This is a genomic window from Jiella pacifica (genome assembly GCF_010500815.1).
GTDB classification, from domain to species: domain Bacteria; phylum Pseudomonadota; class Alphaproteobacteria; order Rhizobiales; family Rhizobiaceae; genus Jiella; species Jiella pacifica.
This window is the reverse complement of sequence record NZ_JAAAMG010000005.1, coordinates 1-57,671: the sequence shown is the minus strand read 5'-3', so window position 1 is coordinate 57,671 and position 57,671 is coordinate 1. Positions and strand designations below refer to the sequence as shown.

General features: G+C 67.4%; 45 protein-coding genes and 2 riboswitches (1 of these 47 running past the window's edge). Of the genes, 17 read left to right on the top strand and 28 right to left on the bottom strand.

The features are described from left to right. The 8 genes from clpB to GTK09_RS07795 all read left to right on the top strand — a co-directional run. Positions 1-1,939, top strand: the 3' portion of a protein-coding gene (gene clpB / locus GTK09_RS07830) for an ATP-dependent chaperone ClpB (protein ID WP_163462502.1). 683 nt of this gene lie to the left of the window's left edge; only the last 1,939 of its 2,622 coding nucleotides appear in the window; its start codon lies off the left edge, out of view; it ends in the stop codon at positions 1,937-1,939. 247 nt (positions 1,940-2,186) lie between these two features. Next, positions 2,187-3,047: a metal ABC transporter substrate-binding protein gene (locus tag GTK09_RS07825; protein ID WP_246217787.1), complete on the top strand. Its 861-nt coding sequence runs from the start codon at positions 2,187-2,189 to the stop codon at positions 3,045-3,047. Beyond that, positions 3,044-3,928 carry a manganese/iron ABC transporter ATP-binding protein gene (locus tag GTK09_RS07820; protein ID WP_163462498.1) on the top strand — a complete coding sequence of 295 codons (885 nt, stop codon included), beginning with the start codon at positions 3,044-3,046 and terminating at the stop codon, positions 3,926-3,928. Before GTK09_RS07825 ends, GTK09_RS07820 begins: the two co-directional genes overlap by 4 nt. Continuing rightward, the gene (locus GTK09_RS07815) at positions 3,928-4,836 is read left to right on the top strand and encodes a metal ABC transporter permease (RefSeq protein WP_163462497.1); all 909 of its coding nucleotides are present in this window, start codon (positions 3,928-3,930) and stop codon (positions 4,834-4,836) included. The genes GTK09_RS07820 and GTK09_RS07815 overlap by 1 nt, the downstream gene beginning before the upstream one ends. 4 nt (positions 4,837-4,840) lie before the next feature. Then, entirely contained in the window at positions 4,841-5,701 is an 861-nt protein-coding gene (locus tag GTK09_RS07810) for a metal ABC transporter permease (RefSeq protein ID WP_163462496.1), read from the top strand. A gap of 59 nt (positions 5,702-5,760) precedes the next feature. Then, positions 5,761-6,075 (top strand): ArsR/SmtB family transcription factor, encoded by a 315-nt coding sequence (locus GTK09_RS07805; protein ID WP_163462495.1) that lies wholly within the window; start codon positions 5,761-5,763, stop codon positions 6,073-6,075. Further along, on the top strand, positions 6,072-6,419 hold the full coding sequence (locus tag GTK09_RS07800; protein WP_163462494.1) for an SRPBCC family protein: 348 nt from the start codon (positions 6,072-6,074) through the stop codon (positions 6,417-6,419). Before GTK09_RS07805 ends, GTK09_RS07800 begins: the two co-directional genes overlap by 4 nt. 46 nt (positions 6,420-6,465) lie before the next feature. Further along, positions 6,466-7,074 (top strand): ATP-dependent Clp protease proteolytic subunit, encoded by a 609-nt coding sequence (locus tag GTK09_RS07795; protein ID WP_163462493.1) that lies wholly within the window; start codon positions 6,466-6,468, stop codon positions 7,072-7,074. A gap of 19 nt (positions 7,075-7,093) precedes the next feature. On the opposite strand, the gene GTK09_RS07790 is transcribed toward GTK09_RS07795, so the two are convergent. Then, positions 7,094-8,512, bottom strand: coding sequence for an MATE family efflux transporter (locus GTK09_RS07790; protein WP_163462492.1), 1,419 nt, complete (start codon positions 8,510-8,512; stop codon positions 7,094-7,096). Between the two features lie 322 nt (positions 8,513-8,834). Here GTK09_RS07790 and betC point away from each other — a divergent pair, with 322 nt between their 5' ends. Then, entirely contained in the window at positions 8,835-10,349 is a 1,515-nt protein-coding gene (betC, locus tag GTK09_RS07785; protein WP_163462491.1) for a choline-sulfatase, read from the top strand. 195 nt (positions 10,350-10,544) lie between these two features. Here the strand turns inward: betC and GTK09_RS07780 are convergent, their stop codons facing one another. Beyond that, a complete protein-coding gene (locus GTK09_RS07780; protein ID WP_312869711.1) occupies positions 10,545-12,986 on the bottom strand; it encodes a methyl-accepting chemotaxis protein in 2,442 nt (813 codons plus the stop codon). A 274-nt stretch (positions 12,987-13,260) separates the two neighbouring features. Then, positions 13,261-13,352, top strand: a riboswitch (glycine riboswitch). Continuing rightward, positions 13,353-13,462: riboswitch (glycine riboswitch) on the top strand. A 37-nt stretch (positions 13,463-13,499) separates the two neighbouring features. Here GTK09_RS07780 and GTK09_RS07775 point away from each other — a divergent pair. Continuing rightward, positions 13,500-14,789 (top strand): D-amino acid dehydrogenase, encoded by a 1,290-nt coding sequence (locus GTK09_RS07775; RefSeq protein ID WP_163462490.1) that lies wholly within the window; start codon positions 13,500-13,502, stop codon positions 14,787-14,789. Positions 14,790-15,174: 385 nt separating this feature from the next. On the opposite strand, the gene GTK09_RS07770 is transcribed toward GTK09_RS07775, so the two are convergent. The 10 genes from GTK09_RS07770 to GTK09_RS07725 form a co-directional block, all read right to left on the bottom strand. After that, a complete protein-coding gene (locus GTK09_RS07770; RefSeq protein WP_163462488.1) occupies positions 15,175-15,921 on the bottom strand; it encodes an adenine nucleotide alpha hydrolase family protein in 747 nt (248 codons plus the stop codon). After that, entirely contained in the window at positions 15,918-17,150 is a 1,233-nt protein-coding gene (locus GTK09_RS07765; RefSeq protein WP_163462487.1) for an electron transfer flavoprotein subunit alpha/FixB family protein, read from the bottom strand. The genes GTK09_RS07770 and GTK09_RS07765 overlap by 4 nt, the downstream gene beginning before the upstream one ends. Then, positions 17,147-19,096 (bottom strand): DUF3483 domain-containing protein, encoded by a 1,950-nt coding sequence (locus GTK09_RS07760; protein WP_163462486.1) that lies wholly within the window; start codon positions 19,094-19,096, stop codon positions 17,147-17,149. The genes GTK09_RS07765 and GTK09_RS07760 overlap by 4 nt, the downstream gene beginning before the upstream one ends. A gap of 70 nt (positions 19,097-19,166) precedes the next feature. Beyond that, positions 19,167-21,221 carry an NADH:flavin oxidoreductase gene (locus tag GTK09_RS07755; protein WP_163462485.1) on the bottom strand — a complete coding sequence of 685 codons (2,055 nt, stop codon included), beginning with the start codon at positions 21,219-21,221 and terminating at the stop codon, positions 19,167-19,169. A gap of 340 nt (positions 21,222-21,561) precedes the next feature. Next, the gene (locus GTK09_RS07750) at positions 21,562-22,677 is read right to left on the bottom strand and encodes an FAD-binding oxidoreductase (protein ID WP_163462484.1); all 1,116 of its coding nucleotides are present in this window, start codon (positions 22,675-22,677) and stop codon (positions 21,562-21,564) included. A gap of 14 nt (positions 22,678-22,691) precedes the next feature. Continuing rightward, positions 22,692-23,951 carry an aromatic ring-hydroxylating oxygenase subunit alpha gene (locus GTK09_RS07745; RefSeq protein ID WP_376767963.1) on the bottom strand — a complete coding sequence of 420 codons (1,260 nt, stop codon included), beginning with the start codon at positions 23,949-23,951 and terminating at the stop codon, positions 22,692-22,694. Between the two features lie 188 nt (positions 23,952-24,139). Continuing rightward, positions 24,140-24,706 (bottom strand): sarcosine oxidase subunit gamma, encoded by a 567-nt coding sequence (locus GTK09_RS07740; protein WP_163462483.1) that lies wholly within the window; start codon positions 24,704-24,706, stop codon positions 24,140-24,142. After that, complete coding sequence (locus GTK09_RS07735) at positions 24,699-27,683, bottom strand: sarcosine oxidase subunit alpha family protein (protein ID WP_163462482.1); 2,985 nt, start codon at positions 27,681-27,683, stop codon at positions 24,699-24,701. The genes GTK09_RS07740 and GTK09_RS07735 overlap by 8 nt, the downstream gene beginning before the upstream one ends. An 11-nt stretch (positions 27,684-27,694) precedes the next feature. Beyond that, a complete protein-coding gene (locus GTK09_RS07730) occupies positions 27,695-28,003 on the bottom strand; it encodes a sarcosine oxidase subunit delta (protein ID WP_163462481.1) in 309 nt (102 codons plus the stop codon). Positions 28,004-28,035: 32 nt separating this feature from the next. After that, complete coding sequence (locus tag GTK09_RS07725; RefSeq protein ID WP_163462480.1) at positions 28,036-29,289, bottom strand: sarcosine oxidase subunit beta family protein; 1,254 nt, start codon at positions 29,287-29,289, stop codon at positions 28,036-28,038. Between the two features lie 437 nt (positions 29,290-29,726). Here GTK09_RS07725 and GTK09_RS07720 point away from each other — a divergent pair, with 437 nt between their 5' ends. Continuing rightward, positions 29,727-30,725: a type I glyceraldehyde-3-phosphate dehydrogenase gene (locus GTK09_RS07720; protein WP_163462478.1), complete on the top strand. Its 999-nt coding sequence runs from the start codon at positions 29,727-29,729 to the stop codon at positions 30,723-30,725. 17 nt (positions 30,726-30,742) lie between these two features. Next, positions 30,743-33,022, top strand: coding sequence for an NADP-dependent malic enzyme (locus tag GTK09_RS07715; protein ID WP_163462476.1), 2,280 nt, complete (start codon positions 30,743-30,745; stop codon positions 33,020-33,022). 646 nt (positions 33,023-33,668) lie between these two features. Here the strand turns inward: GTK09_RS07715 and GTK09_RS07710 are convergent. Then, the gene (locus GTK09_RS07710) at positions 33,669-35,666 is read right to left on the bottom strand and encodes a hypothetical protein (RefSeq protein WP_163462474.1); all 1,998 of its coding nucleotides are present in this window, start codon (positions 35,664-35,666) and stop codon (positions 33,669-33,671) included. A 320-nt stretch (positions 35,667-35,986) separates the two neighbouring features. Between GTK09_RS07710 and GTK09_RS07705 the strand changes: the two genes are divergently transcribed. Together GTK09_RS07705 and GTK09_RS07700 are read left to right on the top strand one after the other, a co-directional pair. Continuing rightward, a complete protein-coding gene (locus GTK09_RS07705) occupies positions 35,987-36,733 on the top strand; it encodes a pyridoxine 5'-phosphate synthase (RefSeq protein WP_163462473.1) in 747 nt (248 codons plus the stop codon). 31 nt (positions 36,734-36,764) lie between these two features. Beyond that, on the top strand, positions 36,765-37,994 hold the full coding sequence (locus GTK09_RS07700) for an FAD-dependent oxidoreductase (RefSeq protein ID WP_163462472.1): 1,230 nt from the start codon (positions 36,765-36,767) through the stop codon (positions 37,992-37,994). Positions 37,995-38,232: 238 nt separating this feature from the next. On the opposite strand, the gene GTK09_RS07695 is transcribed toward GTK09_RS07700, so the two are convergent. Next, positions 38,233-38,382 (bottom strand): lmo0937 family membrane protein, encoded by a 150-nt coding sequence (locus GTK09_RS07695; RefSeq protein WP_163462471.1) that lies wholly within the window; start codon positions 38,380-38,382, stop codon positions 38,233-38,235. A 215-nt stretch (positions 38,383-38,597) separates the two neighbouring features. Between GTK09_RS07695 and GTK09_RS07690 the strand changes: the two genes are divergently transcribed. Together GTK09_RS07690 and GTK09_RS07685 are read left to right on the top strand one after the other, a co-directional pair. Beyond that, positions 38,598-40,994 (top strand): oxidoreductase, encoded by a 2,397-nt coding sequence (locus GTK09_RS07690; RefSeq protein WP_163462470.1) that lies wholly within the window; start codon positions 38,598-38,600, stop codon positions 40,992-40,994. Between the two features lie 206 nt (positions 40,995-41,200). Further along, positions 41,201-42,109 carry a hypothetical protein gene (locus GTK09_RS07685; protein ID WP_163462469.1) on the top strand — a complete coding sequence of 303 codons (909 nt, stop codon included), beginning with the start codon at positions 41,201-41,203 and terminating at the stop codon, positions 42,107-42,109. A 191-nt stretch (positions 42,110-42,300) separates the two neighbouring features. Here the strand turns inward: GTK09_RS07685 and GTK09_RS07680 are convergent, their stop codons facing one another. From GTK09_RS07680 to GTK09_RS07615, 14 genes are all read right to left on the bottom strand, one after another. Next, a complete protein-coding gene (locus tag GTK09_RS07680; RefSeq protein ID WP_163462468.1) occupies positions 42,301-43,155 on the bottom strand; it encodes a hormone-sensitive lipase in 855 nt (284 codons plus the stop codon). A gap of 105 nt (positions 43,156-43,260) precedes the next feature. After that, complete coding sequence (locus GTK09_RS07675; RefSeq protein WP_163462788.1) at positions 43,261-43,665, bottom strand: RidA family protein; 405 nt, start codon at positions 43,663-43,665, stop codon at positions 43,261-43,263. 47 nt (positions 43,666-43,712) lie between these two features. After that, positions 43,713-45,359: an AMP-binding protein gene (locus tag GTK09_RS07670; protein ID WP_163462467.1), complete on the bottom strand. Its 1,647-nt coding sequence runs from the start codon at positions 45,357-45,359 to the stop codon at positions 43,713-43,715. Positions 45,360-45,370: 11 nt separating this feature from the next. Then, positions 45,371-46,519 (bottom strand): acyl-CoA dehydrogenase family protein, encoded by a 1,149-nt coding sequence (locus GTK09_RS07665; RefSeq protein WP_163462465.1) that lies wholly within the window; start codon positions 46,517-46,519, stop codon positions 45,371-45,373. Between the two features lie 4 nt (positions 46,520-46,523). After that, positions 46,524-47,357, bottom strand: a complete 834-nt coding sequence (locus GTK09_RS07660) for an enoyl-CoA hydratase family protein (RefSeq protein WP_163462463.1) — start codon at positions 47,355-47,357, stop codon at positions 46,524-46,526. Then, positions 47,354-47,902 (bottom strand): MarR family winged helix-turn-helix transcriptional regulator, encoded by a 549-nt coding sequence (locus tag GTK09_RS07655; RefSeq protein WP_163462461.1) that lies wholly within the window; start codon positions 47,900-47,902, stop codon positions 47,354-47,356. The genes GTK09_RS07660 and GTK09_RS07655 overlap by 4 nt, the downstream gene beginning before the upstream one ends. Beyond that, positions 47,899-48,663: an SDR family NAD(P)-dependent oxidoreductase gene (locus GTK09_RS07650; protein WP_163462460.1), complete on the bottom strand. Its 765-nt coding sequence runs from the start codon at positions 48,661-48,663 to the stop codon at positions 47,899-47,901. The genes GTK09_RS07655 and GTK09_RS07650 overlap by 4 nt, the downstream gene beginning before the upstream one ends. An 82-nt stretch (positions 48,664-48,745) precedes the next feature. Beyond that, positions 48,746-50,011, bottom strand: a complete 1,266-nt coding sequence (locus GTK09_RS07645; protein WP_163462458.1) for a flavin-dependent oxidoreductase — start codon at positions 50,009-50,011, stop codon at positions 48,746-48,748. A 55-nt stretch (positions 50,012-50,066) separates the two neighbouring features. Then, positions 50,067-50,525 (bottom strand): cupin domain-containing protein, encoded by a 459-nt coding sequence (locus GTK09_RS07640; RefSeq protein ID WP_163462456.1) that lies wholly within the window; start codon positions 50,523-50,525, stop codon positions 50,067-50,069. Between the two features lie 556 nt (positions 50,526-51,081). Further along, positions 51,082-51,795, bottom strand: coding sequence for an ABC transporter ATP-binding protein (locus GTK09_RS07635; RefSeq protein ID WP_163462454.1), 714 nt, complete (start codon positions 51,793-51,795; stop codon positions 51,082-51,084). 16 nt (positions 51,796-51,811) lie between these two features. Continuing rightward, positions 51,812-52,567 carry an ABC transporter ATP-binding protein gene (locus GTK09_RS07630; protein ID WP_163462452.1) on the bottom strand — a complete coding sequence of 252 codons (756 nt, stop codon included), beginning with the start codon at positions 52,565-52,567 and terminating at the stop codon, positions 51,812-51,814. After that, positions 52,564-53,586, bottom strand: a complete 1,023-nt coding sequence (locus GTK09_RS07625) for a branched-chain amino acid ABC transporter permease (RefSeq protein WP_163462450.1) — start codon at positions 53,584-53,586, stop codon at positions 52,564-52,566. Before GTK09_RS07625 ends, GTK09_RS07630 begins: the two co-directional genes overlap by 4 nt. After that, the gene (locus GTK09_RS07620; RefSeq protein ID WP_163462448.1) at positions 53,583-54,509 is read right to left on the bottom strand and encodes a branched-chain amino acid ABC transporter permease; all 927 of its coding nucleotides are present in this window, start codon (positions 54,507-54,509) and stop codon (positions 53,583-53,585) included. The genes GTK09_RS07625 and GTK09_RS07620 overlap by 4 nt, the downstream gene beginning before the upstream one ends. Before the next feature lie 325 nt (positions 54,510-54,834). Beyond that, positions 54,835-56,016 (bottom strand): ABC transporter substrate-binding protein, encoded by a 1,182-nt coding sequence (locus tag GTK09_RS07615; protein ID WP_163462446.1) that lies wholly within the window; start codon positions 56,014-56,016, stop codon positions 54,835-54,837. 370 nt (positions 56,017-56,386) lie between these two features. Here GTK09_RS07615 and pyrC point away from each other — a divergent pair, with 370 nt between their 5' ends. Beyond that, on the top strand, positions 56,387-57,436 hold the full coding sequence (pyrC, locus tag GTK09_RS07610) for a dihydroorotase (RefSeq protein WP_163462787.1): 1,050 nt from the start codon (positions 56,387-56,389) through the stop codon (positions 57,434-57,436). The last annotated feature ends 235 nt before the right edge of the window (positions 57,437-57,671 follow it).

Here is a 57,671-nt window from a genome sequence, read left to right as displayed (position 1 = left end):
CGTGCCGGAATCCCTGCGCGACAAGCAGCTGATGGCGCTCGACATGGGCTCGTTGATCGCCGGCGCGAAATATCGCGGCGAGTTCGAGGAGCGGCTGAAGGCCGTCCTGTCCGAGATCTCGGCGGCGGCCGGTGGCGTCATCCTGTTCATCGACGAGATGCACACCCTCGTCGGCGCCGGCAAGGCGGACGGGGCGATGGACGCCTCGAACCTGCTCAAGCCGGCGCTTGCCCGGGGCGAACTCCACTGCATCGGCGCGACCACCCTCGACGAATACAGGAAGCACGTCGAGAAGGACGCGGCGCTGGCGCGGCGCTTCCAGCCGGTCTTCGTCTCCGAGCCGACGGTCGAGGACACGATCTCGATTCTGCGCGGCCTGAAGGAGAAGTACGAGCAGCACCATCAGGTGCGGATCTCCGACAGCGCCCTCGTCGCCGCGGCGCAGCTGTCGAACCGCTACATCACCGACCGCTTTCTCCCCGACAAGGCGATCGACCTGATCGACGAGGGCGCGGCGCGGTTGCGCATGCAGGTGGACTCCAAGCCCGAGGAACTCGACGAGATCGACCGGCGCATCATGCAGCTGAAGATCGAGCGCGAGGCCCTGAAGAAGGAGACCGACGAGGCCTCGAAGGACCGGCTCGAACGTCTGGAAGCCGAACTCGCCAATCTGGAAGAAGAGTCCGACCGGATCACCCAGGCCTGGCAGGCGGAAAAGTCCAAGCTGGGACAGGCGGCCGATCTTAAGCGCCGGCTCGACGAGGCCCGTAACGAACTCGCCATTGCCCAGCGCAAGGGCGAGTTCCAGCGGGCGGGCGAACTCGCCTATGGGGAAATCCCCAAGCTCGAGGCGGCGGTGAAGGAGGCCGAGGCCAACGACGGAGCCAAGTCCGGCTCGATGGTCGAGGAGACCGTGACGGCAGACCACGTGGCCCAGGTCGTCTCCCGCTGGACCGGCATCCCGGTCGACCGCATGCTGGAAGGCGAGCGGGACAAGCTGCTGCGGATGGAGGATTCGCTGCAGAAGCGGGTCGTCGGCCAGGGCGAGGCCGTTCAGGCGGTGTCGCGGGCAGTCCGGCGGGCGCGTGCGGGCTTGCAGGATCCGAACCGGCCGATCGGCTCGTTCATGTTCCTCGGACCCACGGGCGTCGGCAAGACCGAGCTGACCAAGGCGCTGGCGCATTTCCTCTTCGACGACGAGGCGGCGATGGTGCGGCTCGACATGTCGGAATACATGGAGAAGCACTCCGTCGCCCGGCTCATCGGCGCGCCTCCCGGCTATGTCGGCTACGAGGAGGGCGGTGCGTTGACCGAGGCGGTGCGGCGCCGGCCCTATCAGGTGGTTCTCTTCGACGAGATCGAGAAGGCCCATCCGGACGTCTTCAACGTTCTCCTGCAGGTGCTCGACGACGGGCGGCTGACGGACGGGCAGGGACGGACGGTCGACTTCCGCAACACCCTGATCATCATGACCTCCAACCTCGGTTCGGAGTTCCTGGTGGCGCTCGGCGAAGACGAGAATGCCGAAGCCGCGCGCGAGCAGGTGATGGCGGTGGTGCGGGCGTCGTTCCGGCCGGAGTTCCTCAACCGCGTCGACGACGTCATCCTGTTCCACCGGCTGCATCGCTCGGAGATGGGCGCCATCGTCGACATCCAGATGGGGCGGCTGGAAAAGCTCCTGGAGGATCGCAAGATCCGCGTCGAGCTCGACGAGACCGGCCGCGAATGGCTGGCCCAGAAGGGCTACGATCCCGCCTATGGCGCGCGTCCCCTGAAACGCGTCATCCAGCGCGAGGTGCAGGATCCGCTCGCCGAGAAGATCCTGATGGGCGAGATCCGGGACGAATCGACGATCAAGATTTCAGGCGGCTCCGACCGGCTGAATTTGTACGTCGTAGGCTCGAAAAACGGCGCCGAGGGCGACCGCGTCGCGGTCTGAGCGGCGTTTCCAACGGCTGAAAGAAACGAGCGGCGCGGTCCACAGAAGGGCCGCGCCGTTTTTGTATGCAGTGCAGCATGGGCGGCGGTACCGTATGTTCGCGGGTGCCTTCGCGATCACGATGCGGGCGAGTACACCGAATTATATTGCAAATGATTTGCAACTGCATATGATCACTGCATCTGCAATTGTTCGAGGACGCTGCATGACCGCTGGACGATCTCTCCCATGCGCTGCCCTGGCGACGATGCTGCTCTGGCCGGCCACTGGCGCAAAGGCTGCCGACGAGCCCTTCAAGGTGGTCACCACCTTCACGGTCATCGCCGACATGGCGCGTAACGTCGCCGGGGATGCCGCGGAGGTCGTCTCCGTCACCAAGCCCGGCGCCGAGATCCACGGCTACGAGCCGACGCCCGGCGACATCGTCTCGGCACAGGATGCCGACCTGATCCTGTGGAACGGTCTCAATCTGGAACGCTGGTTCGAGCAGTTCTTCGCCAACTTCGGCGACGTGCCCTCGGCGACCCTGACGGACGGGATCGAGCCGATCGCGATCGCCGAAGGGAGCTATGAGGGCCTCGCCAATCCCCATGCCTGGATGGGGCTGGGCAACGCCATGGTCTATGTCGACAACATCCGCGACGCGCTGGTCGAGCATGATCCGGACGACGCCGAGACCTACAAGGCGAACGCCGAAGCCTACAAACAACAGATCCGCGCAACGATCGAGCCGCTGCGCGACCGGATCGCCGCCATTCCCGAGGCGCGGCGCTGGCTGGTCACCTGCGAGGGCGCGTTCAGCTATCTGGCGAAAGATTTCGGCCTCAAGGAGCTCTATCTCTGGCCGATCAACGCCGACCAGACCGGCACGCCGCAGCAGGTCCGCAAGGTCATCGACGGCGTGCGCGAAAACGATGTCCCGGCGGTGTTCTGCGAATCCACCGTCAACCAGGCTCCCGCCCAGCAGGTGGCGCGCGAGACCGGGGCCCAATATGGGGGCGTCCTATATGTCGATTCGCTCTCGGAGGAGGGCGGCCCGGTGCCGACCTATCTCGACCTGTTGCGGGTGACGTCGGAGACCGTCGTCGAGGGGCTGACGGGCAAATGACCGAAGAGAACGTGCCGGAGCAGATGGACGGCATCGTCGCGGAGCGCCTCACCGTCACCTATCGCAACGGCCACACGGCCCTGCGCGAGGCGAGCTTCGCCATTCCGCGCGGCACGGTGACGGCCCTCGTCGGCGTCAACGGCGCCGGCAAGTCCACCCTGTTCAAGGCGATCATGGGGTTCATTCCCCTCGGCTCCGGCGACATCCGGCTGCTCGGCATGACCGTGAAGGAGGCGCTGCGCGCCAACCTCGTCGCTTACGTTCCCCAGTCGGAGGAGGTCGACTGGAACTTTCCGGTCCTCGTCGAGGACGTGGTGATGATGGGCCGCTACGGCCACATGGGCTTCCTGCGCCGGCCCGCGAAGGCCGATCACGCGGCGGTCGACCAGGCGCTCGAACGGGTCGGCATGGGGGCCTTCCGCCATCGCCAGATCGGCGAACTCTCCGGCGGCCAGCGCAAGCGCGTCTTCCTCGCGCGAGCGCTTGCCCAGGACGGACGGGTGATCCTCCTCGACGAACCCTTCACCGGCGTCGACGTGAAGACCGAGGAGCAGATCGTCCAGCTGCTGCGCGAGTTGCGCGCGGAGGGGCGGGTGATGCTGGTCTCCACCCACAATCTCGGCTCGGTGCCGGAATTCTGCGACCGCACGATCCTGGTCAAGGGCACGGTGCTCGCCTACGGCCCGACCGAGACGGTGTTCACCCGCGGCAATCTCGAACGCGCCTTCGGCGGCGTCCTGCGGCACTTCACCCTCGGTGGCACCCTGCTGCACGACGACGACGATCCCCGGGAAGTCAGCATCATCACCGACGACGAGCGTCCCTTCGTCCACTACGGCGAGACGATCCAGCGCAGCAGTCCGGCGGCGGAGGGGCAGTGATGGGCGCGATGCTCGAGCCCTTCGCCTATTCCTACATGACCAACGCCATGTGGGTCTCGGCGCTCACCGGCGCCGTCTGCGCCTTCCTGTCGGCCTATCTGATGCTGAAGGGCTGGTCGCTGATCGGCGACGCCTTGTCCCACTCCGTCGTGCCGGGCGTTGCGGGGGCCTACATGCTGGGCCTGCCCTTCGCCCTCGGCGCCTTCATCTCCGGCGGCCTTGCGGCGGGGGCGATGCTGTTTTTGTCCGAGCGATCCGGGCTGAAAGTCGACGTCGTCATCGGCATCATCTTCACCTCCTTCTTCGGCCTCGGGCTGTTCATGGTCTCGATCAATCCGATGACGGTCAGCGTCCAGACCATCGTCATGGGCAACATCCTGACGATCACGCCGGAAGATACGCTGCAGTTGGCGATCATCGGCTTCGTCTCGCTGGCGATCCTCCTCGCGAAGTGGAAGGACCTGATGGTCACCTTCTTCGACGAGACACACGCCCGCTCGATCGGGCTCCGCCCGGACCTCCTGAAGGCGGTGTTCTTCTGCATCCTGTCCGCCGCCATCGTCGCGGCCATGCAGACCGTCGGCGCCTTCCTCGTCATCGCCATGGTGGTGACGCCGGGCGCCACGGCCTATCTCCTCTGCGACCGCTTTCCCCGGCTGATCGCACTCTCCGTCGCGATCGGCGCCGCCACCAGCTTCATCGGCGCCTATGCCAGCTATTTCCTCGATGGCGCCACCGGCGGGGTGATCGTCACGCTGCAGACCGCGATCTTCCTCATCACCTTCGTCCTTGCGCCCAAGCACGGGCTCCTCGCCGCGAAGCGCAAGGCACGGGCAGCGCTCACGGGCCAGGTGCCCGACATGGAGGAAGAGACCGTCTCGCCCGGCCCGGCCGAGGCACGGAGCTGAACCCATGGAGACGTTGCTTCTGCCCTTCCAGTTCGCCTTCATGCAGAATGCCTTCCTGATCTGCATGATCGTCGCCGTGCCGACGGCGCTCTTGTCCTGCTTCCTCGTCCTCAAGGGCTGGGCGCTGATGGGCGACGCCGTCAGCCATGCCATCCTGCCCGGCGTCGTCCTGTCCTGGATCCTCGGCATCCCGCTGATCGTCGGGGCCTTCGCCGCCGGCATGGGCTGCGCGCTGCTGACCGGCTATCTCTCCGACAACAGCCGGGTGAAGCAGGACACGGTGATGGGCGTTGTCTTCTCCGGCATGTTCGGAATCGGCATCATCCTCTACACGTCCTTCCCCACCAACGAGCATCTCGACCACGTCCTCTTCGGCAACATGCTGGCGATCGGGCTCGACGACCTTCTGACCGCCGGCGCCATCGCCCTCGCGGTTACGCTGGCCCTCCTCCTGAAATGGAAGGACCTTCTCCTCCACGCCTTCGATCCGGCGCAGGCGAGGGCGTCCGGCCTCAGCACCGGCATCCTCCACTACGGCCTCCTTGCCGCGCTCTCCCTCACCGTCGTCGCGACGCTCACATCCGTCGGCCTCATCCTCGCCGTGGCGCTCCTCGTCACCCCCGGCGCGATCGCCTTCCTGATCGCGCGCAGCTTCGGCTGGATGCTGATCGTCGCGGTCGTCGCCTGTCTCCTGTCGATGCTGCTCGGGACTTATCTCGCCTTCTTCCTCGACAGCGCCCCCGCGCCGACCATCGTCCTCGTCCTGACGGCGCTCTTCTGCCTCGCTCTCGCCCGGCGCATGGCCCGAACGCGGCGGGCCTCCCGCGAGGCAGCGCCCGAGCCGGCCCTCGCCGGTGGAAAATGAACTCCACGCCGCGTAGATACAGCTTGCGAATCAAATAAGTCTTCGCTTATGTATTGCACATGAGCGACGACGACATCTTCAGGGCCCTGGGCGATCCCACCCGCCGCGCGATCTTCGAAAAGCTCGCCGCCGGCGCGCTGAACGCCAGCGCGTTGCGCGAGGGAATGGCGATCTCCCAGCCGGCGATGTCCCAGCATCTCGCCGTCTTGCGCAACGCCAGTCTGGTCCGCGAACGGCGGCAGGGGCGCTATGTGAACTACGAGGTCGACCCGGACGGTCTCGCCCGCATCGCCGGCTGGCTCTCCCGCTACCGGGCCTACTGGCCGGCCCGCATCGAGGCCCTCCGGGACCTGTTGAAGGACATGGACCAATGACCCTGGAAGACGATCAGGACCAGCCAGCCGAGCTCGTCTTCGAGGTGGATCTCGATGCGCCGCCGGAAAAGGTCTGGCGGGCGCTCTCGATCGACGCGTTCCGGGAAAGATGGCTGCCGGGCGAAGATCTCGCCGATCCGGAACCCGTCGCCAGCGTGCCGGGCGAGGAGCTGCGCTACCGGATGCGCGAGGACGCGGCTGGCGAGAGCCTGGTGACGTTCCAGATCCGGGCCGTTGGCGAAGGCCGTACGCGGCTGCGGATCGTCCATGGCCTTACGCCTGCGCCAAACATGATGCTCAGAGCCGCCAACGCCAACCGGCCGCCCCTCATACGCGCGGCCTGATAGAGCGCGACACCCTCAAGAAACCCGAAGAGAACGGAGGTCGCCGATGCGCGACACGATGCAACTCGTCCCCATGGTGGTCGAGCAATCGAGCCGGGGCGAGCGCTCCTTCGACATCTATTCGCGGCTTTTGCGCGAGCGGATCATCTTCCTGAACGGCGAGGTGAACGACACTTTGTCCGGTCTCGTCTGCGCCCAGCTTCTCTTCCTCGAAGCGGAGAACCCTAAGCGCCCGATCCATCTCTACATCAACTCGCCGGGCGGCGTCGTCACCGCGGGTCTCGCGATGTACGACACCATGCGCTACATCTCCTCGCCGGTGCATACGCTCTGCATGGGCACCGCCCGCTCCATGGGCTCGTTCCTGCTGATGGCTGGCCAGCCAGGCGAGCGCGCCGCCCTGCCGAATGCCAGCCTCCACGTCCACCAGCCGCTCGGCGGCTTCCAGGGGCAGGCTTCCGACATCGCCATCCAGGCCGAGGAGATGCTGAAGGTGAAGCGCCGGATGATCCGGCTCTATGCCGAGCATTGCGGGCGAACGATCGAGGAGGTCGAAAAGACCCTCGACCGCGACCGCTTCATGAGCGCCGAAGAGGCGCTGGAGTGGGGGCTGATCGACAAGATCCTGACCGAACGTGACATCGGCCAGCGATGAGCACCGGCGCCCCGCCCGCTCAGCCGCTCACCAGCCCATACTTCTCCCGCCGGACATAGCGCCAGTTCATCATCGCCGCCGCCGCAGCCAGCCCCGAGGCGAGGCCCCACCAGATGCCGGGGCCGCCAAGTCCGAGCGGGAAGGCGAAGACATAGGCGATCGGCATGCCGACCAGCCAGTAGCTGATCAGTGCCATCACCATCGGCACGCGGGTGTCCTTCATGCCTCTGAGGACGCCGGCGCCGACCGCCTGCAGCGCGTCGGCGATCTGGAAGACCGCGGCGACGAAGAGCAGCGGCACGGCGGTGGCGAGCACCTCCGCCGAATTGGCGTTGCCTTCGTCGAGATAGAAGCCGACCAGCCCCTCCGGCCACAGCCAGAACAACACGGCGGCGCAGAGCGCGATCGCCCCGCCGATGAGGATGGCCGTGTCGCCCGCCCGGGCGAGCGCGATCCTGTCCTGCCGACCATGGGCGATGCCGACGCGCACCGAAGCGGCATTGGCGAGCCCCAGCGGAATCATGAAGGAGATCGAGGCGATCTGCAGCGCGATGCCGTGGGCGGCAAGCGGCACCGTGCCGAGCCAGCCCATCATGATCGAGGAGGTGGCGAACAAGCCGACCTCGGCGATGATCGTCGCCGAGATCGGCAGCCCGAGGCGAACCACCTCGAAGAAGGCCGGCCAGTCCGGCCGCCAAGCCCGCGCATAGAGTTCGTAGCGCTTCAGCCCCGGCGCGAACACGCTGTAGCCGACGAGGAGGCCGGCCATCAGTATGTTCGACAGGAGCGTCGCCATCGCCGCGCCGACGATGCCCAACGCCGGCGCGCCGAGATTTCCGAAGATGAAGATCCAGTTGAAACCGGCATTGGCCAGCGCCCCGGCGACGATTACCGACAGCATCAGATAGGCCCGGTTCACCACCGTCAGATAGGCCCTGAGGCTGAGGATGATCAGCGCCGGGAACATCGACCACTGGCCGATGACCATGTAGTCGCCGGCAAGCCGCGCGGTCTCCGGCTCCTGATCGAGGGCGAGGAGGATCGGCTCGATCAGCGCCAGCGGAACCATGACGATCGCCCCGTAGAGAACCAGCACCCAGACGCTCATGCGGATGGAGCGGCGCACGCCGCGCGCGTCGCCCCGGCCCTCGGCGCCGGCGGCGAGCGGGATTGCGGCATGGGCGAAGCCCGCGCCGAAGATGAAGACCAGGAAGAAGGCCTGGGTCGCCAGCACCGCTGCGGCGAGTTCCGTGGCGCCGAGCCAGCCGACCATCACCGTGTCGGTGACGTTCATCGTCACCTGGGCGAGCTGCACCCCGATCAGCGGCAGGGCGAGCGACACCGTCGCGCCGGCATGGCCGAGCCAGCTCTGACCAGCTCCGACCGGCGACGCTGCGTCGGCAGTCTCATCCGGCGCGATCTGATTGTCCTGCAGCATGATCCCCGCATCCTTCCGAGGGCGCTGTAGCTGCTGACATCGCTGAAATCCAATCAGAATCGGCGATGGGGCCGATCTCTCCCGCAGATGCGGCCTCTTCCTGCAGGCCCCGATCGGGCTGCCCTGGGCGCTCCGGCGATGCGATCTCAAGATCGGCGGCGACCTCCCGCGCCTTGGGCGCTCGGGCTGTGCCCGTCCCAAGAGCCGGGATCTCCCGGCGAAGGCAAAATCCCACCCCATTGCGGGCGGCGGTCCTGGCGCGTTATGCCGCAGGGGCCGTCACGAGATGCCTCTCCAACGCCTTGCCGGAAAGATCGCCCTCATGAGCCGCCCGAACTTCCTCATCATCATGGTCGACCAGGCCAATGGAACGCTGTTTCCCGACGGGCCGGCCGATTTCCTTCACATGCCCCATCTCAAAGCCCTGGCGGCGCGCTCGACCAGGTTCCAGAACAGCTATACCGCGAGCCCGCTCTGCGCCCCGGCGCGGGCCTCCTTCATGTCCGGCCAGCTGCCGTCGCGTACCCGTGTGTATGACAATGCGGCGGAGTTCCAGTCGGCGATCCCGACCTATGCCCACCATCTGCGCCGCGCCGGCTATCACACCTGCCTGTCCGGCAAGATGCACTTCGTCGGGCCGGACCAGCTGCACGGCTTCGAGCAGCGGCTGACGACGGACGTCTACCCGGCCGACTTCGGCTGGACGCCGGATTATCGCAAGCCCGGCGAGCGGATCGACTGGTGGTATCACAATCTCGGATCGGTCACCGGCGCCGGCGTCGCCGAGATCACCAACCAGATGGAATATGACGACGAGGTCGCCTTCTTCGCCGAGCAGAAGCTGTTCGACCTGTCGCGCGGCCACGACGATCGGCCATGGGCGCTGACCGTCTCCTTCACCCATCCGCACGACCCTTATGTCGCGCGCAAGAAATTCTGGGATCTCTACGAGGGCAGCGCCCATCTCGAACCGGAGGTCGCGCCGATCCCGCTCGATGCGCAGGACGCTCACTCCAGGCGCCTCTACGCCGCCAACGATGCCGCGAAGTCCGAGATCACGGCGGAAGACGTCCGCCGGGCGCGGCGCGGCTACTTTGCCAATCTCTCCTATATCGACGAGAAGATCGGGTCACTGCTCGACGTCCTGAAGCGCACGCGCATGGACGAGAACACCATCGTCGTCTTCGTCTCCGACCATGGCGACATGCTCGGCGAGCGGGGCATGTGGTTCAAGATGTGCTTCTACGAGGGCTCGGCCCGCGTGCCCCTGATGATCGCCGCGCCCGGCCTCGACCCCAAGCGCGTCGAGGAGCCGGTCTCGACCATCGATCTGACCCCGACCCTTTGCGACCTCGCCGGCATCGAGATGGGCGGCATTATGCCCTGGACCGACGGTCACTCGCTGGTGCCGATGGTGAACGGGGAAAAGCGCCCTGAACCGGTCTTCATGGAATATGCCGCCGAGGGCTCCTACGCGCCGCTGGTGTCGATCCGCGAAGGGCGGTGGAAGTTCAACCATTGCGAAATCGACGCGCCGCAGCTTTTCGACCTCGCGGCCGACCCGCAGGAACTGACGAACCTTGCCGGCGATCCGGCTCATGCCGGGACGCTGATGGCCTTCGAGGAGAAGCTGCGGGCGCAATGGGACATGGCCCGCTTCGACGCCGAGGTGCGCGAGAGCCAGGCCCGCCGCTGGGTGGTCTACGAGGCGCTGCGCAACGGCGCCTACTACCCCTGGGACCACCAGCCCCTGCAGAAGGCCTCGGAGCGCTACATGCGCAACCACATGGACCTCAACGTCGTCGAGGAGAACGCACGGTTTCCGCGGGGGGAGTGAGGGCAATTCCAGTCGGGTCTTGCTATTGGCTTCGGTCTGGAGTTCTGCCGTGGCGGCGCCAAGGGAACCCCCCTCTGCCCTGCCGGGCATCTCCCCCACAAGGAGGGAGATCGGCAGCCGCGTCGAATAGGCAATCGTCGGACGAGCGTGGAAACGACGGCAGCCGGTCAGCGTCCAGCGCAACCTCGACCGCGCTCAGAACTCCTCCCAGCCATCCACGTCCTGCGTCGCCCTGGGCTGGGCCGCCACCACTGCGGCGCCGCCGGAGCGGGGAGCGGGGCGGCGGGGTGGCGGGGCGTTCCAGAGGACGGTGTCGTCGTCCGTGCCGTCCGCCGACGCCTCGATGAAGGATGCGGGCCTCGAGGGCTGGCGCGAATGCGCGGGCCGCTCGGCCTTGCGGGATCCGCCGCCCTTCGTCCCGACGAAATTGCGGATGAGCACCGCCAGCGTCTCGTTCTCGGCCTTCAACTGCTGGGCGGCGGCGGTGGTCTCCTCGACCATGGCGGCGTTTTGCTGGGTGGCCTTGTCCATCTGGTCGGCGGCGCTGGAAACCTCCTTCAGGTTCGCAGCCTGATCCTGGGCGCGCTTGGAGATCTCGGCGACGAGGCTGCTGACCTCGGCGACCTTTGCGACGATGGCTTCCAATGACTTGCCGGACGCGGTGACCAGCGACACGCCTTCCTTTACCTGGCCGTTCGAGGCGTTGATCAGCCCCTTGATCTCCTTGGCCGCATCGGCCGAGCGCTGGGCGAGGCCTCGCACTTCCTGGGCGACGACGGCAAAGCCGCGGCCGGCCTCGCCGGCCCGCGCCGCCTCGACGCCGGCATTCAGCGCGAGAAGATTGGTCTGGAAGGCGATCTCGTCGATGACGCCGATGATCTTGACGATCTTCTGGGACGACTGGTCGATCGCCGACATCGCGCCGATCGCCTTGCCGACGATGGAGCCGCCTTCGCCGGCGGTATCCCGGGCGGTCGCCGCGGCCCGCTCCGCCTGTCGGGCCCCTTCGGCGGTCTCGGCGACGGCGTTGGAGACGTCGCCGAGCGACGCGACGGTCTGTTCGAGATTGGCCGCCTGCTGCTCGGTGCGCCGGGCGAGATCGTCGGTCGCCTCGAAGATTTCCGACAGCCCGGTCGAGAGCGAGGCATTGGCGATGTGCAGCGAGGAGAAGGTCTGCTCGAGATTGACCGCCAGCCGGTCGAACCGTTTGCCGACATGGGGAACGGTCTGCAGGCTTTCGGCGATCCGCGTCGTCAGTTCGCCGTCGGCGAGGCGGTCGAGGCCGGAGGCGACGAGGTCGAGATCGGCGTCGATCCTGGCGCGTTCGGCCGCGAGCGCGGCGGTCGCGTGCTCGATCTTCTCGCTTTCCTCGCTCCGGAGGATGTCGGCCGAGGCCGCCGCCGCCGCGTCGTGGTCGCGGCTTCGCGCCTCGATCGCGACCACCGCCCGGGCAATGTCGCCGATCTCGCCCTTTACCCCGGCCTCGACGAGCGGTTCGGCCGCCTCGTCATCGCCTCTCTCCTTGAGAGCAGCGGCGAGGCGGGCGAGCGGCGCGGCCGTCCTGCGGGCCGCGACGAGGCCGCTGACAAGGGCGACGAGCGCGATCAGGAGGCCGCCGGCGAGCGCCATTCGGCCATGCGATGGCAGGAGGGAGCCCGGCAAGGAATCATGCACTTTGCTCTCGGCCTTGCCATCGTCTGTGTCGACGCCTGCCGCCGCGGTGGCGGCGCTCTCCGTGACGACCGGCGTCACGTTCCTGATCGTCGTGGGCGAGGTGGCGGCGGAGCGAAGCGCCGAAACACTTTCGGCCACCTGCCGCGGCGCGCTGACGAGCAGGCCGGAGCGCAGGCTGCGCATCTTCGCCGCGAGGTCCTTGGTGGCGGCGAGCTTTTCACCATAGTCCTTCATCAGCGAGAGTGACTCGCGGGCCCGTTCGAGCTGCGCCGGGTCTGTCATCAGCTTGGTCATCGCCGCATGGCGGCCGGCCGCCTCGTTCAGCTTCGACTGGGCGACGTCGAAGGCGGCGCGCTCGTTGGTGCGCAGGAAGCGCTCGGCCGAGACCAGGCTGGCGTTCAGCGATTCGAAGGTCGCCGTCGCGTGATAGAGCGCCTCGATGTCGAAGGCCCGCCAGGCGAGCTTGATCACGTCGGACATCGCCGCGACGGCGAGCGGCCCGGCCTCGGCGACGGCCGCCGTCGCGTTGGTCTCGCCCTGCCGCAGGCCGTAATAGGTATCGATGGCCGAGCGCCACGAGGCGAGGTTGGTTTCGAGCCGCTTCCACGCCGCGCCGCGCGCGCCACTCGCATCGACCAGCGCCCGGTCCGCGGGATCGAGTTCGGCAAGCGCGCCCGCCGCCGTCTGGTAGCGGTCGTAGCTGTCCTTGGCGCCGTCCTCGACATAGTCGACGGCGGCGAGACGCAGGCGTTCGAGATCTGCGGCCGCACGGTCGGCGAAGACGCTTATCGGCGCCGGTCCGTCGGGCGCGGCGGGACGCTCGACGGGTTCCGGGGAGATGGCTGGAGCCACGGCGACCGGGCGGGGGGCGTCGACCATCACGAACTCGGCGGCAAGACCCAGCGCGATCGCGAGGATCGCGACCGGCAAGAATGCGACGATGATCTTGGCCTTGATGCCCACTCTGGTCTGTTCTCTTCTCGCCCGTCGCGGAAAATGTCGGTTTGCCGATGGCGGCCTGGTTTCCCGCAGCGTCGCTCCCACAGGCTTTTCCGAGGGCCGGCGTTGCGGTCCAGGACGAGCTTTACGCCGGGGACATGGACTGACGCTTGCCACCGTGGCGAGGCGGATGTGGGTGCCATCCCGGCAGCGGGCCTTGTTCTGCATGGCAGCCATGCAAAAATTCGAGGCTCCGTCGTCATTGTCCCGCAAGGTCTCCGGGGTTACAGTCCCGGCATCGACGAATACGGGAGAGACCGGCTTTCGAAGCCGGCGCCGAAGGAGCAACCGCCCCGGAAACTCTCAGGCAAAAGGGACCGTTTCGTCCAGTAAAGTCCGAAGAGTGGCGGCCCGCATCGGGTCGTCCGCCGAAGGAGAAAGCCTTGCCGGAGTTCGTCCGGGCAAGGTGAAGCTCTCAGGCTCATGACGGGAGGGGCAAGCACGGATCTCCGCGACAACGCGGGAGAAAGGCTCGTCATGACCTCCATCGCCGTCATCGGCGCCGGCATCACCGGCATCACCACCGCCTACAAGCTTCTCGCTCGCGGCTTCGACGTCACGGTCTTCGACCGCCAGCCCTATGCCGCGATGGAGACCTCCTTCGCCAATGGTGGCCAGCTTTCGGCCTCCAACGCCGAAGTGTGGAACCAGCCGTCGACCTTCCTCAAGGGCATCAAGTGGATGCTCACCAAGGACGCGCCGCTTCTCGTCGATCCCAAGCCCTCCTGGCACAAGCTCTCCTGGATGGCCGAATTCGTCCTGGCGGCGCGCAACTACGAACAGAACACCATCGCGACGACGAAGCTCGCCATCCAGGCGCGCGAGCATCTTCTCGGCATGGCCGAGCGCGAGGGCTTCACCTTCGACGTCGAAAAGCGCGGCATTCTCCACGTCTATGAGGAAAAGAGCGAATTCGCCCACGCCGCCAGGGTGAACGGGCTCTTGGAGAAGGGCGGCCTGAAGCGCGTCGCCGTCGGCCCGGAAGAGATCGCCGCCATCGAGCCGACCATCCGCGGCAACTTCGTCGGCGGCTTCTTCACCGAATCCGACTTTACCGGCGACATCCACAAATACACCCGCAACCTCGCCGACGCCTGCCGGCGCCACGGCGCCCGGCTGAAGTTCTCCGCCGACGTGACGCGGCTCGCCTCCCATGGCGAGAACGGCGTCGAGGTGTTTTCGCGCCCGGTGGGCTCGCGGGAAGCGTCGAGCCCGGAGCGCTTCGACGCCATCGTCGTCTGCGCCGGCGTCGCCAGCCGGAAGTTCGCCCGCGATCTCGGCGACCGGGTCAACGTCTATCCGGTGAAGGGCTATTCGATCACCGTCAATCTCGCCGACGAGGAGAGCCGGGCCGGCGCGCCGATGGTCAGCCTCCTCGACGACCACGCCAAGATCGTCACGGCAAGACTGGGTCCCGACCGGCTGCGGATCGCCGGTACGGCCGAGTTCGCCGGCGAGAACCGCGACATCAAGGACGCGCGCATCCGCCCGCTCACCGAATGGTGCCGCAAGCGCTTCCCCGACGTTTCGACCTCTTCGGTCATTCCCTGGGCCGGTCTTCGCCCGATGATGCCGAACATGATGCCGAAGGTCGGGCGCGGCCGGCATGCCAACGTCTTCTACAATACCGGCCACGGCCATCTCGGCTGGACGCTGTCGGCGATCACCGCCGAGATGATCGCCGGCGAAGTGGCGGCCGCGAAGGCCCGCCAGCCGCGCCGGGCGGCGTCCGAAGCGCAAGGGGGCCTGGCGACGCACGGGGTTTGAGGCGCCTGCGTCAGGTCGCCTCGGCCTAACGCGGTTGCGTTGTTGCCGGCACGGGCGCTTCCCGGCTAGGTCGGCGCCCGGGCACCCCCTTCTGGCTTGCCAGCCATCTCCCCCTCGAGGGGGAGAGCGATCTCGCATCTGCGCTCCGCAAGCCTTCAAACGGCAAATCTGGCGCAAATGCCGAAGGTGCGAGCGCGACGATGACGCGCCTGATCTCCCCCTTGTGGGGGAGATGTCCGGTAGGACAGAGGGGGCGAGCCGCGGCAAACCTTGCCGCCCACAACCCGCGCCGAGACCCCGGCAAAAACGTCAAAGATGACGCGGCAGGACAGAGGGGGGCCAGCCGCCGCAAACCTCACCGGTGACCGCCCGCCAATACCGGGCGCTACCCCTGCCCATACCGCCGGATGCCGTTGTCCTCCAGATAGGCGAGGATCAGCCGTGCGGCCTCCTCGGGATCCGGGCCGACATGGAGGTTCGCCCCGCCGCTGGCGGTGCCGGCCGTGCGCATCAGCTTCGGCCGGGCCCGGTGTGGGCGCTCCCCCGCGTCGACATCGACCGGCACCTCGGAGACGTCGGCCGCATGGCGCCGGATCTCGCCCCGCCGCATCCGGCCGAAGGCGAAGGGCAGCGGCGGCGGCGCCAGCGGGTGGACGGTGACGATCGCCGGCAGGCGGATCGTCACCCGGCGCCGCGCGCCCTTCGCCATCGCCTGATCGACCACCAGCGTGTCCGACGCCTCGCCCGGCCGGAGCGCCACGGCGTCGGCGAGGATCGGCAGGCCCAGCGCTTCGGCCAAGAGATAGGGCACGAGACCCGTGTCGAGCCCGCCTTCGCCGCGCCGGCCGCAAAGGACCAGCGCGGGCGGCTCGTCGCTCTTGAGGGATGTCGCGAGGAAGGCGGCGAGCGCCGGCAGCGGGTCTTCGCCCTCCGGCGCCTCGATGACGTCGAGGCCGCAAAGCCCATGGCCGAGACCTGCCGAAACGCCCTCTTCGCCCGGTCCGACATGAAGTCCCTGCGGGCTTTCGTCGAGTTCGGCCGCGAGGCCGATCGCCTGGGCTTCCAGCCGCGACAGCTGCGCCCGTCCGGAGACGGGGTTTCTCGCATCGGACAGGAGCACGACCGTCTTCATGTCTCGCGCTCCTGCAACAGCTTCAGCAAGGCCGGCATGACCAGCTGCGCGTCCTGGACGATGGCGAGCCCCGCCCGCTCGATCATCGCGGCGTGCAGGTCGGTGTTGACGGCGATGACGTGTTCGCAGCCGGCGATGCCCTGCAGATGCTGCGGGGCGCCCGAAATGCCGAGGGCGAGATAGCAGTCGGCGGCGAGCACCGTGCCCGATGCTCCGACCTGTGCCGTCCGCGGCATCAGCCCCGCGTCGCAGACGACGCGGCTCGCACCGGGCGTCCCCTTCATCGCTGCGGCGAGATCGCGGAAGGCAGCAAAGTCGCTGACGCCGTTGCCGGCCGAGACGACGAAGTCGGTCTCGCTCAGGGAGAGCTTGGCCGGGTCGCCGGGAACGATCTCGACCGAAAGGATCGCGGGGTCGGCGGGCGCCGTTGCCGGCCCGCCTTCGATCTCCCGCGCCTCGCAAGGCACGGCTTCATAGGGTTTGGCGCGGTCCTCGCCGAGGGTCATCAACCGGGGCGGGGCAAGGCCGATCTCCGCGCCTCTATTGCGGATCGCGCGCACGGCCTGGCGTGCCGTCAGGTGCTCGACATTGGCAAACAGCGGCTCGCCCAGCGCCACCGAAAGTCGGCGGGCGCAATCGGCCCCGTCTCCCTCTTCGGCGAGGAGGACGTGGCGCGGCGCGAGCCTGTCGACCGCAGCCTTCAGCGCCGCGGTCCGCCCCCTCTGCGTCGCCGCGCGCGGGAGGTGGAGAAGGCGGTCCGCGCCCGCCTCGCCGAGCCCCTCGACGCTTTCCGGCGCGACCGCGACGACCGCTCCGCCGCCGTCGCCGGCGTCCGCCAGCAGCCTTGCCGCGCCAAGCACCTGCCGGTCGAAGCGCGACAGACGCCCGCCCGCCGTCTCGACGACCGCGAAGACCAGGAAGGCCGGCTCGTCGATCACACGCAAGGCCGGCTGGCCGGGGCTGATGTCGGTGGCATCCAGCGTCTCGCGGGCCCGAGCGAAGCGCACGGCCTCTGCGCGGTTCATCTGTCGCTGCGAGCGGTCGTAGCGCTTGCGCTCGCCATCGGTCTCGCCCGCGAGGCTCGCCGCCCATTCCCGCCAGGGGTCCCGCCGCATGCGGCCGGAAACGGGGAGCGTTTCGCGGCGGCCGAAGTCTAGGCGCGTTCGGCCGCGGCTCTCGACCGTTCGATTATCGCGCTCGGCGCGTGGATCCCTGCGCGGCCGGCTCATGCGGGTTCAAGCTCCCGTGCCGCCGCTGCGCCTGCGGGCTTCCTTCGCCCGGCCTCGATCGCTTCCCACAGAAGCTCCGCGACGTCCTTCACCTCCGGCCGTTCGCCGGTGACGCCTTCCAGCATCGCCGTGCATTGCGGGCAGGCGACGGCCACCGTCTTCGCCCCGGTCTCCTTCACCTGGCCCATGCGGATGTCGGGAATGCGGGTGTCGCCGGGAACGTCGGCCGAGGGCGCGCCACCGCCGCCGCCGCAGCACATCGAGCGCTTGCCGGATCGCGCCATCTCGCGGCGCTCCAGGCCGAGGGCGTCGAGCAGCGCCCGCGGCGCTTCGACCTCGCCATTGTAGCGGCCGAGATAGCAGGGGTCGTGATAGGTGATCGTACGCCCGGCGAGCGAGGCCGGAGCGAGCCTCCCGCTTTCCACAAGTTCGGCAAGGAAGGCCGTGTGGTGGACGACCTTGTAGGCGCCGCCGAAAGCCGGATATTCGTTGCGGATGACGTGCAGCGCGTGCGGGTCGGCGGTGAGGATACGGCCGAAGCGGTAGCGCGACAGGGTTTCGACATTCGCCCGCGCCAGCCGCTGGAACGTCGCCTCGTCGCCGAGCCGGCGGGCGAGATCGCCGCAGTCGCGCTCCTGGCCGCCGAGCACGGCGAAGTCGACGCCGGCGGCGTTCAATGTCTGGATCAGCGCCTTCAGCGTCCGCTGGCCGCGCAGGTCGTAGGCGGCCTGACCCAGCCAGAGCAGCACCTCCGCCTCGCCCTTTTCGACGATCCGGGGCAGCGACAGGCCGGCGGCGAAATCCGTCCGCTCGAACAGCGGCCGCCCGTTCGGCTCGTCGCAGCCGCGATAATGGGCGAGGGGCTCCTCGGCCTTCATCGGGACGGCGCCGCGTTCCAGCGTCTGGAAGCGCCGGAGGTCGACGATCGCATCCACATGCTCGATCATCATCGGGCATTCCTCGACGCAGGCCCGGCAGGTGGTGCAGGACCACAAAGTATCCGGGTGGACGAGTCCCTCCGGCGAAACGATCGCCGTGTGCGCCCCGGCCGCGCCGCCGGTCGCCCGCTCGTTCGGATAGGGCTGGCCGGCATAGGCCCGGGCATGGCCGCCGCCTGACGCCGCCGCGAGATCGGCGATCAGATGCTTCGGGCTCAGCGGCTGGCCGGCGGCAAAGGCCGGGCAGGCGGCCTCGCAGCGCCCGCATTGGACGCAGGCGTCGAAGGCGAGGAGGCGGTTCCAGGCGAAATCGGCCGGCGTTTCGGTGCCGAGCTTTTCCGCGTCGAGGTCGAGGGGGCGAAGCCCGGTCGCTTCACCCTTCGCAGCCTCAGGGTCGAAGCGCTGCGGCCGCGGATGGGCGACGAGATGGGTCGCGCCGGCCAGGGCATGGCGCATCGGGCCGGTCGCCGTTGTGGCCGCTAGGGCAAGACCGGCTGCCGCGGTCGGAAAGAACAGCAGAAGCGACAGCACCGGCAGCGGATTGCCGAGTGCTGCGAGAACCGTCGTGAGGAGGCCGCAGACGGCGAAAACGCCGAGATAAACGGGCAGCCGCTGCCACCGTCCGAGCGACAGTCGCGGCAGCGCCCGCGGATAGCGCCGCTGCGTTTCGAGGACGACTCCGGCGGTCATGACCATGAAGGAGAGGGCGACGAGCGCCCAGTAGAGGTGCGAGGCTGCCAGGGCGGGTATGAGGCCGAGGACGAGAAGACCCGATGCCAGAACCAGCCCACCAGCGGTCGGCACATGCATGCGGGAGGCCGACCTGTCGCGGTCGACGACATGGTGGACATCGACGAGATAGCGCCGCGGCAGCGCCTTCAGCCCGGCAATCCAGTCGACCGCGGCGGGTCGCCCCTGGCGCCAGAGCATGACGCGCCGACCGATCTGGATGGCGGCGACGATGATCATGGCCACAATCAGCCAGGGGAGGAAGGCGGCGGCGGTCATGGGGAGACTACCGGATGGGGCGCCTGCCCCGCTGCCTTTGCCAGCTGCGCCATGCCTCGCGCGCGCACCCTCAGAGATCCTTGCACAGGCGCAGCGCGTCGTAGATCGCGGCGTGGATGTTGCGGCCGGCGACGGCGTCGCCGATGCGGTAGAGGGTGTAGCCCGGCTCGGATCCAGCGCCGTTGATCTCGCAGGGCTGCGGGCTGCCCGCGACGATCGCGTGGTCGTCGGTCAGCCCCTTGTTCTTGGCCTTGTCCTTCAGGGCGAAGTGCAACCCGTCCACCGGCAGCGTGCCGTAGTCGACGACGACCGCATCCACCACCCGCTCTTCCTCCGCATCGGTCATGGTGTTGCGGATCGCGGCGATCAGCCGGTTGCCTTCGGGATAGATCTCGATCAGCTCGGAATTCGGCGTCATCAGGACGCCGAGCTTGTAGAGTTCGCGCAGATGCACCGGCTGGTTGGTCGGGCCGATCTCCTCGCCGATCATCCGGTCGTGGGTGACGAGTTCGACGAGACAGCCCATCTTCGCCAGCACCTCGGCGGTGGAGGCGGCGTTGTGGCCGCCGATCTCGTCATAGAGGAGCACCGTGCCCGAGGGCTGCGAGCGGCCCTCCAGCACGTCCCAGGTTGTGACGGCGTGCTCGAAGCCCCTGGCCTCACCCTTCTGCGGCAGGCCGCCGGTGGCGACGATGACGATGTCGGGGAAAAGCGCCGCGATCTCGGCTTCGGTCGCTTCGGTATTGAGGCGAATGTCGACCCCGAGCTTCGTCACCTGGCCGACCAGCCAGCGGGGAATGCCCGACAACGCCTCGCGCCACGTCGCCTTCGAGGCGACGTTTACCTGGCCGCCGAGCCGGTCTGATTTCTCGAACAGGGTCACGGCGTGGCCGCGCTCGGCCAGCACCCTTGCTGCCTCCAGCCCGCCGACGCCGCCGCCGACGACCACGGCGGTCTTCTGCCGCTCCGCCCGCTCGATGACGTGGGGCATCGTCGCCTCGCGCCCGGTGGCGGCGTTCTGGATGCAGAGCGCGTCGCCGCCGACATAGATCCGGTCGATGCAGTAGCCGGCGCCGACACATTGCCGGATGTCGTCGGCGCGGCCCTCGGTGAGCTTCTTGACGAGATGCGGGTCGGCAATGTGGGCCCGCGTCATGGCGATCATGTCGACATGGCCCTCGGCGACGGCCCGGGCCCCGGTGGCGAGGTCGGTGACCCGCTGGGCGTGGAAGATCGGCACGTCCACCTCGCGCTTGATCGCCGAGGGGAGCGGCAGGAACGGCGCGACGGGGAACGACATGTTGGGCAGGCAGACCGCATGGGCGATGTGGTCGCGCGCCTGGCCGCCGACGACGTTGAGGAAGTCGACGAGGCCGCGCGAGGCGTATTCTGCCGCGATGGCGACACAGTCCTCGTGGGAGAGCCCGCCCTTCAGCATCTCGTCGCCGGACATGCGCATGCCGATGACGTAGTCGTCGCCCACCGCCTCGCGCATCGCCGACAGCACCTCGATGCCGAAGCGCATGCGGTTTTCGGGCGAGCCGCCGTATTTGTCGGTGCGGTGGTTGGAGTTCGGCGACCAGAACTGGTCGACCAGATGCCCGTGGGCGGCCGAGATCTCGCAGCCGTCCAGCCCGCCCTCCTTGCAGCGCCGCGCGGCGGCGGCGAAATCGGCGACGATGCGGTCGATCTCCTCCTGCTCGAGGGCCTTCGAGATCGCCCGCGACGCCGGCTCGCGAGTGACGGAGGCCGACTTCACCGGCAGCCAGTGCTCGGTGTCCCATTTGGTCCGACGGCCCATATGGGTCAGCTGGATCATCAGCTTGGCGCCGTGCCGGTGGATGCGCTCGGAGAACTCCCGGAAGAACGGCACGACCGAATCGTCCGCCACGGAGATCTGGTTCCAGGGCGCCGCCGGGCTGTCGATCGACACCGAGGACGACCCGCCGAACATCGTCAGCCCGATGCCGCCCTTGGCCTTTTCCTCATGATAAAGCTGATAGCGCTGCTGCGGCTTGCCATCCTTGCCGTAGGACGGTGCATGGCTCGTCGACATCACCCGGTTGCGGATGGTCAGGCCCTTGATGGTCAGGGGCTTCAGGAGAGCTTCGGCATTGGCGATCATGGGTGTGGGCCCTCCTGCGTTATGGTGCTTGCGGTTCGAAGGCGTTGCGGTAGCCGGGTTTCTGCTGGTGCGGCTTCTTCGTGCGTCCACGCGCCGTTGCCGAGAAGGTCAAGCACCGACCGATGGTGCCCGTCCGCCCCTGGATTGTCGGGACGGGGCCCGAGAATGACGACGCGTTGGTGGTGTCACCCGCCCTGACACGTCCGTGGCAGTCTCGATGCTGCAGGAGGAGGCGCCGATCCCCCCATCCCGATCGTCATCCTCGGGCTTCGTCCCGAGGATCCAGAGGAACGTCGAGCGCCGACCTGCCAGCCCTCCGATCACCATGGCGCCCACCAGATCACCGCTCGATCACCAGATCCGTCTTCGGCCGCGAGCAGCAGAGCAGCGCCATGCCGGCGTCGATCTCCCTTTGCCGAATGCCGCCGCCGTGCTTCATCTCGACCGAACCCGAGGTGAGCTTCGACTTGCACGTCCCGCAGAGCCCCTTGGAGCAGGAGGAGGGCAGGCGCATGCCGGCGCGGCGGGCCGCCTCCAGCACCGTCATCCCCTCCGGGCATTCGATGGTGCGCCCGGTCTTGGCGAACTCCAGCTGGAACACCCGAACGCCGGAATCGATTTCCTCCGTCGCCTCGGTGATCTCGTCCTGGGCGGCCTCGGTGAAGTCGTCGAAGTTGAAGCTCTCCTGATGGTAGCGGCTCATGTCGAAGCCGGCTTCCTTCAGGGTGGTCTTCACCGCCCGCATGAAGGGCGCCGGGCCGCAGACGAAGACGGTGCGGTCGCGGAAATCCGGGCAGATCATCGCCAGCTTCGCCCCGTCGATGCGGCCGCGATAGCCGCTCCAGGTCTCCCGCGGCGCATCGTCCTCGACGATGAAGGTCGGGCGGATCGAGCGGTTGCGCTTCGCCATGAAGTCGAGCTCGTCGCGAAAGACGATGTCGGCCGGCGAGCGGGCCGCATGGACGAAGGCGATGTCGGAGATCAGCGCGAGATCGAAGGAGGCCCTGGTCATCGACATCATCGGCGTGATGCCGGAGCCGCCAGAGATGAAGAGATACTTCGTCGCCTGCATGCCCGACCAGGAAAAGACGCCCATCGGCACGGTCGCCTTCAGCATCATGCCCGGCTGGAACTCGTCGTGCAGCCAGTTCGACACCGGCCCGCCGGGCACGCGCTTCACGGTGATCGCCACGGTGTCCGGCCGGGTCGGCGGCGAGGAGATCGTGTAGCAGCGGTGGATGATCTCGCCGCCGATCTCGAATTCGAAGGTCAGGAACTGGCCCGAGACGAATTCGAATTGCCGCCGGTGCCGCGGCGCGAAGACGAAGGTCTTGACGTCGTGGGTCTCCTCGCGCACCGCGCGGCAGATCAGGACGTCGTCCTCCTCCGGCTCCCAGCGGAAGTAGCCGGTGGGAACCGGGGCCGAGGCGGCGGCTTTCGGGACGGGAGCATCCATGGCGGCGAGCCCCTTCAGGCGACGGCGCGGGTCTGGCTGAGATGCGACAGCATCCGGCCGACATACCAGTTGATGAATTTCTCGACGAGCATCTCGGTGTGCGGCGAATAGGGGCCGGGCTCGTAGCCCTCCATCGAGACGCCGCTCTGGCAGTAGCCGACGAGGTCGGAATCCTGCTGGTTGGTGGCCATCCAGACGCCGATGAGATTGTCGAGATCGTAGTCGACGCCCTCGACGGCGTCCTTGTGGACCAGCCATTTGGTCCTGAGCAGCGAGCGCTCGGCGTCGAGCGGCAGCACCGAGAAGACCACCGCGTGGTCGCCCATGAAATGGTGCCACGAGTTCGGCTGGGTCCAGAAATGCAGGCCGCCGAGCTTGGCGCTCGACAGGTTGCCCATCAGCTTGTTGCAGGCGCGCTTGGTGTCGATCGTGTGGCTCTCGCCGGCGCCCGACAGCGGCAGGCGCTCGGTGCGGAAGCCGGTGACCATGTCGTCCAGCCGGTCGACCTCGCGGGACGGCAGGCCGGCGGCCTCCCAGTCGCGGTGGTTGTCGTTGAGCATTGAGGCATATTGCGCGGCATGCTCACGCTCGGTCTCGTCCAGCTCTTCCGGCGCGAAGCCGAAGCCATAGGCGAACAGCGGCACGGTCAGCTCGGGATGATTCGCCCCGCAGTGATAGCACTCGCGGTTGTTTTCCATCGTCAGCTTCCAGTTGCCCGGCTCGATCAGGTCGTGCTGGTAGGCGACCTTGGTCTCGCGCAGATTGTGGGGCCTAAGATAGGGCGCCATCACCCGCTCCAACTCGTCGAAGTCCTTCGGCGGGTTTTCGGCGAGGCAGACGAAGAGGAGGCCTTCCAGCGAGCGGATGTGCACCGGTTTCAGCCCGTGGCAGGACTTGTCGAAGCTCTCGCCCATGTGCTCGGCATGGATGAGCTGGCCGGTCGTGTCGTAGACCCAGGAATGATAGCGGCAGACGAGGTTGCCGACCGTCGACTTCTCCTCGTGGACGAGGCGGGCGCCGCGATGCCGGCAGACATTGTGGAAAGCCCGGACCTCGCCGTCGTCGTCGCGCAGGATGGCGATCGAGTTCTTGCCGATGTCGACGACCATCACGTCGCCGGGCTCCGGCACGTCGGGCTCGACGCCGACGAAGATCCAGTGCCGGCCGAAGATCATCTCCATGTCGGCGTCGAAGATGTCCTTGTCCGTATAGAAGGGCGCTTCGAGCGTGTACCCCTTCTTGCGGTGGGTCAGGCGGGCGACGAGGTCGTTCATCATCATGATGCACCCTATGGGGGCCGGAAGAGCGGGCGCCGGCCGCGCCCCTGTTGATCGATCGATTCCTTTTCCGGCCCGCATCGGGTCGGCGTCTTTTCAGGCTTCAGAAGTCTTCGGGGCGGGGCAGGTCGTCCCGCTCGATGTCGCGGATCGGCATGTTCCGATCGGAAAATCGGCGTTCCCGATCATGACCGGGTCGCTTCGACCAGGAATCCCTGGACGTATGGCGCGAAGGTTCGCCAGGTCGTCACCGTGAAGCGATCGGCGGCGAGCCTTGCCAGCACGATCTCGGCCTTGCCGAGGATGGTGCGGGTGGCCGAGCCGGCCGGGAAGGCCTTCGCGGCAAGGTCGATCGGGCAGCCCGCGTTGACCACGACGTCGGCGCCCGGACCCTCGACCGAAAAGCCGACGTCCCGGTGGGAGACGTCGACCAGGGAGTGGGGCACGCCGGTCAGCGCGGCCGAAATCGCCTCGCACCGCTCGTCCACCTCGTCGGCAGCCGTGATCAGCATCCATTCGTCCGGGCCGAGGCGAAGGGCGGTCCGCATCCCGGAATCCGCCTCGGGCGACGTCCGCGAGTTGATGGCGCCTGTCAGGTCGAAGCCGTCGATGGTGCCGCGCCCGGCGAGCGCCGCCGGCTTGATGCGAAAGGCGAGGCGGCCTTGCGGATCGAGCGGCCTGACCGTGACGCTGGCCTCGGAGACGAGCGGCGAAACCGTCGGTGCCCGGCGGGCGAGATTGCGCTCAAGCATCGGCGGTTTCTCCCTTCACGTCGTAGAATACCGCGTTCGAGATCACCGCCTCGGTGAAACCGGCCGGCGTCGTCACGAAGACCGTCTCGCCGATCCTCTCGCGCCCCGCATCGATCATCGCCATGGCGATCGACCGGCCGCAATTGGAAGACGCGTAGCTGGAGGTGACGTGGCCGATCATCTTCATCGGGATCGGCTGGGCGGGATCGTCGACCACCTGCGCGCCCTCGTCGAGCACCTCGTCAGGGGTCTTCGTCAGGAGCCCCACGAGCTGGCGGCGGCCCGCCGCGATCATGTCCGGCCGGGTCAGCGAGCGCTTGCCGACGAAGTCGGGCTTGACCTTGGAAACGAGGCCGGAGAGGCCGAGATCGTCCGGCGTCACGGTGCCGTCGGTCTCCTGCCCGACGACCACGTAGCCGACCTCGGCGCGAAGCACGTGCATCGCCTCTGTGCCGTAGGGCGTGATCCCGTGCTTCTGGCCTTCCTCGTAAAGCGTCTTCCAGACCGCCTCGCCATAGTCGGCCGGCACGTTCACCTCGAAGCCGAGCTCGCCGGTGAAGGAGACGCGGAACAGCCGGCAGGGGACGCCGCAGACATAGCCGGTCTTCACCGTCATGTGCGGAAAGGCGGCCTCCGTGAGGTCGATGTCGGTGACGAAGGGATCCAGCACCTTGCGGGCGTTCGGACCCTGCAGGGCGATCACCGCCCACTGTTCGGTGATCGACGTCAGGAACACGTCGAGATCCGGCCACTCGGTCTGGAGGTAGTCCTCCATGTGGCGCATCACCCGCGGCGCGCCGCCGGTGGTGGTCGTCACGTGGAAGCGATCCTCGGCGAGGCGGGCGACGACGCCGTCGTCATAGACGAAGCCGTCCTCGCGCAGCATCAGCCCGTAGCGGCAGCCGCCGGTCTTCAGCTTGGTCCAGGCATTGGTATAGATGCGGTTCATGAACTCCGCCGCATCCGGGCCGATCACCTCGATCTTGCCCAGCGTCGAGGCGTCGAAGATGCCGACATGGGTGCGCACCGCCCGGGTCTCGCGGGCGACGGCGGCGTGCATGTCCTCGCCGACCCTCGGGAAGTACTTCGCCCGCCGCCACAGGGCGACCGGCTCGAACACCGCGCCGTTTGCCTCGGCCCACGGGTCGATCGGCGTCTTGCGGACGGGGTCGAAGAGCTCGTCCCGCGCCGGGCCGATCAGCGCGCCGAAGGAGACCGGCGTATAGGGCGGCCGGAAGGTCGTGGTGCCGACGGCGGGCAGCGGCCGGTCGAGAATGCCGGCGACGAGGCCGAGCGCATTCATGTTCGACGTCTTGCCCTGGTCCGTGGCCATGCCCGTCGTGGTGTAGCGCTTGACGTGCTCGATCGACTCGAAGCCCTCGCGCACCGCGAGTCTGATGTCCTTGGCGGTGACGTCGTTCTGGAAGTCGACGAAGGCCTTGACCTTGGAGGCATCGGCGTCGGTCGGCAGGACGCGGACGGGCTGGAAACCGGTGAAGGAAGCCGTCGCTTCCGGCGCAAGCTCCCCGCCGCCAGCCTTCGCGCCATCGGCGATGACTTCGGTGAGGTCGTAGACGCCGCGGCAGGCGCCGGCCGAGCGCTCGGCCTGGGCCGAGGTGCCCGGCACGAAGGCGTCGAGTTCGACGTCGAAGCGCAGCTTGCCGCGCGACTGGGAGAAGAGATGGACCGACGGCGTCCAGCCGCCGGACATGGCGACGCAGTCGCAGGCGAGCGTCGTCTTCTCGCCGATCGTCCCGTCCCGGCCGATGGGCGAGACGACGAGGCCGGTGACGCGCTTCTTGCCGAGGGCGCGGATGACCGTGTGGCCGCTGCGAACCGTGATGCCGGCGTCTTTTGCTGCGGCGAACTCCGGGCCGCAATCGGCTTCGAGGCGGATGTCGACGATCGACACCCGCATGCCCGCCGCCTTGGCGTCGAGGGCGGTCCGGTAGGCCGAGGCCGACGAGGTTACGACGACCAGTTCGTTGCCGGGCAGGACGGCCCAGCGGTTGAGATAAGCCCGGACGCTCTCGGCCAGCATGATACCCGGCCGGTCGTTGTTCTCGAACACCAGCGGCCGCTCGTGGCTGCCGGTGGCGAGCACCACTTCGCCTGCCCGCACCTGCCACAGGCGCTCGCGGGCAAGGCCCTCCGGCGCATCGGCCCGGTGATCGGAGATGCGCTCGACCATGCAGACGTGGTTGTGATTGTAATAGCCGAAGGCCGTCGTGCGCGGCAGGATGACGACGTTTTCGCGCGCATCCAGCGTCGCCACGGCACCCGCCACCCACTCCTTGGCCGGCCTGCCGTCGATCGTAGCGGTCGTGTCGTTGAGCAGCGCGCCGCCGGGCTCCGAGCCTTCGTCGGCGAGGATGACGCGCTTGGTCCCATCGGCCGAGGCGGCGAGCGCGGCGGCTAGGCCGGCCGGGCCGGCGCCGACGACGAGAACGTCGCAATGGGCGTGGCGGTTGGAATAGCGGTCGGCGTCCTTCACGTCCGGCGCTTCGCCGAGGCCGGCGGCCTTGCGGATCACCGGCTCGTAGACCCGGTCCCAGAATTTCCGCGGCCACATGAAGGTCTTGTAGTAGAAGCCGGCGACGAAGACCGGCGACAGCAGGTCGTTGACCGCGCCGATGTCGGTTTCCAGCGACGGCCAGTGGTTCTGAGTGTTCACCACCAGCCCGTCGCGCGCCTCGACCACCGAGGCACGGTTATTCGGATCACGGTAGCCGGGGCCGCGATCGGCCCGCCAGTCGACCGAGAGGAGGGCGCTCGGCTCGTCGGAACCGTGGGAGAGAATGCCGCGCGGCCGGTGATACTTGAACGAACGGCCGGCGAGATGCTGGCCCGAGGCGATCAGCATCGAGGCGACGGTGTCGCCGGCAAAGCCCTCCAGCCGCTTGCCGTTGAAGGTGACGGCGAGCGGGCGGCTGCGGTCGATGCGGCCGCCGGAGGGGCGGCGAAAGGGCTGGCTCATGATGGCCCCGTTCAGGCGTTCGAGGGGGTTGAAGCGGTGGCGGCGTCACGGTCCGGCCGTGGCTTGCCCATTTCGTAGGTCGCCACGAAGGCGTCGCTCACCGTGTCGCGCAGCGCGTTGAACCAGCGGCCGCAGCCATGGCCATGCAGCCAGCGCTCGGCCTGAACGCCCTTGGGATTGGTTCGATAGTAGAGGAACGAACCCCAGTCGGCGTCTCCGACCGCCGTCGGCGTCTCGGGCCTCGCAATGTGCGCTTCGCCGCCACAGTGGAACTCCACTTCAGGGCGTTTACCGCAATAGGGGCAGTCGATCAGGAGCATCGTCATGCACTCCGAGGAGTCCGAAAAGAATGTTAGTGCGCGACGGCCGCGGCCGCTGCCTCGTCGATCAGCCGGCCGGTCTTGAACCGGTCGAGGCTGAACGGCGCGTTGATCTTGTGGGGCTCGCCGGTCGCCAGCGTATGGGCGAAGACGTGGCCGGAGCCGGGCGTCGCCTTGAAGCCGCCGGTGCCCCAGCCGCAATTGACGAAGAGCCCTTCGATCGGCGTCTTGCCGAGGATCGGCGAGCGGTCGGGCGTGACGTCGACGATGCCGCCCCAGGAGCGCAGCATGCGCATGCGGCCGAACTGCGGGAACAGCTCGCAGATCGCATCCAGCGTGTGGTTGATGATCTGGATGCCGCCCTGCTGCGAGTAGGAAACGTACTGGTCGGTGCCTGCGCCGATGACCAATTCGCCCTTGTCGGACTGGGAGATGTAGGCGTGGACGGCGTTCGACATGACGACGCAGGGGAAGACCGGCTTGACCGGCTCCGACACCAGCGCCTGCAGCGGCACGCTCTCGACCGGCATCCGGAGACCGAAGCGACCCATGACGACGCCCGTATGCCCCGCCGCGACGACGCCGACGCGCTTCGCCCCGATCGTGCCGCGGCTGGTCTCGACGCCGGCGACCGAGCCGTCCGGATGGCGCTTCAGGCCGAGGACCTCGCAGTTCTGGATGATGTCGACGCCGCGGGCGTCGGCGCCGCGTGCATAGCCCCAGGCGACGGCGTCATGCCGCGCCGTGCCGCCGCGCCGCTGCAGCGCGCCGCCGAGGACGGGATAGCGCAGGTCCGGCGAAATCGACAGCGGCGGGCAGTAGGCCTTGCACTCCTCCGGCGACAGCCACTCGTTGTCGATGCCGTTCAGGCGGTTGGCATAGACGTGGCGCTTGAAGGAGACGACGTCGTGATGGTTGTGCGCGAGCATGAGGACGCCGCGCTGGGAGAACATGACGTTGTAGTTCAGCTCCTGGGAGAGGCCTTCCCAGAGCTTCATCGCATGTTCGTAGAGACCGGCCGATTCGTCGAAGAGATAGTTGGAGCGCACGATGGTGGTGTTGCGGCCCGTGTTGCCGCCGCCGATCCAGCCTCTTTCGAGCACTGCGACATTGGTCACGCCGTGGACTGAGGCGAGGTAGTAGGCCGTCGCCAGCCCATGGCCGCCGCCGCCGACGATGACGACGTCGTACTCCTTCTTCGGCTCCGGTGCGCGCCACTGGCGCTCCCAGCCCTGATGGCCGGAAGCGGCTTCCTGAAGGAGGCTTTTCAGTGAAAAACGGCGCATGTCTCGAACCCCGCTGACCTTCGCCGACAATGCGCAGAGTGACGGTTTTTTGACTAACTCAAAAGCGAAGTGGAACGCTTCAAAAGCGACATCGATGACGAAAGTTTTGCCGTGCTGCAAAATCCATCACTGCATTGCAAAAAACGTTTGGCAGCAACGGCTTGGCATGAAACTGGCGAGCGGCCTCCAGATCGTTTCGTTGGCGCAGAGCGAGGAAGCGGGTTCGAGGGAGCGTGGCTGCGTCGGAGCCGCAACGGCGCGCGGTGCCGGCGGCCGCTCTGAACGCAAGGCTCGGGTGGGCGCGCGATCGGGCCGGCGAACAGGGCCGAACATGTCGCGGGGACGCTTGCGAGGCTTCACATCGGGCGGTGAAACGGTCTAGGTCGTTGCCCGACCCCAATGGCCGGATTTTGCGGCCTCCTTCCATCGAAGCGACGATGACCCTGCGACCCACCACCCTGGCGCTCAACGGCTTCGGCCGGATCGGCCGGACGATCCTGAGGATTCTTGCCAAGGCCGCCAACGGTGACCTGCGGCTGGTTCTCATCAACGACATCGAGCTGCTCGAATCCTGCGCCTATCTGTTCGAATACGATTCGGTCTTCGGGCCGTTTTCAGGCCGCGTCGAGACGCGGCCCGGAATGCTGATCGTCGATGACCAGAAAATCCCGTTCCATTCCGTGCGCGACATCTCGGCGCTCGACCTTTCGGGCGTCGACGTCGTCCTCGAATGCACCGGCCACAACGACGCTCGCGAGGCGATCGAGCGCGGCCTTCGGGCAGGTGCCGGGGCTGTCCTTATCTCCGGCCCCTCGAAGGCCGCCGACGTCACTCTCGTGATCGGCGCCAATGACGAGCGTCTGGGATCCGAGCGCGTCGTCTCCAACGCTTCCTGCACCACCAATGCCCTCGCGCCGCTCCTGAAGGTGCTGGACGAGGCTTTCGGTGTCGTCTCAGGCCAGATGACCACCGTCCACTGCTACACCGGCAGCCAGCCGACGGTCGACAAGCCCCGGGGCGATGCGGCCCGCAGCCGTGCGGCCGCGCTCTCCATGGTGCCGACGACGACCAGCGCCGGCCGGCTGATCGGCGAAGTCCTGCCCGAACTGGCCGGGCGCATCGAGGCGCGGGCGATCCGCGTTCCGACCGCCAGTGTCTCGGCCATCGATCTGACGGTTGCAACCGAGCGCCGGGTGAGCGTCGCGGCGGTGAACGCCATATTGCGGGAAAAGGCCGAGACCTCGCCGGTCTTCGGCTGGACGGAAAAGCCGCTGGTCTCGTCCGATCTGCGGGCGCGGCCGGAATCGATCATCATTGCCGGACCTGAAACCTCACTTGCGGGCGGGCTTCTGAGGGTGTTCGGTTGGTACGACAACGAATGGGGCTTTTCGTGCAGAATGCTTGAAATGGCGCGCATGATTGGCCAGCGAAACTAGGGAAGATACGCCAGAACATGTCCAACGAAGAGTCAAAGCCCCTCTCGAAACGCCAGGAAGCGCTCGACTATCACGAGTTTCCCAAGCCCGGAAAACTGGAGATCCGCGCCACCAAGCCGATGACCACCGGCCGTGATCTCTCCAACGCCTATTCGCCGGGCGTCGCCGAGGCGTGCCTGGAGATCCAGAAGAACCTCGGCGATGCGGCCCGCTACACCGCCAAGGGCAATCTCGTCGCCGTCGTCTCCAATGGCACGGCCGTCCTCGGCCTCGGCAATATCGGTGCCCAGGCGTCGAAGCCCGTGATGGAGGGCAAGGCGGTCCTGTTCAAGAAGTTCGCCGGCGTCGACTGCTTCGACATCGAGGTGAACGAGACCGACCCCGAAAAGCTCGCCGAGATCGTCGCCAGCCTCGAGCCGACCTTCGGGGCGGTCAATCTGGAAGACATCAAGGCGCCGGAGTGCTTCATCGTCGAGCGGCTCTGCCGCGAGAAGATGAACATCCCGGTCTTCCACGACGACCAGCACGGCACGGCGATCGTCGCCTCGGCGGCGGCGGTGAACGCGCTGAAGGTTGCGCGGAAGAACATCGAGGACATCAAGATCGTCGCCCTCGGTGCGGGCGCGGCCGGCATCGCCTGCCTGAAGATGTTCCTGGTGATGGGGGCGAAGCGCGAAAACATCACCATGCTCGATTCCAAGGGCGTGGTGCACAAGCTTCGCAACGATCTCTCCCCCGAAAAGGCCGAGTTCGCCCGCGAGACGGAAATGCGCACGACTCTCGAAGCCATGGAGGGCGCCGACCTGTTCCTCGGCGTTTCCGGGCCGGGGCTCCTCACCAAGGAGATGGTGGCGAGGATGGCAGAGCGGCCGATCATCTTCGCGCTGGCCAATCCGACGCCGGAGATCATGCCGGAGGAGGCTCGCGAGGCTTCCCCGGGCGCGCTGATCGCGACGGGCCGGTCTGACTACCCCAACCAGGTCAACAACGTCCTCTGCTTCCCCTTCATCTTTCGCGGGGCGCTCGATGTCGGCGCCACCGAGATCAACGACGAAATGAAGCTCGCCTGCGTCGAGGCAATCGCAGGGCTCGCACGTGAGACCGCCTCGGCCGAAGTCGGCCACGCCTATCGTGGCGAGCGCCTGACCTTCGGGCCGGAATATCTGATCCCGAAACCGTTCGATCCGCGGCTGCTGCCGACCATCGCCTATGCCGTTGCCAAGGCGGCGATGGAATCGGGCGTCGCGACCCGGCCGGTCGATCTCGAAGCCTACAGCGCCCGGCTGAACGCCCAGGTCTACCGCTCCTATTCGGTCATGCGCCGGGTGTTCGATGCCGCGCGCGCGTCGAGCCGGCGGATCGTTTTCGCCGAGGGCGAGGACGACCGGGTGCTGCGCACCGCCCAGGCGATGGTCGAGGAGACCCAGGACAGGCCGATCCTCATCGGCCGGCCGGACGTCGTCAACGCCCGGCTGGAGCGCGAGGGCCTGAAGATCCGCGCCGGCGAAGATTTCGAGATCGTCAATCCCGAGGACGATCCGCGCTACCGCGACTATTGGGGGACGTATTACGAGCAGATGCGCCGGCGCGGCGTCTCGCCCGATCTCGCCCGCGCCGTGATGCGCACCAACACCACGGCCATTGCCGCCGTGATGGTGCATCGCGGCGAGGCCGACAGCATGATCTGCGGCACCTTCGGCGAGTATCGCTGGCATCTGAGCCATCTCACCCAGATCCTCTCGACCAGTGAGCTCCATCCGGTCGCGGCGTTGTCGCTGATCATTCTCGACAAGGGTCCCCTCTTCGTCGCCGACACCCACGTCCACATCACGCCCGATGCGGCCCAGGTCGCCGAAACGGTGATCGCGGCGGCACGGCACGTGCGCCGCTTCGGCGTCGAGCCGAAGATCGCCCTGTGTTCGAGTTCGCAATTCGGCAATCTGGACAACGAATCCGGACGGGTGATGCGCGGGGCGCTGAAGCTTCTCGACGAGAAGCACCTCGACTTCGCCTATGAGGGCGAGATGACCACCGACACCGCCCTCGATGCTGAGTTGCGCGACCGGCTGTTTCCGGGCGGGCGGCTTGAGGGGCGGGCAAACGTCCTCGTCTATGCCAACTCGGACGCGGCGGGCGCCGTGCGCAACATCCTGAAGTCGGTCGCCGGCGGCCTCGAAGTCGGCCCGATCCTGATGGGCATGGGCAACCGGGCGCATATCGTCACCCCCGGCGTGACGGTGCGCGGCCTCCTGAACACGGCGGCGCTGGCCGGCTCGGCGGTGTCGAGCTACGGTTGAGGATCAGTGCGGCGGCGGGTCCCCGTTCAGACGGGGGATCCGCCGGTCCCGCCACGGCCATCCCGTCCGACTCCACCACCGCGATGTCGGGGGTGATGAGCAGATGGGTGATGCCGAACTCCGCCTGCAGTTTCCGCAACAGCCGCAGCACCCGCGCCTGCACCCAGGGCAATGGAGGGCCGAGCGGCTTCCGTCGGCAATGATCGGCTTCGGGCGAAGGGCAGGGAGGGGCGATGCAGAAACGACGGGAATCTCGCTGCCGCTCGGAAGTGGGCATGTCTCCATCCGGCCTCACTGCCGCAGATGCGCTGCACGGTGGCAAGAAGCCCCCGCATATAGGCGTTCTTCGGTGCGGCGAAGATCGCCGCCACCGATCCCCGTTCTAGCATTCGGCCATGGCGCATGACGATGGCGCGGTCGGCCATCTCAGCGACGACGCCCATGTCGCGGGCAATCACGGGCAGCGCCGTGCGGAACTCCTTGTGGAGGTCGCGCAGGAGGTCCAGAATCTGGCCCTGCCGTCTGCCCGCTTCACGTGGCCGACCTCGAGCATGTCCGAGTGGCGGGCACGATCCTCAGCAAATCCAATCGGGGTGCCGCCCAAAAGCCCGGCGCCCCGATCTGCATTCAAAAGCTGGTTGTCGCGTCAGCAGCCGGAGCCGGACAGGACCGCCGCGCCGCCGCCGACCTGGTCGACGGTCACCGAGCAGCCGCCGCCGAGATCGACCGACTGACCGGTCGCCACGACCTGTCGACCCGTGCCGACGATGTAGAGGGTCGCGCCCTGGTCGGATACGGCGGAGACGAAGACCTTATGATCACCGAAGGCCTTGGTCTGGCCCGTGCCGGTCGCGTCCGAACCAAGAGACGCCGTCTCGGTTCGCGCGGCCGGCGCTTGCGAGGTGGCGTCGTCCGCAGTCGGCGCGGCCGGCTCCGGCGCAGCGGCGGACTGCGCCGGCTCAGCCTCACTGCCAGCTTCCCCGGCCGCTTCACCACTCTGCTGCGGTTGCGGCGACTGATCCGTCTGCTGGCTCTGTCCGGACTGTCCGGACTGGCCGCCTTCGCAGCCATTCGCCGAAAGCGTCGCCTTGCCTTCGTTCACGGCATCGAGGGTGATCGAGCAACCATTGCCGATGTCGGCGCTCTGGCCGACGTCGACGCTCTTGCGGCCGGCACCACCGACGACGAAGAGCGTCGCGGCATTGTCCTGCACTCCCGAAACGAAGATCCGGTTCTCGCCGAACACCGCGGTCTGGCCGGGGCCGAAGCTGTCGCCGGAACCGGACTGCTGGCCAGCCTGCGAGGACGATCCGCCATCGGCGGCGGCCTGCTGGCTGCCCTCCGACCCGGACCCCTCGCCGGCCGAAGCCGAAGCCTGCTGCTTGTTGCCCTGAGCCTCATTGCCCTGAGCCTGCTGGCCGCCCTGGTTCTGCTGGGCGCTCTGGTCGCCGGTTTGGCCGCTCTGGCCGGTCTGCTGCCCATCGCCTTGGCCGCCTTCGCAGCCGCTGGCCGACAAGGTCGCGGCGTTGTTCTCGGTGCTTTCCAGCGTGATGGTGCAGCCATTGCCGGCATCGAGGCTGGAGCCCGTCGCGACCTGCTCGCGCTGGCCGCCGACCACCATCAGCATCGCCCCGTCGTCATTGACGCCCGACACGAAAATCTTGGTCTCGCCGAAAGTGGCGACACCGCCGACCGGAACCGGACCACCCGAGCTGCCTACCTGTCCGCCGCCGGCGCCCTGTCCGGAAGAAGCCGCAGCCTGCTGCTCGCTGCCCTGACTCTGCTGGTCCGAGTTTTCCTGTTCGGCCTGCTGGCCTTCCTGGGCCGCCTGGCCGCTGGTTTCGGAAGTGGCGGCCGCTGCGGCTGCGCCCTGGCCCGAACCCTGGCCGCTCTGTTGGCCGCCCTGGGCTGCCGCCTGCTGCTGGTCGCCCTCGGAACTGCCGGAGGCAGCCTGGCCGGAGCCGCCTTCACAGCCCTTCGCCGACAGGAACGCCGCGCCGGAGGCGACGCCGGACAGCGTCACCGAGCATCCCTCGCCGACATCGACCGACGAACCGGCCTGGACGTCCTGCGCCTCGCCGCCGCCCGCGGCCAGCTTCGCCGAACCCTCGGAGACTTCCGAAAGCGTCAGGCGGCTGGAGCCGAAGATCGCCGATTGGCCGGGTACGAGGATCGCGCCTGTCGCGCCGACGGACTGGACGAGCTGCGCCATGTCGCCGCCCTGGCCGCCGGCGGCGCCACCGCCCTGTGAAAGGCCGGCGACGCTCTCCTGCAGCTTGGCGATTTCGGATTTGAGATCGGCAAGACCCTGGCTGGTCGCGTCCGCCGCCTGATCGGCCTGCGGCTGGACGGCCGTGGCGATCTCGTCGGTCTTGGTCTGGATGGTCTGGCCGAGCTGGTCCATCTGGCCCTGCAGGCCCGCCACGGCGTCGGTGACGGCCTTGTTGGTCTCGTCGAGCTTGGCGCTGAGCGTATCGGAAACCGTCTGGACGCCGGTTCTCGTCTGGTCGATCGGCCCCTTCAGGGAGGCGATCTGCTCGTCGACGTCGTCGCGGACGTCGTCGACATCGGGCCCAAGCAGCCAGCCGATGAACAGGCCGACGATGAGGGCCACGACGATCGGAATGAATTTCGAACCGCCCATGCAATCTTCCTCCCGGGGAATTTCGTGCGAGGCCAGAGAGGAAGGCGGACGGGCCCGGAAGTCAACCGCACGGGGCGTCAAAGCAAGTTTTTTTGCACGGCCTCTTGCCGGATCGCAGCCCCGCAAGATGTTCGTGCGATTGGACTTTGTCGACATTCGTCGGCTCCCGGCCCGCACCCGCGGCAGGGGGCTGGACCCGGGCTCCAGTCTCGATCACTGCGGCCACGATGGAGGCGCGGCCTTGCGCCGGCGCCGCGATGGCGCGATGGAGCGTTCCGCCGGCCGTGGCCTTGCCGGCAAGACGGGGAAGGATGGGAAACATGACGGTCGAACTTTCGGTGAACCTCAATGCCGTCGCCATGCTGCGCAATCGCCGGGATCTGCCCTGGCCGAGCGTCATCGGCCTGGGGCGCATCGCACTTGCGGCAGGCGCCCATGGCCTGACCGTCCATCCGCGGCCCGACCAGCGGCATATCCGCTTCTCGGATTTGCCGGAGATTCGTGCCCTCATCGACGAAGAGTTTCCCGAGGCCGAGTTCAACATCGAGGGCTATCCGTCGAAGGAGTTCCTCGACCTCGTCTCGGCGGCGCGGCCGGAGCAGGTGACGCTTGTGCCGGACGATCCGTCGCAGCCGACATCCGATCACGGCTGGGATTTTGCGGCCGCGGGTGGCTTTCTCGAGCCGATCGTGGCGCGGCTTCGGGGCGAGGGCGCACGGGTCTCGCTGTTTGCGGACGCCGACCCGGCGCAGATCCCGGCTGCGGCCGCGACCGGCTGCGACCGGATCGAGCTCTATACCGGCCCCTACGGCGCAACCCATGCCGACGCGGCGGCCGCCCGGGCGGAAATTGACAGGCTGGGGCAGACTGCCGACGCGGCGCTCGGCCTCGGCCTCGGCGTCAATGCCGGCCACGATCTGACGCTTGCCAACCTGCCGCCGCTCCTCGCCCGCATCCCGGATCTCGCCGAGGTGTCGATCGGCCACGGCCTCACCGCCGATGCGCTGGAATTCGGCATGGCCGAGACGGTGCGGCGCTACCGGCGGGCCTGCGGCCAGGCGGTGTGAAGATGGCGCTCGTCGTACTCCGCCGCCGCTGATGAAGCCGCTGGAGATCGCCGTCGCCGGCGCAGGGCCGGCCGGCCTCGCCGCGGCACTGCTGCTCTGTCGCCAAGGGCACCGCGTCACCGTCTTCGAGCGTTTCGCCGAACCACAGCCGGTCGGCTCGGGGCTGATGCTGCAGCCGACCGGCCTGTCGGTCATGGCCGCGCTCGGCCTCGTCGAACCGGCGGTGGCGCGCGGCAAGATCATCAGGCGGCTGGAGGGCCGGGACACCGAGAGCCTGCGGCGTGTGCTCGACATCGCCTATGGCGGCGGCGGGGCCGGCCGCTTCGGGCTGGCGATCCACCGGCACGCCTTGTTCGACATCCTGTTCGATGCGGTGAAGGCCGAAGGCGTCGCGGTGGAGAGGGGGTTCGACTGCGATCGGACAGAACCCGGCGACCGCGCCATCCGTCTCGTTTCGTCGAAGGGCGTCCGCAGCGCCGGCTTCGATCTCGTCGTCGACGCGAGTGGCGCCCGTTCCCGTCTTCGCGCCGCGATCGCGGGTGCGAGCGAGCCGTGCCCGCTGCCCTATGGTGCGATCTGGACGAGCGTCGCCTTTTCCGGCGAGACGGCCGGCGACGTGCTCGTCCAGCGCTATCGCCGCGCCAGCGTGATGATCGGCGTCCTGCCGCTCGGCCGGCCCTTCGGCGACGGCGAAGACAAGGCGGCGCTGTTTTTCAGCCTCAAGCCCGGGGATTACCCGGCACATCAGGCTGCAGGTTATCCGGTCTTTCACGAGCGCATTGCGGCATCCTTTCCCGAGGCGGCGCCGCTTTTTGCCCGGGCGGGCGGCTTCGAGGCGTTCACGCTCGCCCGTTATGGCCACCACACGGTGGCATCCCCGGTCGGCGAACGGCTCGTCCTGATCGGCGACGCGGCGCATTCGGCGAGCCCACAGCTCGGCCAGGGCGCCAACATGGCGCTGCTCGACGCAGCCGCCCTGGCGGCCGCCCTGAGGGGGGCGGTCGACCTCACGACGGCGCTGGCCGGCTACGCCGCCCGCAGGCACTTCCATCTCAGGGTTTTCCAGATGCTTTCGGCGCTGTTCACTCCGGTCTACCAGTCGGATTCGCGGGCCCTGCCGCTCCTGCGTGACCGCCTCGTCCCGGTCCTCGCCGGCGTTCCGCCGCTGCCGAAGCTCCTGGGCAGGATCGTCTGCGGCACGCTGGTCGATCCCTTTTCGGGCGCGGGGATCGCCGAGCCGGATTGGCGCGAAGTCGGGTAGGCCCTTCGCTCGGCAACTGCCGGAGTCGGGCAGTCGCTCAAAACGTCTTCCGCCTTATCGACGTGGGGACGAAAAAGCCTCGACGGTCTGGTCGGCCACCGGCGTCTGCGTCACGCGGTGGATTTGGGGACAGGCGCGGGAGGTTACGACGCGTTGACGGGCGCCCGTGCAGATTGTGCCGGCGCGCAAGGCGCTTTCTGCAGCTACGCGATCTGGGCTGGAAGCGAGAGATACGCCTTCAGAGCCGGCGGCGACCAGTGACCACCTGATAGATGACGACGATGACGGCGATCACCAGCAGGAGATGGATCAGACCGCCGGCCACGTGGAACGCGAAGGCGCCCAGCAGCCAGAGGATGACAAGGATGACGGCGATCGTCCACAACATGGGTCTTTCCTTCAGGCTCGGCCGGTATGCGGTCGGCTCACGCATATGTGAACCGCTGGTGATGCAGATCGGTTCCGATCGGCCGGCAACTTGCCTGACGCAATGGATTGAGGGCTGTAGTCCTCGGTGATTCAACGAAAAGGGGAGCAAGGAGAGGATTGATCGAGATATGCTTTAAGCCTAAACTAATCCTGATGGGTCGAAAGGAGCAGGCGATGCGCATCACGGTGATCGGCGGCGGCCCCGGCGGGCTCTATTTCGCGCTCCTGACCAAAAAGCGTCGGCCAGAGTGGGACGTTTCCGTCTACGAGCAGAACCGCGCGGACGATACCTTCGGCTTTGGCGTCGTCTTCTCCGACGAGACGCTGCACGAGTTCCTGTCGCGCGATCCGAAGTCCTTCGACCGCATCCGCGACGACTTCGCTTATTGGGACGATGTCGCGGTCCACAAGCACGGAGCCGAGATACGCTGCGCCGGCAACGGCTTTGCCGGCATCTCGCGCATGAAGCTCCTCGCCATCCTGCAGGGGCGCTGCCGGGAGGAGGGCGTCGAGATGCATTTCGGCGTCTCGATCCCGCCGGAGGAGATCGCCACCCGCTTTGCCGATTCCGACGTCGTGGTCGCGGCGGACGGGGTGAATTCGCGCATCCGCGAGCATTTTCGCGAGAGTTTCATGCCGGAGGTGGCGGTCCAGTCGAACCGCTTCTGCTGGATGGGCTCGACCCGGCCGATGGACGAGTTCAACTACTTCTTCCGCGAGACCCGGCACGGCATCATCTGCGCCCACACCTATCAGTACGAGAAGGGCCGCTCGACCTGGATCTTCGAGATGGACGACGCCTGCTGGCGCGGCCACGGCTTCGACCAGATGGACGAGGAAGGCTCGAAGGCGGTGCTCGAAAGCCTCTATGCCGAAGAGCTGCAGGGCCATCCGCTGCTTCTCAACCGGTCGAACTGGCGGCAGTTTCCGCGGATCTTCTGCGACAGGTGGTGGCACGAGAACATCGTCCTCCTCGGCGACGCCAAGGCCTCGGCCCATTACTCCATCGGCTCGGGCACCAAGCTTGCCATGGAATGCGCCATCTCGCTGTCCGACGCGGTAGTCGAGCATGCCGAAACCAGCACCCTCAAAGCTTTTGAGGCCTATGAGGCCGAGCGCCGCACGCCCTGCCAGATCATCCAGCACAATGCCGACGTCTCGCTTGCCTGGTTCGAGCACATGAACCGATCCTGGGACATGAGCGCGGAGCAGTTCGCCATGGTGGTGATGTGCCGGGCGAAATCGATCACCTACGACAATCTGGTCGTCCGCGATCCGGGCTTCGTCGAAAAGGTCGACACCGCCTTCTACGAGCAGCTCTATCGGCAGACTGGCGAGGACTACCGCAAAAGCCGGCCGACGCCGATGTTCACGAAGTTCAAGCTGCGCGACATGGTCGTCGAGAACCGCGTCGTCATGTCCCCGATGGCGCAATATTCCGCCGACGAGGACGGCAACCTCACCGACTGGCACTTCGTCCATTACACCTCGCATGCCCTCGGCGGCGCCGGCATGGTGTTCGTCGAGATGACTTGCCCGTCGGCCGATGCGCGCATCACGCCGGGCTGTCCGGGCCTGTGGACCGACGCGCAGGAGGCGCAGTTCAAGCGCATCAACGACTTCGTCCACGCCCATTCGAAGACGAAGATGGTGATGCAGCTCGGCCATGCCGGCCGCAAGGGCTCGACCCAGCTCGGCTGGCAGAAGATGGACATGCCGCTTGAGGACAAGGCGAAGAACTGGCCGCTCTTTTCGGCCTCGGCCCTCCCATACATGGATGGCGTCAGCGCCGCCCCGAAGGCGATGGACCGGTCCGACATGGACCGGATCAAGACCGACTTCGTCCAGGCGACGGAGCGGGCGGAGCGCGCCGGTTTCGACATGGTCGAACTCCACTGCGCCCATGGCTACCTCCTCGCCTCGTTCCTGTCGCCGCTGACCAATCGGCGCGAGGACGAGTATGGCGGCTCCATCGAAAACCGGCTGCGCTATCCGCTCGAAGTCTTTTCGGCGACGCGCGAGGCCTGGCCGGCTCACAAGCCCATGTCGGTGCGCATTTCGGCGAGCGACTGGGCCGAGGGCGGCATCGACGAGGAGGACACCTTCGCGATTTCGCAGGCTTTCGCCGAGGCGGGCTGCGACCTGATCGACGTCTCGGCCGGCCAGACGGTTGCCGAGCAGAAGCCCCTCTACGGCCGGATGTTCCAGGTGAAGTTCGCCGAGGCGATCCGCAACGTCCCGAAGATGGCGGTCATGGCTGTCGGCGCGATCACCGAGGCGGCTCAGGTCAACACCATCCTCCACACCCGCCGGGCCGACTTGGTGGCCCTCGGCCGCCCGCACATGTGGAATCCTTACTTCACCAAGGAGGCCGCCGCCTGGTACGACACGCGCAACCAGCATTGGCCGAAACAGTATCTCGCCGGCCGGGACCAGGCGCACCGCGAGCTGTCGAAAAAGCGCGAGCAGGAAATCGAGACGCGGCGCAAGGCGCGGCCGCGGCCGCATGCCTTGGCGGAAATTGAGACGGAGCGGGGTTTGGCCGTCGGCCCGTCGAGGCCGCGGCCGTAGTCCGCCAGAAAGCCGATGCGCCATCGATGCCTGACCGAGCGACGATCGAGAATGAACGACAAGAAGCCACGAATTTTTACTGGCTGCATTGTGTTGACATCCGTTCGAAAAATGAGATTGGCCGTCATGGATCAATTTTACTTGATGAACTGATATGTGCTTGCAGCCTATCGTAAAGTAACGTCGTTGCAAGCGGAGCTGTGACGATGGGCATTTTCAACACAAAAGTCGCCCTTCTCGGAGTGGCGATCCTGTTCGCATGCGCTTCAAGTGTCTTCGCCTTTGCCGTCTACGGTGCCATAGGGGCAAAATATGCCGCCCTCGGGCGCGAAGCGGGGCCGCTCGGCGCGCCGATGAGCGATGAGGCGGATGCGCCTGGAGGTGGACGGTTCAACAATTTCCGCAACGGTGCGATCTACTGGCACCCGACGATCGGCGCTTTTGCGGTCTGGGGTGCGATTGAGGACAAGTGGACGTCGCTTGGCCGGGTCGGCTACGGATACCCGATCACCGACGAAACGGTGACGCCCGACCGTCGGGGGCGCTTCAATCACTTCCGGCAGATCAATCTTCCCGGCAGACCGGAATCCTCGATCTACTGGACGCCGCAGACCGGCGCCCACGCCGTCTATGGAGCGATCCGCCAGAAATGGGCGTCGATGGGCTGGGAGCGCGGTGCGCTGGGCTACCCGATCAGCGATGAATATCAGGATGGACAATATCGCCGTTCGGACTTCGAGGGCGGGTCGATCCGCTGGACCGCGCAAGGCGGGGCCGTGACGATCCCGAAGGCCCGTGCGGGCTGTACCATCTACGAGCACCGGGACTATGGCGGAGCGAGCCTTCGTTTCGGCGACTTCGACCGTATCCGGATGGTGAATGGCGAAAGCGTCGGCTGCACCACCAACGGCCATTCGGCCGGATGCGAGAGCATCCTCTACAAGCCCTCATGGAACGATAAGGTCTCCTCCTTCCAGGTCGGCGGCGGCTGCACCATCACCTTGTGGAAGCACATCAATTCGGGCGAGCCCCACTTCCGAAGCAACCGAAGCTATTCCTATGTCGGCGGTGCCTGGAATGACCAAGCGTCCGAAGCGCTCTGTTCCTGCCAGTGATCGCCGCGTGACACAGGTGGCGCGGCATGCCGCGTGATGCAGCCGGTCAAGCGAGTCACGCCGCAATGTGGCTCGCGGCCCTTGGGTCCGCGACGTAGGGCCGTGGCGGAGAACGCCTTGAAAAGGATGGCCGATGCGCAAAGGCTCCGGGCATTTCCGGGGTCTGCCTGCGCGTGGGGCTTTTCCCGAAGTCAGGCTGTGCCAGCGAGATATGCGACGAGCTCGCTCGCTGGGTCGATCAGGTCGTCGACGATGTCGAAGTGATGCCGGCCCGGCCGCTCGACGGCACGGGTCCTGCCGCCGAAGCCGTGCCAGGCGTTTGCAAGGAGGGCGTTCTGGCGGCGGAATTCCGGCAGTTCCGCCCCGCCGGCGAGGCAGAGAAGGTCGACGCCCGCCCTCGGCTCCAGAAGCGCCGGGCTCTCCGCCCGCGCCGTCCGCGCGTCGAGACCGAGGACGGCGTTCATGCCGGTCAGCATGATCGGGCGCAGATCGTGGCAGCCGCTGATCGAGGCCGTGCGGTCGATCCGCGCGGCGGTCTCGGCCGCGATCGGTGCACCCTGGCAGAGCATGCGGGTAACGAGATGGCCGCCGGCGGAATGGCCGGAGAGCCGGATCGGGCCGGGGATCCTCACTGCCACCTGATCGAGGAAGTGGCCGATCTCGCGGGTGATCTCGGGGATCGTCGCTTCGGGGCAGAGCGTATATTCCGGCATGGCGACGGCAAAGCCTGTCGCCAGGGCGCCGCCGGCGAGATGGGACCAGTCGGCGATGTCGCGGGCCTTCCAGTAGCCGCCATGGACGAAGACGACCAAGCCCTTCGGCTCGGCTTCCGGCCGGAAGAGGTCGTAATGCTGACGCGGCTTGTCGCCATAGGAGACGCCGAGTTCGGCGCGGCCCGCCGCCGTCAAAGCCTCGCGAAACGCTTGAGCCTTCGCCTGCCAGCGCGGCAGGTAGCTCGCGGCGTCGGTGATTGAGCCGCCATTGTCATAGGCGGCGTCGTAGTCGGCGATCGGTTCGCCGCCCGTCCAGATTGCGTCATAGGCCATGGGGCGCAGCTTCCTTCGATGGGGGCCGACCGTTCGCGGGGAACTGCCGGGAGAGACTTGATGCGTTGGGCGGGCCGGAGGCGCAAGCATCCCGGCCCGTCGCCATCAATCCGGCAGGATCGCCGTCGCCTCGATCTCGACGAGAGCCTGTTCTTCGACGAGATCGGAAACCTCGACCAGCGCCATTGCCGGATAGTGCCGGCCGAGCACCCGGCGATAGACCGGCCCGAGTTCGGCGAGGGAGGCCCGATAGGTCGCAATGCTCTTCACGTACCAGGTGAGGCGGGCGATGTGCTCCGGCCGGCCGCCAGCCGCGGCGACGACGGCGACGACGTTCTTCAGCGTCTGCTCGACCTGCGGAATGAAACCGTCGGCGAACACCTCGTTGTCGTCCCAGCCGATCAGCCCGCCGGTGAGCACCAGACGGCCGCGGCCCATCATGCCGTTGGCATAGCCCTTCGGCTTCTTCCAGCCTTCCGGCTGCAGCACCGTCAGCCCCTCGTCGTCCATCCCTGCGGCGGACGTCTCCGTCTCGCCGGCGACCGGCCGGGTGAGATTCACGCGTTTTCTCCCTGTCTTTGCGCCTCTTCCTCCGCCTGACGGCGCAGGGCGAAGCGCTGCATCTTGCCGGATTGGGTCTTCGGCAGCCCGTCGACGAAGACGATCTGGCGCGGATATTTGTATGGCGCGAGCTCGCGCTTCACATGGTCCTGCAGGTCCTTGGCAAGGGCCGGCGTGTCCTCGTAGCCTTCGGCCAGCACCACATAGGCGCGCACGACATGGCCGCGCTCGGGATCGGGCGCTCCCACCACTCCCGTCTCCATCACGGCGGGATGGGAGAGCAGCGCCGCCTCGACCTCCGGTCCGGCGATGTTGTAGCCGGCCGAGACGATCATGTCGTCGTTGCGCGCCTGGAACCAGAAATAGCCGTCCTCGTCCTCGACATAGGTGTCGCCGGTGACGTTCCAGCCCTTCTCGACATAGACCCGCTGGCGCTCGTCGGCGAGATAGCGGCAGCCGATCGGGCCGCGCACGGCGAGCCGCCCCGACGTGCCGCGCGGCATCTCGTTGCCCTCGAAGTCGACGATCTTCGCCTCGTAGCCCGGCACCGGCTTTCCCGTCGCGCCGGGGCGGATCTCGTCCTCCCGCGCGGCGATGAAGATGTGCAGCATCTCGGTCGCGCCGATGCCGTCCATCAGCTTGATGCCGGTCGCCTCGTGCCAGGCGTCGAAGGTCGGCTTCGGCAGGGTCTCGCCGGCCGAGACGCATTTGCGCAAGGACGAGAGGTCGTATTCGTCGAGTTTCGACAGGATGGCGCGATAGGCCGTCGGCGCGGTGAAGGAGATCGTCGCCTTGTATTCGCCGATCGCCTTGGCGAGATCCGCCGGCCCGGCCTTTTCGAGCAGCACCGCCGAGGCGCCGACCCGGAACGGGAAGAGCACGAGGCCGCCGAGCCCGAAGGTGAAGGCGAGCGGCGGCGAGCCGATGAAGACGTCGTCTTCGTTCGCCTGGAGGATCTCCTTGGCGTAGCAGTCGCAGATGACGAGGAGGTCGCGTTGATAGTGGATCGTCGCCTTCGGAAGCCCGGTGGTGCCCGAGGTGAAGCCGAGGAGGCAGGGATCGTCGGCCCGCGTCGGTGCGGCTTCGAACCGGTCGGAGGCACCCTCCAGGAGGGCGCCGAGTTCGCCGCCCGCCGTGCCCGACCATGTGACGACGCGCGGCCGCTCGGCGGCAAGATCCGTGGCCTTCTCCATCTCCTCGCCGAGCGCCGCATCGGACAGGACGAGACCGATCTTCGCCTTGTCGAGGATCTGCACGAGTTCGCGGGAACGCAGCAGCGGCATGGTGGCGACGACGATCCCGCCGGCCTTGATGATCGCCATGTAGAGCGCGACCTTGGTCGGGTTGTTCGCCGAGCGCAAAAGGACGCGGGCGCCGGGCACGAGGCCGAGCTTCTGCGTCAGGACATTCGCCATGCGGTCGATCGTCCGGGCGAGATCGCCATAGGTCCAGCGTACACCGCCGGGCGCGAGCAGGGCAGGCCGGTCGCCGCGGCCCTCGCTGACATGCCGGTCGACCAGCTCGACCGTCGCGTTCAGCATCTCCGGATAGCCGAGCCGGTCGAGATTGACGAAGTCGGGCATCAGATCCGCCGGCGGCAGATTGTCGAGGACGAAGCGGTCGACATGGCATGTAGCGGACATGGCGGATCTCCTCAGGACGACAGGAGTTGGCGGGCGATGATCAGCTTCTGCACTTCCGTGGCACCCTCGTAGATCCGCAGCGCCCGGATCTCGCGGTAGAGCGTCTCCGGCACCGAGCCGGAGCGCACGCCTTCGCCGCCGTGCAGCTGCACGGCGCGGTCGATGACCTCTTGCGCGCTTTCGGTGGCGACCATCTTGGCCATCGCCGCCTCGCGGGTGATGCGCGGCGCGCCGGCGTCTCGGGTCCACGCGGCGCGATAGACGAGGAGGGCGGAGGTATCGATCGCCGTCGCCATTTCGGCCAGCGCGGTCTGGGTCAGCTGCATGTCGGCCAGTGGCGCGTCGAAGAGTTTTCGCGTTTGGGCGCGCTCCAATGTGACGTCCAGCGCCCGGCGGGCAAAGCCGAGCGCCGCGGCGCCGACCGTCGAGCGGAAGACGTCGAGGGTCGCCATGGCGATCTTGAAACCGGCGCCGGCCTCGCCGATGCGGTTCGTAGCCGGAATGCGGCAGTCCTCGAATGTCAGCCGGGCGAGGGGATGCGGGGCGATCGTCTCCAGCCGCTCGGCGACGATGAGGCCGGACGTGTCGGCCGGCACCGAAAAGGCCGAAAGGCCGCGGGCGCCGGGCGCCTCGCCGGTGCGGGCGAAGACGACGTAGTGGCCGGCGATGCCGCCATTGGAGATCCAGGTCTTCTCCCCGTCGAGCCGGACCATGTCGTTGCCGGCGGGGGTGGCTGCGAGCGCGATCTCGGCGACGTCGGAGCCGGCCTCGGGCTCGGTCAGGGCAAAGGCCGCGATGGTCTTGCCCGAGCGAACACCGGGCATGACCCGCTCTTTCAACGCCTCGCTGCCCGACAGCGTCAAAGCGCCGGTGCCGAGCCCCTGCATGGCGAAGGCGAAGTCGGCGAGCCCGTCATGGCGGGCCAAGGTCTCGCGCAGGATGCAGAGGCTGCGGACATCGAAACGTCCGTCCTCGGGCGCCGCGTGGGCGAGGAACCCCGCCGAGCCCATGGCGGCGACGAGGCGCCGGCAGCTGCCATCGACGTCGTGGTGGTCGACCAGCGAGGGGACGTTGGCGGCAGCCCATCCGTCGGCCTCTTCCGCCAGCGCGCGGTGACGCTCTTCGAAGAACGGCCAGTCGAGGAAGCTCTTGTCCGCCACGGCCTCAGTTCCCCTCGAAGACCGGCTTCTGCTTGGCCGCGAAAGCCTCGAAGGCCCGGCGAAAGTCGCCAGTCTTCATGCACAGCGCCTGGGCAATCGCCTCGGCGTCGATCGCCTCCTCGACGCCCATCGCCCATTCCATCTGCAGCATCTTCTTGGTGACGGAATTGGCGTAGGTCGGCCCCTCGGTCAGTGCCTTCGCCATCTCCATCGCGCCGGCGAGCGCCCCGTCCTTCTCCGTCAGGCGGTTGAAGAAGCCCCAGCGCTCGCCCTCCTCGGCGCTCATGAAGCGGCCGGTGTAGAGCAGCTCCGAGGCGCGTCCCTGGCCGATCAGCCGGGGCAGGATGGCGCAGGCGCCCATGTCGCAGCCGGCAAGGCCGACGCGGTTGAACAGGAACGCGACCTTGGCTCCCGTAGCGCCCACCCGCATGTCGGAGGCCATGGCCATGATCGCGCCGGCGCCGGCGCAGACGCCTTCCACCGCGGCGACGATCGGCTGCGGGCAGGCGCGCATCTCCTTGACGAGGTCACCGGTCATCGTCGTGAAGGCGTGAAGCTCGGCGGCTTCCATCTTGGTCAGCGGCTCGATGATATCGAAGACGTCGCCGCCGGAGGAGAAGTTGCCGCCCGCGCCGGTGATCACGACCGCCTTGACCGTATCGTCGAAGCGCAGCGCGTGGAACGTGTCGCGCAGCTCGGCATAGCTCTCGAAGGTGAGCGGGTTTTTTCTCTCCGGCCGGTTCAGCGTGACCGTGGCGATGCCGCCGTCGATCGACAGCTGGAAGTGCTCCGGCGAAAAGTCGGTCAGCGGCGCGGCGATGGCGTTCTGGCGTCTCATCGGTCTTCCTCCGGATCGGGCTGTGCCATGGCGTCGCCGTCGCCCTCGGTGGCGACACGCACGGAGAGCTTGAGGTCGCCGAGCCGCGACCACAGCGCCTTCTGGTCTTGAGCGGAGAGGCCGGCGAGAAGCTCGGCCACCCAGTCGCTGTGGGCTCTGGCCATCTTGGCGAAGACGGCCGCGCCGCGCTCGGTGAGGCGAACGAGGGCGGCTCTGCGGTCCCGTTCGGAAACCTGCCGCTCGATCAGCCCTTCCTGGACCAGCCGCTCGACGAGGCCGGTGACATTGCCGTTCGAGACCATCATGCGGCGGGAGAGTTCGCCGAGGAGGATGCCGTCCGGCGCGCGTTCGAGCTGCGCCATCAGGTCGAAGCGGGGCAGGGTGGTGTCGAAATTCTCCCGCAGCCGCTTGCGGATCTCGGCCTCGATGAGATTGGCGCAGGTGAGAAGCCGCAGCCACAGCCGCAGCTCAACCCGGTGATTCACGGTGTCCTCGTCGAGCTTGGATTCGGCGTCGACATGTTCGCGCAGGCGGGTGGAGCTCACATCTCGCCTCCCGCGACCGCAATCGCCTGGCCCGTTACCGCGCCAGCATTCCGTCCGGCGAGCCACAGCACGCAATCTGCGACCTCTTCCGGCGCGATCAGCCGGCCCAGCGGATTGACCTTGGTGAAGTTCTTCAGAAGCTCTTCGCGCGACCGGCCGGTCCTGGCTTCCAGCTTGTCGAGGCTGTCGCCGATCAGCGCCGTGTCGGTATAGCCGGGGCAGACGGCGTTGACGGTGATGCCGGAGCCGGCGAGTTCCTGCGCCAAGGCCCGCGTGAGGCCGACGACCGCATGCTTGGCGGCGGAATAGGCGCCGACATAGGTGTAGCCCTTGAGCCCTGCCGTCGAGGCGACGGTAACGATCCGCCCGCCGCCGCTCTCCTTCATCGCCGGGACCACGGCCTTGATGGCGGTCAAAACCGGCTCGAGGTTGAGCGCCATCATCTGGCGAAGCTGATCGACGTCGAGGCGCGACAAGGGGGCCGTCGAGGCGCCGCCGGCATTGTTGACGAGGACGTCGATCGGGCCGCCGGCCTCCACTGCCGCCGCGATCGCCCGTTGCAGCGCCAGCGCATCGGTGACGTCCGCGGCGATGGCGCCGTGAGCGCCGAGTTCGGCCATTGCCGCGTCGGCGCTTCCCGCCGTGCGGGCATGCGCCGTCACCCGGTCGCCGGCCGCGACGAAGGCGCCGGCGATCGCCCGGCCGATGCCCCGCGAGGAGCCGGTGACGAGGACGTGACGGGGGTGATCGGTCTTGGCCACGGGGCGGATGTCCTGCGCGATTTCCTTTAACCTTAAACTAATTCGGCATAGGCCGGCAACCGGATGTCGCTGTCGAACGAAATCAGCCGTTTGCCGCCCGGCGCTCTGTCACCTGCCGGTCCGCCTCGGTGGCAAAGCCGGCCTTGCCGGCATAGCCGCCGACGATGGCCTTCAGCTCGGCGCGCGGGATGACGTCCTCGACATGGGTGAAACCGGCCGGCGCGCGCTTCTCGACCTCGTCGATGACCCTTTCTGGGCCGCCCCTGCGGTTCATCCGGACGACCTCGGCCGTCACCGGCAGACGCTCGCGCTCATAAGCAAAGAGCGCCTGGCGGGGGTGTTCGGACCGCGCCAGATTGTCGGCGAGGCAGCGGGCATCGAGGATCGCCTGCGAAGCGCCATTGGAGCCGACCGGATACATCGGATGGGCCGCGTCGCCGAGGAGCGTCACCCGGCCGAAGGTCCAACGGGGCAGGGGATCGCGGTCGCACATGGGATATTCGAACACCTGCGGGGTCGCCTCCACCAGGGCCTCGACGTCGAAGTCCGGGATCGCGAAGCGTTTCGCATAGGGCAGAACCAATGACCGCTGGGCGAGGCGCGACCAGCTCTCCTTCGGCGGCGGCGACTTCGCCGCGTCGGCCATCTTGATGTTGACGACCCAGTTCATCAACTGCTTGCCGCCCTCGGCCTCGGCGATGGGATAGAGCACGAATTTCGCCCCCATGCCGCCGCCGATCGCCATGGTCCGGCCGTCCCGCCACGGCGTCCACTCGGTAGCGCCGCGCCACATCAGGACGCCGTTCCAGGAGGGCGCGCCCTCGTCGGGATAGAACAGCCGCCGAGCCGCCGAATGGATGCCGTCGGCGCAGATCAAAACGTCGCCGCGCACCGTTGTGCCGGCAGCGCCCCTGACGGCGTCGGTGAAATGGGCGGTCACCCCGCCCTCGTCCTGGATGCAGCCGGCCAAGGCGAGGCCGGTCTTCACCGACTGGGGGCCGAGACGGTCGATGACAGCATCGTGGATCAGCTTCTGCAGCCGGCCGCGATGGATCGAGAACTGCGGCACCGGATGGCCGGCGTCGATGCCGCGCAGCTCGCGCCACACCTCCTGGCCCTGGCGGTTGTAGTAGTAGAGCTCGCGGGTGCGGATGCCGGTCGCGTCGAGCGCTGGCAGCAGGCCGATCTCGGCGAGTTCGCGGATTGCGTGGGGCAAGGTGTTGATGCCGACGCCGATCTCGCGCACGGCGGCCGACTGCTCGTAGACCTCTGCCTCGATGCCGCGCTTGTGCAGCATCAGGGCCGTGGTGAGCCCGCCGATCCCGGCGCCGACGATGATGACCTTCATGGCATTGTCTCCTTCACCCCTTCACTCGCAAGACACGACGCCGGTCCGCCCCTCCTCAAGCCGCGTCGGGCGGAGGCAGGAAGTCCACCTCGTGGCGGGCGGAGACAGCGACAATGTCGGCCGGATCGGCCTTCGGGCCGAGATTGTGCAGGGCCCAGAAGAGATCGTAGAGCCGCTGGGCCGGCGAGACCCAGAACAGGCACTTCACGTTCGCGTCCGTCTTGTTGAAGAGACCATGGGGAATGCCCTTCGGCAGGCGCACGAGATCGCCCGGCTCGGCAAAGCCTTCCTTTCCGTCGAGCAGGACGTCGAGCCGGCCCTCCAGAATGTAGACGAACTCGTCCTGGGTCGGATGGATGTGCGGCGGCACGAAGGTGCCGACATGGAACGTCGCATGCCAGGAGAACGACGCCTCCGAATGCTGCTTCGGCACGTAGGTCTGGCCGAGGATGTTCCAGCTGATGCCGTCCATCCCCTCGTTGGCCTTGGATACGCCGATGGTCATGACTGGCATGGATGGGGCTCCTTGAGTTGAGTGCTTCTTGAATGCGCCGCGCTTGCCGCCGGCAAGGGCGGTGACCCGTCTTGGATGCGCTGCATCAGCTAGGGGTTGCGAATGGTGGATGCTGAGCCTTGCCTTAGCCGCGGCGCCATTGCCCGGCTTGTCCTCATGGAATTCACGGGACACAAAAAGCTCTTCCAAGACGGTATCTCGCGAAGGAAGGTCGAAATGCCACGGTGCAGAAACTGGAGGCGCCACCCTCAACGGCTCGTCATTCTCGGGCCCCGTCCCGAGAATCCAGGAATCGTCGGGCGCCTTTGGCTTCAGCTGCAGGAGGCGCAAGCGGCAGACGTTGCGGCAGCTACCCCTGGATTCTCGGGACGGGGCCCGAGAATGACGAAGCTGCGGAGTTTCGCCGCCATCCGTCCACGGTGACGCCGCTTGGCACCGGCTTACCAACGAAGCCCCTCTGAGAGGTGTAAATCTTGTGGCGACATGTCCGAGAACGACGGCACTTCGATCCGTCCGCCCGCTCGTCGAGGCGCTCATGGAGCCGGATCGCTGCACCTCACACATGCAGAAACCGCTCCTTCACCGCCGGGGTCGCCCGCAGCTCCGCCGTCGTGCCTGACCAGGCGACGCGGCCCTTTTCGATCACCACGTGGCGGTCGGCGAAGCGGGCCAGCGCGTCGACGTTCTTGTCGATGACGAGGATCGCCTCGCCGGCGTTGCGGATCTCGGTGAGGCAGGCCCAGATCTCCTCGCGGATCAGCGGGGCGAGGCCTTCCGTCGCTTCGTCGAGGACGACGAGGCGCGGATTGGTCATCAGCGCCCGGCCGATGGCGAGCATCTGCTGTTCGCCGCCCGACAGCTGGTTGCCCATGTTGCGGCGGCGCTCCTTCAGCCGGGGAAACAGGGCGTAGACGCTTTCGAGGGTCCATTTCGGGGCGCTCGTTCGGTCGCTGCCCCGGCTGCTGCGGTGGGTGGCGACGAGGTTCTCCTCCACCGACAGGGTCGGAAAGATCTGCCGTCCTTCCGGCACCAGCCCGAGCCCGCGCTTGGCGACGACGTGGGGCGGCTTGCCGGTGACGTCCTCGCCGTCGATCGACACGCGCCCGCCGCGAGGCTTGAGCAGGCCGAAGATCGATTTCACCGTCGTCGTCTTGCCCATGCCGTTGCGGCCGAGCAGGGTGACGACCTCGCCGGCGCCGACGAAGAGGTCGATGCCGAAGAGGATGCGGCTGTCGCCATAGGCGCTTTCGAGGCCCTCGACTTTCAGCATGAGGCGACTTCCTGCATCAGGCGGCCTCCTCTTCGCCGAGATAGGCGGCGCGCACTTCCGGATGGGCGCGAACCTCCTCGGGCGTGCCGGTGGCGATCAGCCGGCCGTAGACGAGGACGCTGACCCTATCGGCCAGCGCGAAGACGGCGTCCATGTCGTGCTCGATGAGAACGATGGTGTGGGTCAGCTTCAGTTCCTGCATCAGCGCGACCAGGACGGCGGATTCCTCGTGGCCGGTGCCGGCTAGCGGTTCGTCGAGGAGGAGGAGCTTGGCCCCCGTCGCCAGCGCGATGGCGATCTCCAGCTGGCGCTTTTCGCCGTGGGAGAGGCTGCCGGCACGGCGGTGCGCCCGGTCGTCGAGCTTGACCCGCGCCAGTGCAGCCCTCGCCTCGTCGTTGAGAGGGCTCTCCTTCGAGGCGGGCCGCAGGAAGCGGAAGCTCGAGCCGGATCGAGCCTGCACTGCCATCGCCGCGTTCTCAAGGACGGTGAAGCCGTCGAGGATCGAGGTGATCTGGAAGGAGCGGGCGAGGCCGCGCCGCACGCGGTCGACCATCGAATGCTTGGTGATGTCCTCGCCGGCGAAGCGAACGGTGCCGGAATCGCTGGCGAGATTGCCGGAGAGCTGGTGGATCAGCGTCGTCTTGCCGGCGCCGTTGGGCCCGATGATGGCGTGGAGCTCGTTGCCGTGAACGTCGAAGCTGACCCCGTCGGTGACGGCGAGGGCGCCGAAGGATTTGCGCAGGTCGGTGACGGCAAGCAGCGGTTCGCTCACGGCCGGGCCCTCCCGAACAGCCGCTCGACGCCGCCGGCGATGCCGCCGCGGGTGAACAGGACGAGGAGGACGAGAAGGACGCCGAGGCCGAGCTTCCAGTGTTCGGAGAAATGCGCCAGCCAGTCCTCCAAAAGGAGGAAGGCGATGGCGCCGCCGATCGGCCCGACAAGGGTGCCCATGCCGCCGAGGACGACCATGACGATGAGCTCGCCCGAGCGCTGCCAGCTCATATAGGCCGGCGAGACGAACTCGGCCTGGTTGGCGAGAAGGACGCCGGCGAGGCCGGCGAGGGCGCCGGCGATGACGTAGGCGGTCAGCTGGAAGGCGAATGGCTGGAAGCCGATCGCCTGCATGCGGATCGGGTTTTCCCGGGTGCCCCGCAGGACGCGGCCGAAGCGCGACAGAGTGAGGGCGCGCAGGCCGAGGAAGGCGCTCGCGAGGACGGCGAGGCTCACATAGAACAGCGAGACGTCGCTGGAGAGCACCGGCAGGCCGAACAGCGTCGAGCGAGCAGACAGCGTCAGGCCGTCGTCGCCGCCATAGGCGGACAGCGAGACCATGAAGAAATAGGCCATCTGGCCGAAGGCGAGCGTGATCATGATGAAGTAGACGCCCTTGGTTCGGAGCGAGATCGCCCCGGTGACGAGGGCAAAGAGCGCGGAGACGCCGATCGCCGCCAGGGCCTGGACGAGGATGTCGTCGATGCCGTGGGACGCCAGGATCGCCACCGCATAGGCGCCGAGGCCGACGAAGGCGGCATGGCCGAAGGAGACCATGGCGCCGTAGCCGAGGACGAGGTCGAGGGACAAGGCGGCGATGGCGAAGACGAGGATGCGCGTCGCCGTGACGACGAGGAACGGATCGCCGATGGCAAGGGCGATCGGTGGCAGCACGGCGAGGGCGGCGAAGATCAGCGCCGCGGCCAGCGCCGATCCGCGTCCGGCCAGCATGCCGCCCCGCCGCGGCGCGACGTCCGGCACCGCGCCGGGAACCGCGACGTTGGAGGTTCCCGCGCTCATGCCGCCGAGCCCTTCGCCGGGAAAAGTCCCGACGGGCGGAAGAACAGGACGGCCGCCATCAGAATGTAGATCAGCATCGGCGCCAGCGTCCGGCCGGTCTGCGAGGCGGCCGACGGGTCCATGACGGCCCTCAGCACGATCGGGCCGAAGGTGCGGCCCAGCGTGTCGACGAGGCCGACCAGGATCGCCGCGACGAAAGCGCCGCGCACCGAGCCGACGCCGCCGATGACGATGACGACGAAGGTGAGGATGAGGACGCCGTCGCCCATCCCCGGCTCGACCGACAGGATCGGCGCGACCATCGCCCCGGCAAAGCCGGCGAGCATCGCGCCGAAGCCGAAGACCAGCATGAACAGCCGGCGGATGTCGACGCCGAGCGCCGAGACCATCGGCGCGTTGACCGCCCCGGCTCTGAGCAGCATGCCGATCCGCGTGTGGTTGACGAGGAGCCACAGGCCGACGGCGGTGAGAAGCCCGGCGGCGATGATGACGACGCGGTAGAACGGATATTGCAGCGGCCCGATCAGCGGGATGGCGCCGGACAGGATTTCCGGGATCGGCACGCTCATCGGCGCGGCGCCCCAGACGATCTTGACGCCCTCGTTGAGGATCAGGATCAGGCCGAAGGTCGCCAGCACCTGGTCGAGGTGATCGCGCTCGTAGAGATGCCGGAATATCAGCACTTCCAGGAACAGGCCGAAGAGGAGGGCGGCCGGCAACGCGATGGCGAGGCCGAGAAGGAAATCGCCGGTGAGCGCCGTGAAGGTCGCGGCGAAATAGGCTCCCACCATGTAGAGGACGCCGTGGGCAAGGTTGATCATGTCCATGATGCCGAAGATCAGCGTCAGCCCCGCCGCGACGAGGAACAAGAGGATCCCGAACTGGACGCCATTCAGCGCCTGGAGGAGGAAGAGGTTGAACATGGATCCTGTGTCGTTCTCATGCTCTGGATCGTCAGAGTGTCCCGAGCAACCGTCAAACTGCGGTGGGCGTGACAGACGAGAGCGCGCTCGAAACGCCAGACGCCCCTCATCCTGAGGTGCGAGCAAAGCGAGCCTCGAAGGGCGAGGGGCGGGCGCTGCCGTTTGAGGCGATTCCCGTTCAAGACCGGAACGGAGCGAGGCCGAGCCGAGCGCCCCTCGCCCTTCGAGGCTCCCATCGCTGCGCTCAGGTCGCACCTCAGGATGAGGGGCTACTGATGCAGCGCGTTGTCTCGCTTGTCGGCGTCGCCCTTCAAGCCCCGACCCCTCAGTTCATCTTGCAGTCCTTGGCATAATTGTCCGCATAATCGTCGAAGATCTTCTTCTCGATCTCAGTCTGATACTTCCCGTCGTCGCGCTTGGCGACCTTGACGAGGTAGAAGTCCTGGATCGGATAGTGGTTCGGGCCGATCTTGAAGTCGCCGCGCAGCGAGGTGAACTCGGCGGCCTGAAGGCCGTCACGCAACGCGTCCTTGGCGGAAAGATCGCCGCCGGCGGCCTTGATCGCCGCGTCGATCATCTGGGCCGCGTCATAGGCCTGCATGGCGTAGGTGCCCGGAACGCTGCCGTATTTCTTCTCATAGGCGGCGACGAAGGCCTTGGACTTCTCGTTGTCCATGTCCGGCGCCCAGTTGGCCCCGCCGAAGAAGCCGACGGCCGCGTCCTTTTGGGCCGGCAGCGTCGTCTCGTCGACGGTGAAGGCGGAGAGGAACGGGATCGTCTCGAGACCGGCCTGGCGATACTGCTTGACGAGGTTCACGCCCATGCCGCCCGGCATGAAGGTGTAGACCGCGTCCGGCTGCATCGCGGCGATCTGGGCGAGTTCGCCGGAAAAGTCGAGCTGGCCGAGCGGGGTGTAGAGCTCGCCGACGACCTCGCCCTTGTAGGAGTGCTTGAAGCCGGCGAGCGCGTCCTTGCCGGCCTGATAGTTCGGCGCCATCAGGAAGACCCGGCCATACCCCTCGTCCTGAGCATATTTGCCGAGAACCTCGTGCACCTGGTCGTTCTGGTAGGAGGAGACGAAGAGGTTCTCGTTGCACTCGGCGCCGGCGAAGTTCGAGGTGCCGGCATTGGGGGAGATCAGGAAGGCGCCGCCGTCGGTGACGGGCTTGGCGATCGCCTGCATGATGTTGGAGAAGATCGGACCGACGACGAAGTCGGCATCGTCCCGCTCGACCAGTTCGCGCGCCTTGTTGGCGGCGACGTCGGGCTTCAGCTCGTCGTCGACCGTCGTTACCTCGGTGTCGAGCCCGCCCAGCTTGCCGCCCATGTCCTCGACCGCCAGCAGGAAGCCGTCGCGAGCCTGTTCGCCGAGCACCGCCGCGGGGCCGGACAGCGTCAGCATCAGGCCGACTTTGAGCTTTTCGCCGGAGTTTTCCTGCGCGAAGGCCGAGCCGGCAAGGGCTGTCGCGGCGAGAAGGCCGATGGCGACGGTGCGGATAGTTGTCATTCCTGCATCTCCCATGCGAAGTGCTTCGGTGGACGGAATCATTGCTCCAGCCCGGCCTGGCGTTACTCGGTCTCGACGCGCGGAGACGCCCGTCTCCCTGTCGAAAATTAGTTTACACGTAAAATAATCCGCCGCAACGGTCCCGGCCACATTTTTGTGCGTGCCGCATTTTGCTGCAGCGCGGCAGGTGGCGGGGGCGCGCCGGAGTGCTCGAACCCGGCGGAAGACAGACTGCCGCGCCACTGGACATCGCGCCGAGGCTCTGTTTCAAACCGGAAAACGCCCGCAAGGTGAGGCCGTACTCAAGGGCGCGGGGCGAACGCCGCAAGCCCGCACCTGCCGCCCCGCCACACGCCGAAGGACCAGACCGATTACCACCGAGATCGATATCATCCGCCCGGACGACTGGCATCTGCATCTTCGCGACGGCGCGATGCTGAAGGCCGTGGCCCCCGTCAGCGCCGCCCTCTACGGCCGCGCCATCGTCATGCCGAACCTCGTGCCGCCGGTTCGCACGCTCGAGGACCTGCGGGCCTATCGCTCCCGCGTCCAGGCGGCGCTGCCGGGCGATACGCGCTTCCGCCCGCTGATGACGCTCTATCTCACCGAGACCACCGACCCGGCGGCGATCACCGAGGGCGCCGCCAGCGGCGAACTCACCGCAGTAAAGCTCTACCCGGCCGGCGCAACGACCAATTCCGACGCCGGCGTGAAGGATTTCTCCCGCGTTCACGAGGTTCTGGAAGCGATGCAGAAGGCCGGGGTGCCGCTGCTCGTCCATGGCGAGGTGACCGATCCCGCGATCGACATCTTCGACCGCGAGGCGGTGTTCATCGAGCGGGTGCTCGCCCCGCTGCGCAAGGACTTCCCGGCGCTCCGCATCGTCATGGAGCACATCACGACTGAGGAGGGCGCATCCTTCGTCGGCGAGGGGGACGAGAATCTCGCCGCGACGATCACGCCGCAGCATCTGATCATCAACCGCACCGACATCTTCAAGGGCGGCATCCGGCCGCATCTCTATTGCCTGCCGATCGCCAAGCGCGAAAACCACCGCCAGGCGCTGCGCAAGGCCGCGACCTCGGGCAGCCCGAAGTTCTTCCTCGGCACGGATTCGGCGCCGCATCTCGTGTCGCTGAAGGAATGCGCCTGCGGCTGCGCTGGCATCTTCAACGCACCGGTCGCGATCCCCTATGTCGCCCAGGTCTTCGACGAGGAAGGCGCGCTCGACAAGCTGGAGGGTTTCGTCTCCCGCAACGGCCCGGCTTTCTACCGGCTGCCCGTCAACGAGGACCGGATCAGGCTGCGGCGCGAAGCGCCGGATCCGGCGATCTTCCGCTCGGTCGATGCCGGAGAGGACGGCAGCGTCGTCGTGTTCCGCCCCGATCGGCCGCTGGAGTGGTCGGTGGTCTCGGACTGACGGGCGAACGCAAGGCGTGGCGCTGCGTTGGCGAATGTCGAAATGCGCTCAAAAACGGCGGTTTGCGAGGGGAATTTCGAGAACTGGGGAGCGCCAGCCCCAACGCCTCGTCATTCTCGGGCCCCGTCCCGAGAATCCTGTGTGTTCGAATTGATGTATGGTGGGAAGCGGGAAGGAGGCCGGGAGAATCCTGGTCGTCCAGAAGACAGACCGCACCCTGGCATGGCCCCTTCCC

Bases quoted from the DNA above. Each gene is read 5' to 3' on its own strand.
- GTK09_RS07825 (WP_246217787.1), top strand. From the start codon at position 2,187: ATGCTGCTCTGGCCGGCCACTGGCGCAAAGGCTGCCGACGAGCCCTTC.
- GTK09_RS07820 (WP_163462498.1), top strand. From the start codon at position 3,044: ATGACCGAAGAGAACGTGCCGGAGCAGATGGACGGCATCGTCGCGGAG.
- GTK09_RS07815 (WP_163462497.1), top strand. From the start codon at position 3,928: ATGGGCGCGATGCTCGAGCCCTTCGCCTATTCCTACATGACCAACGCC.
- GTK09_RS07810 (WP_163462496.1), top strand. From the start codon at position 4,841: ATGGAGACGTTGCTTCTGCCCTTCCAGTTCGCCTTCATGCAGAATGCC.
- GTK09_RS07805 (WP_163462495.1), top strand. From the start codon at position 5,761: ATGAGCGACGACGACATCTTCAGGGCCCTGGGCGATCCCACCCGCCGC.
- GTK09_RS07800 (WP_163462494.1), top strand. From the start codon at position 6,072: ATGACCCTGGAAGACGATCAGGACCAGCCAGCCGAGCTCGTCTTCGAG.
- GTK09_RS07795 (WP_163462493.1), top strand. From the start codon at position 6,466: ATGCGCGACACGATGCAACTCGTCCCCATGGTGGTCGAGCAATCGAGC.
- GTK09_RS07790 (WP_163462492.1), bottom strand. From the start codon at position 8,512: ATGCTGCAGGACAATCAGATCGCGCCGGATGAGACTGCCGACGCAGCG.
- betC (WP_163462491.1), top strand. From the start codon at position 8,835: ATGAGCCGCCCGAACTTCCTCATCATCATGGTCGACCAGGCCAATGGA.
- GTK09_RS07775 (WP_163462490.1), top strand. From the start codon at position 13,500: ATGACCTCCATCGCCGTCATCGGCGCCGGCATCACCGGCATCACCACC.
- GTK09_RS07770 (WP_163462488.1), bottom strand. From the start codon at position 15,921: ATGAAGACGGTCGTGCTCCTGTCCGATGCGAGAAACCCCGTCTCCGGA.
- GTK09_RS07765 (WP_163462487.1), bottom strand. From the start codon at position 17,150: ATGAGCCGGCCGCGCAGGGATCCACGCGCCGAGCGCGATAATCGAACG.
- GTK09_RS07760 (WP_163462486.1), bottom strand. From the start codon at position 19,096: ATGACCGCCGCCGCCTTCCTCCCCTGGCTGATTGTGGCCATGATCATC.
- GTK09_RS07755 (WP_163462485.1), bottom strand. From the start codon at position 21,221: ATGATCGCCAATGCCGAAGCTCTCCTGAAGCCCCTGACCATCAAGGGC.
- GTK09_RS07750 (WP_163462484.1), bottom strand. From the start codon at position 22,677: ATGGATGCTCCCGTCCCGAAAGCCGCCGCCTCGGCCCCGGTTCCCACC.
- GTK09_RS07745 (WP_376767963.1), bottom strand. From the start codon at position 23,951: ATGAACGACCTCGTCGCCCGCCTGACCCACCGCAAGAAGGGGTACACG.
- GTK09_RS07740 (WP_163462483.1), bottom strand. From the start codon at position 24,706: ATGCTTGAGCGCAATCTCGCCCGCCGGGCACCGACGGTTTCGCCGCTC.
- GTK09_RS07735 (WP_163462482.1), bottom strand. From the start codon at position 27,683: ATGAGCCAGCCCTTTCGCCGCCCCTCCGGCGGCCGCATCGACCGCAGC.
- GTK09_RS07730 (WP_163462481.1), bottom strand. From the start codon at position 28,003: ATGCTCCTGATCGACTGCCCCTATTGCGGTAAACGCCCTGAAGTGGAG.
- GTK09_RS07725 (WP_163462480.1), bottom strand. From the start codon at position 29,289: ATGCGCCGTTTTTCACTGAAAAGCCTCCTTCAGGAAGCCGCTTCCGGC.
- GTK09_RS07720 (WP_163462478.1), top strand. From the start codon at position 29,727: ATGACCCTGCGACCCACCACCCTGGCGCTCAACGGCTTCGGCCGGATC.
- GTK09_RS07715 (WP_163462476.1), top strand. From the start codon at position 30,743: ATGTCCAACGAAGAGTCAAAGCCCCTCTCGAAACGCCAGGAAGCGCTC.
- GTK09_RS07710 (WP_163462474.1), bottom strand. From the start codon at position 35,666: ATGGGCGGTTCGAAATTCATTCCGATCGTCGTGGCCCTCATCGTCGGC.
- GTK09_RS07705 (WP_163462473.1), top strand. From the start codon at position 35,987: ATGACGGTCGAACTTTCGGTGAACCTCAATGCCGTCGCCATGCTGCGC.
- GTK09_RS07700 (WP_163462472.1), top strand. From the start codon at position 36,765: ATGAAGCCGCTGGAGATCGCCGTCGCCGGCGCAGGGCCGGCCGGCCTC.
- GTK09_RS07695 (WP_163462471.1), bottom strand. From the start codon at position 38,382: ATGTTGTGGACGATCGCCGTCATCCTTGTCATCCTCTGGCTGCTGGGC.
- GTK09_RS07690 (WP_163462470.1), top strand. From the start codon at position 38,598: ATGCGCATCACGGTGATCGGCGGCGGCCCCGGCGGGCTCTATTTCGCG.
- GTK09_RS07685 (WP_163462469.1), top strand. From the start codon at position 41,201: ATGGGCATTTTCAACACAAAAGTCGCCCTTCTCGGAGTGGCGATCCTG.
- GTK09_RS07680 (WP_163462468.1), bottom strand. From the start codon at position 43,155: ATGGCCTATGACGCAATCTGGACGGGCGGCGAACCGATCGCCGACTAC.
- GTK09_RS07675 (WP_163462788.1), bottom strand. From the start codon at position 43,665: ATGGACGACGAGGGGCTGACGGTGCTGCAGCCGGAAGGCTGGAAGAAG.
- GTK09_RS07670 (WP_163462467.1), bottom strand. From the start codon at position 45,359: ATGTCCGCTACATGCCATGTCGACCGCTTCGTCCTCGACAATCTGCCG.
- GTK09_RS07660 (WP_163462463.1), bottom strand. From the start codon at position 47,357: ATGAGACGCCAGAACGCCATCGCCGCGCCGCTGACCGACTTTTCGCCG.
- GTK09_RS07645 (WP_163462458.1), bottom strand. From the start codon at position 50,011: ATGAAGGTCATCATCGTCGGCGCCGGGATCGGCGGGCTCACCACGGCC.
- GTK09_RS07640 (WP_163462456.1), bottom strand. From the start codon at position 50,525: ATGCCAGTCATGACCATCGGCGTATCCAAGGCCAACGAGGGGATGGAC.
- GTK09_RS07635 (WP_163462454.1), bottom strand. From the start codon at position 51,795: ATGCTGAAAGTCGAGGGCCTCGAAAGCGCCTATGGCGACAGCCGCATC.
- GTK09_RS07625 (WP_163462450.1), bottom strand. From the start codon at position 53,586: ATGAGCGCGGGAACCTCCAACGTCGCGGTTCCCGGCGCGGTGCCGGAC.
- GTK09_RS07620 (WP_163462448.1), bottom strand. From the start codon at position 54,509: ATGTTCAACCTCTTCCTCCTCCAGGCGCTGAATGGCGTCCAGTTCGGG.
- GTK09_RS07615 (WP_163462446.1), bottom strand. From the start codon at position 56,016: ATGACAACTATCCGCACCGTCGCCATCGGCCTTCTCGCCGCGACAGCC.